Source organism: Vibrio sp. 03_296 (assembly GCF_002265885.1).
Genome location: NZ_NPKW01000194.1, coordinates 1 through 57671, shown reverse-complemented (window position 1 = coordinate 57671; position 57671 = coordinate 1). Strand labels below are relative to the sequence as shown.

The window sequence follows — 57671 nt, the reverse complement described above, 5'->3', positions numbered from 1 at the left end:
TAAGCGCCCCAGAGATGACGGTATTGATTGGTGGTTTGCGTGTACTCGGTACGAACCATGGTGATACGAAGCACGGTGTGTTTACCGATAATATTGGTGCACTAAGTAATGACTTCTTTGTGAACTTGACAGACATGCGCTACACCTGGAAGCCAACTGGTCGCAACTCTTACGATATTGTTGAGCGTAACAGTGGCAATGTGAAATGGACGGCAACTCGTGTTGACTTAGTGTTTGGTTCTAACTCTATCTTGCGTGCTTACGCTGAAGTGTACGCTCAAGATGACAATAAAGAGAAGTTCGTGAAAGACTTTGTGGCCGCTTGGACTAAAGTAATGAATGCGGATCGCTTCGATATCTAATCGAATCACTGATTAAACTTGCACTCAAAGCCCCTTAGCTTACATGCTCGCTAGGGGGCTTTTTTTATGAAAACTTACTGCGAAACGCAAAATAGACGGCGCCAACCAAACACAAACCAGCCCACAGGTAATCTAGTTTCAGTGGTTCACGTAAATAGAACACAGAGAACGGCACAAACACCATCAAAGTAATCACTTCTTGTAGAATTTTAAGCTGGCCTACATTGAGTGCCGTGTATCCAATACGGTTCGCAGGTACTTGGAGCAGGTATTCAAAAAGTGCGATCCCCCAACTCACCAATGCTGCAATAATCCATGGTTTATTGTTCAACTCTTTGAGATGGGCGTACCAAGCAAATGTCATAAAAACATTGCTACAAATTAACAAGCCAACACTAACAACAATAGGGTTCACTCCTACTCTCACTCGCAAAAATTCGTTTAGGCAAACTTTCTCTAAATACCAACGAAAAACGGGTGCTCTTTCGAGCACCCGTTTAATATTCTTCTCGTGGTTAAACCACAAGTAAAATAAGCTTAGATAACTGTAACGTTAGAAGCTTGTGGGCCTTTTTGACCTTCTTCAACGTTGAAGCTTACTTTCTGACCTTCAGCAAGAGTTTTGAAGCCTTCAGAAACGATAGCACGGAAGTGTACGAATACATCTTTGCCGCCGTTGTCTTGAGAAATAAAACCAAAACCTTTAGTCTCGTTGAACCATTTTACTGTACCAGTCATTTTACCAGACATAGTGACCTCTATTAAAAATTTACATTAAACATTTCTGGCTATTACAAGTGCATGAATGGTCTATCGAGAGAAAGTTTACGCAGGTTTAACGAGGTATATCGAGAACTAACTGAGAAGGAACTTTTACTTAATCTAACACATGCACTCTTTGTAAGAGCTGAGCAATACTATACTTGGTTCTTAGAAAAGAACAAGTGTTTTTAACAAAAAAATGAAATCGTTTTCTTTTTTCTATCTCCTAGCTAGGTAAAGAAAATTCTTGATTTGTTCTCTTACCAAGTTGTTCTCTCCCATTTTTCAACTATGACTCTCATTCATTACAAGTCGATAAAATTGTAATTTAAAAACAATCACATAAAACCATGTGCATAGATATAATTCGTAGAAATAACCTTCTATGTTGACGAGATAACCCATCAATTGTTCATTCTTTCCACATGTTGAACAATTAATCCACGAAAAACTCTGTTAAAGGGTATCGAAATCAAGACATTCGCCACATTAACTTGCTGCTAACCAGGCGATAACATAGACTCTTTTCACTGTACTAAAAGGAATTAGTTTAGAGAGAATGACACTTACACTCGACCTCAGAACACTTTGTATAGTTACATCGTGTATTTGTTTATCTTATGGCATTGGGCTTGCGCTTTTTAACCGTGCACACATCAAACACCATAACTTAATGACGTTTGTCCTCGCACTGATGCTGGTAGGCTCATCAACGGGATTAATAGCACTGAGAGGTCTCCTACCAGACTTCGTTTCTATCGTTATTGCCAATGTTATGATTAGTTCCGGGTTCTCGTGCTTCCTCCACGGTTACAGCAAGTTCCGTAACATCCACAATCGCTTTGCACAAATCTCTTTCTCTCTTCTTATTCCCCTTGCGCTGAGTTTTGTTTATTTCACCTACGTTGCCCCTTCACTCAGCACTCGCATTGTCGTTGTGGCCGCTTTTATGTCCCTCACGCTCTATATGACGGCGTATAACGTTCGTAAGGGCCTCGCAAGTGACTCTCCCGTACCTGTTAACATCATCGCCGCGTCGTTCAGTATCATCGGCACTATTGAGTTGATTCGTGCAATCTACTTTTCTATTTGGCCAGAGGATCAATACTTCAATGCGTCAGATGCTAGTCTATTCGTACTGCAAATGTCGTATTTGTTTGGCACACTCAACATTGCGATTACCACGTTTGGGCTGGTTTGGCTGATCAACGAGCGCTTGATCTCCTCACTACAAGAAATGTCTTTCAAGGATAACCTGACGGGCTTCTTTAACCGTCACGGGCTTGAACAACAACTGCCACAACTAGTACACACCTCGCAAGAATCACAGCAGCCACTCTCGGCACTGATGCTTGATATCGACCATTTTAAGTTGATCAATGACACTTACGGCCATTTAGAAGGCGACAACATTTTGAAACGTTGCGCTGAAGAGATTCAATCGCTTCTGCCAACTGAACATCTGGCTTTTCGCTACGGTGGAGAAGAATTTCTTGTCATTTTGAAGAGCTGTAGCCTTTCGCAAGCGCAGAAGTTGGCTGAGACAATTCGCCAAACCATTGAGGCTAAACAACTGGCAATGCTTTCAGGTAGAAGCCTAACGCTGAGTATCGGCCTGACAGACTTGCACCCAGAAGATCACATTGATAATTTGATTAAACGTGCCGATCAGGCGCTCTATTTGGCGAAATCTCAAGGTCGAAATCAGGTAGTGGCAAACGCGATGTAACGCTTCTGTCATAGGCTATACGCACAAATCAATATCAGAAGATAAAGAGTAGATAGAAGATAGAAACGACAAAGCCCGCTCATTTGAGCGGGCTTTGTGTTTGTTCTAAAAGAACGAATATGGTGCGTCCAAGTGGACTCGAACCACCGACCCCTACCATGTCAAGGTAGTACTCTAACCAACTGAGCTATGGACGCTTTACGCACTGTTCTCGACTAACCATTCGTTTGAATGGTGCGTCCGAGTGGACTCGAACCACCGACCCCCGCCATGTCAAGGCGATACTCTAACCAACTGAGCTACGGACGCATCTCGTGAGAACGAGGAGGATATTACCCAGTGACGGTGTTAGGCGCAAGCATATTTTTGCCCTTTTAGTGCCGTTTGCTCTATTCCTAATCTTTTTGCTCTGTTTTTAGCCTTTTTCACTTGTAGCGATTTGATCTAATTCACATTTCATGGCGTGACAAGCTTGAGCACTTTACGTTTGTTCAATTGGAGCTGAGTGATCTCTGTCGCCCAATATTGATCGATCAACCGCTGCAATAAGCCACTTTTCTCCGCTTTGAGCAGCGCTCTCTCCAGCAACGCTTTGTGCTGCTTTGCTCCTTCACTTAAGTAAAAACGAAAATCACGCTGATAAATGAGCAGTAAGTGTTGTTCGATTTCCAACTGAGGATTGAGTCTCGATTCGGCCATTACCTCGTTCACACCACGCGGGAAATAGTTAATAGAGCCTTGAGTTGAGAGTTTGTGATACAGCATTCGCCACTCACCATCTTGCTCATAAAATGGCAAATCATTTTGCAACCACACATCGACATCGTACCACGCATAACCAAGCCCAGCCGTTAACCCACTTTGACGTAACTCATCAAGGCTATTGATTGAGTCATATTGGGGCTGAGCGCCTTTGGGAATAAGCAAAACGCGCTGACCAATCAAGCCATTGGTAACGGGCGCATTCACATAAGGGTATTGTGCATCCCTCTCTTTTGTTTGCAGTAACCACATCAAAGAAAGCTGGTTATTCTCCACCATCTTGACTAAGCGTTTTTGTGGAATATGCTCAAAAGGTGTTTTGATGGTTAGCTTTACGCCAATGCTGTCGAGCGATTGGCGTAATAATTCATGGTAAAAAAGATGGGAACCATCGAGTTGAGTGGGGAGAACTAAAGTCAAGGTTTTAGGCTGAGCTGCCACGGCGGAAAAGTGAAACACAAACAACGCTATCGCAAACCATCTCATAGAACGCCCTCATTCTTATCCTTATATACAATATAGGTCGTTTTGGGCGGTATAGGGATGAAAGATCAATCATCCTCGTCCACGTCGAACACCACATTGTAGTTTTCGGTGTAGGTACAGTTTGGCTGACGGCTACAGGTAAAAAAGCGCCGCCCTTTAAATTCTCCCTGGGAAGCAATTTTGATGATCATCGGACTGCCGCATTTTTTGCAAAAGCGTACTTCTTTGTCTGGTTCAATCAAGTCGATATGCGCGGCGAGCAAGCGTCTTAGTCGTCCCACTTGATAACTGTGCTTAATCGACGTACCAATCAGTGGGATATTGGCCGTTTTGCACACTTGCATCAGTAACTTTTCCCGTTCAACTTTGACTTTGTTGAGCTCTTTCCCGTTATCCAATTCAATGATCACACGCGGTTCAAACGTGCGCGGGTCACAGATGACATAGTCAAAATACATACGTGAAATACGGTTGCTGGCGATAAACAACTGCTTTTTGCTATTGATGTCGCGTGGCGCAACCACATTACTCATATTCACTTTGGCAAACACCACGCCATGTTCGCCAACCGCGGTTTTCAGCGCATTGAAAAATGCCACTTCATGCCCTTTCAACACCGAGCCTTTCGAGCGATAGGCATATTCCTTGGTATCATCCTGTTTGACGACGTATTTCTGTATTACGAAAAAAAACAAAATCAGTAGCGCGACAATAATAAAGATATTCGTCATCGGTTAATTACACTCAAAACATAGCCTTACTTGTTGAATACACTATGTGTAAACCGGGTTGATGACAAGTGAAAACCCGCCGTTGGCACACGTCGATGCTACTACTTTGGTAGAGTTCACGTTTCAGATTGATTTAGATCAAACAATCATGGCGCAGCACTGATTAGAGTGAATTTGGTTAATGAATTGTTAACCAAATTCACTCTCAGATAAATAACAAGGATGTAGGAGATAAATCATGGAGTTGAAACAAGACCCACGCTGTTACACCGATGTGTGTATCGAAGGAAAGTGGTATCACTACGATCATTGCGGCACCACGGCGTATATGCTGAAGGGGGGTTGTTCAGAAGAGATTCAGCTATCGCGTGAACCCAGTACCGAAAGTGAGCTAATTGAGCTATTAATGATGAGATGATTGAACGACGCCTCTGTTGGGCGTCGTTAAACATTGGCCAATAAACACCAATCCCACTCTGCTAGCGATATTTACTCACAATGCTTTGATAGAAGGTTTGATTCTCATCATCGCTGGTGTGTTTTAGTGCATCAATGGCTTGCTGTAATGCTCTCACTGAGGCGCCATCAACGTCTTTGTTAAACGCATAATAGAGCTCCCCTTCTTGCAGAACATACACAGGTTCAAAATCTTCAGAGTTGAATCCACCTTTGGATATCCACCATTTTGCGACATTTTCTTCATACGCCCAAAGATCGATCCGCCCTTTGTAAAGTTGCTCCGCCAAGGTGGCTGCGTAGGAGCTCTCTTGCATTGAGTTCCGCGGGACGCCCAATTCAAGCAGGAGCTGTTCACCAACATCATCACGAATGACACCAATACGATATTGAATCAAGTCATTGGGGCGATTAATAGAAATCTGCGCGCTTTTCTTAGCCATAACAACAATACGAGTGGCACTGATCGGCCCTACCCAATTGAACAAGTTCTCTCTCAATTTGGTGCGTGTGGTCGAAAAAAGCACCGTGTCTTTATTGATCAGCACGGTACGGTATGCTCTAGCCCAAGGCTGAACGGAAATGTCTTCTTTAGCGACAGGTTGCGTTGCCCTTGCCGTTGCCGCTACTAACAAGTCCACAGCGATACCATGCAGTTCACCATTTTCGGTAAAGTTATAAGGCGGGTACTCTTCGGTCAGATAAGTGATCGATTGAAGATCCGATTTCGCTATCGTGACTGTTGCCAACAAGGATGCAAGTAGAAACAGAACTGAACGGAACATAACGCCCCCTAATTTTGATCCCTTGCAAGTAAATGTAGTCTTTAATTGATACATCTACCAACAAGGAATCACAACGCTATCGGCAAATTCAAAGTTGAGCGTCAGGCTGATTTTCGGGCTTAGCGAGATCGAATGCAGGCAGTTGATTACAAGCGGCAACGACGGCATTGATGGTTGGATATGGTGCCATGTTTACGCCAAAACGGAGCGCGTTATAAACCTGAGGGACCAAACATATATCGACGATACTTGGACTAGAACTGATGCTAAAAACACACTCGCCATAGTGTTTACGATGAGCTAATAGCTTTTCTTCCACTGCTTTAAAACCCATGTGAATCCAATGATGCACCCACAAGCGCTTTTGCTCTTCATCCACCTCCAAGATCCCTTCGAGATACTGCAAGACCCGAAGATTATTCAGAGGATGAACATCAACCGCAATGTCTTGCGCCAACGCCAGCGCTTGATACTTGAGTGGCCCAATGGACGGGATCACTTGAGTCGATGAATAGTTATCATCGAGATACTGAATGATCGCCAATGACTGATTGAGGACCAGCTCCCCATCCACCAACACGGGCACCAGCTCATTGGGATTGAGTGCATGGTACTGTGCTAGATGCTGCTCTCCGCCATTTTTCACTAAATGAATCGAATGGTTTTCATAACAGAGCTGCTTCAAGTTTAAGCAGATCCTCACGCGATAGGCGGCAGACGAACGCCAATAACCGTAGAGTTTAAGACTTGTCTCCATACCAACCTCATTTATGCTGATAACGACTCACTTGTTGTTCAATCGCACCAAAAATAGATTGCCCTTGCGCATCGAACATTTCTAAGCGGATAGAATCGCCAAAACGCATAAATGACGTGCTGGCTTGACCATCACGAATCGTTTCAATCATGCGAATTTCGGCAATACACGAGTAACCCACACCACCTTCTTCAATCGAAGTGCCGTGATTGGTACCTTGTTTATTCGACACAGTACCAGAGCCTATGATTGCCCCTGCAGACAGTGGACGCGTTTTCGCTGCATGCACAATCAGATCGGCAAAATCGAAGGTCATATCAACCCCTGCGTTCGGCTTACCAAAAGGCTTGTCGTTGTAGATGGAAATCAGTGGTAAATGAAGCTTGTTCTCATACCAAGCATCGCCCAGTTCATCCAAAGTCACCGCGACGGGAGAAAACGCAGAAGAGGGTTTGGATTGAAAGAAGCCAAAGCCTTTGGCTAATTCAGCAGGGATCAGGCCACGCAACGAAACGTCATTCACCAGCATCACCAAACGAATTGACTCTTGCGCTTGCGCAATGCTCGCCCCCATTGGCACGTCTCCCGTGATCACCGCGACTTCGCCTTCAAAATCAATACCCCACTCTTCACTGGCAAACTCGATGTTGTCTCGAGGGGCAATAAAGGAATCGGATCCCCCTTGGTACATGAGCGGATCTGTCCAAAAGCTTTCTGGCATTTCAGCACCACGAGCTTTGCGCACCAACTCCACGTGATTGACGTACGCAGAGCCATCGGCCCACTGATAAGCACGCGGTAACGGTGAGTGAACCAAGGTCTCTTCAAATGGTGAACTTCCCGCTACCTCGCCCTGATTGAGCGCTTGATAAAGCTCTTTCAACTTGGGTTCGCACACAGACCAATGATCCAATGCAAGCTGCAATGTCGGCGCGATGTCGGCCGCGGAAACATAACGGCTCAAATCGCGGCTGACGACGATCAACTCACCATCACGATGCGCATTCTTTTTCGTTGCTAATTTCATCTCTCTTCCCTTCTCAAACCTTGCTGTTCTGTCGTCCGTGTTATTTTTGGTTTTCACGCCAACTGTAGACGTATTCTTTGTTTTCTACACTGTCGAGTTCTTGTGCAAACGTTAATGCATGGCGCGTATCAATCATCACCGCGACTTCGTCGGTGAATTTTTTCTTATACTCTTGGCCTGCTTTGAATGCCTTAGGATGCGGCCCATGGGTAAAGCCTGCTGGGTGGAACGTCACCATACCCGCTTCAATGTTGTCGCGGCTGAAAAAATCCCCTGCATGGTAGAACAACACTTCATCATAATCGTCGTTGTTGTGATAAAACGGCACTTTCAACGCACCAGGGTCACTTTCGATCGGGCGCGGAACAAAGGTGCAAACAACAAAGCCGTTACCAACAAAGGTGGAGTGTGCCGATGGCGGCAAGTGATAACGATGAGACATCAAAGGGCGTATATCGCGCCAGTTCAGTTTCACTACGGAGAGATCGCCATGCCAACCAATGGCATCCAATGGATTAAACGGATAGGTAATCACGCTCACATTGTCGTGGCGTTTCACTTCCACACGCGTCTCTTGCTCTGAGTATTGCGCTTTGAACTGATCGTTGATCGACGGCGTTTCAAGTACCGCAGGGTCAAACACCGCATGATTACCAACTAATCCTTTCTCTGGCAGTGAATACGCGGCATCGGTGTTTTCAATCATCAAAATAAACATCGCCTCTGACGGCTCCAAACGCCAGTTAGTGGAACGCGGGATCATCACGTAATCCCCTTCCCCCACTGCCAAATGGCCATAGTCACAATAAAGGTCCGCTTTTCCTTGATGAATAAAGAGCAGTTCGTCGCCATCCGCATTTCGCGCCAGAAACTCCATCTTGGTTTGGGTTTTCCAGACCCGGACTTTGCATTCGTGATTGTGAAGCAAATGCGGCACGCTCCAAGGAGAGGCTTGATTAGCGCTGGTCACGCGAGTGAAATCAAACGCTCTCGGCCTTAAATCGCCTTGCCAATCGACCCAACCTGTTGGCGCATGTTGATGATGGAAATGCGCAGCAGGGCCAAAGAACCCACTGCGCCCCGCTTCACGTTCGTAAATCGCCTCTTCGGGAAAATCGGCGTGTGCCTGCTTTGAGCAGACACCTTCCCGATGAGGAAAGGTGATCCATTTATGCATCGTTCAATACTCCGCGACGAATCTGATCTTCTTCAATCGATTCAAAAAGGGCTTTGAAGTTACCTTCACCAAACCCCTCATTGCCTTTACGCTGAATGATTTCAAAGAAGACTGGGCCAATCACTGTTTGGGTAAAGATCTGCAATAAGATGCCATCTTTCAAAGGAGCACCATCGATCAGAATGCGCAGATCTCGTAGTCGGTTGACATCTTCTTTGTGCCCTTCCACACGCGTATCCACTTTATCGTAGTAGGTATCCGGCGTTGGCATAAAGTCCATACCGCGCTCGCGCAGCGTTTGAACCGTTTGGTAGATATCATCAGTGGTGAGCGCGATGTGCTGAATACCTTCACCGTTGTATTCACGAATGAACTCTTCGATTTGTGACTTATCGTCTGATGATTCATTGATTGGGATACGAATTTTGCCACACGGTGCGGTCATCGCTCGGCTCACCAGACCAGTGAGTTTCCCTTCAATATCGAAATAACGAATTTCACGGAAGTTACCAATACGCTCATAAAATCCCGCCCAAGTATCCATGTTGCCGCGTTTTACGTTGTGGGTAAGGTGGTCAATTTCATACAAGCCGACATCCGAGTTCGCCAGGCGCTGAGCGGCGTCGTCATAAAAACGAAAGTCGACATCGTAGATACTCTGCTTACCGTAGCGATCAACAAAATAGAGCAAACTGCCACCAATGCCATGCACAGCAGGGATACTCAGTTCCATCGGTCCTATTTCTGTTTTGTATTCTTCTGCGCCATTGGTTAATGCATGCTTAAGTGCTGACGCTGCATCTTGCACTCGAAATGCCATCCCACATACTGAAGGTCCATGAACTTTTGCAAACTCCTCAGCCTGACTGTGCGGCTGAGCATTAACGACAAAGTTGATATCGCCTTGGCGATATAACCAAGCTTCTTTCGAGCGATGCTTGGCGACTTCCGCAAAGCCCAGCGAGGAAAACAAATGCTTAAGCTGCTCGATACCTGTGTTATCGGCGGCGGTGTATTCGACAAACTCAAATCCGTCTGTGCCCAGTGGGTTGATTGCATCCACCATGACTTTCTCCTTTTAGACTGTGTTTTATTTTGGTTAACACTTTGTTAACTTGAACCAGAGTCAGAAGAATTGGAATAGCGCCTGTCTACTCGAAAAAAATTCAATCCATACGCCAAAATGTAAAACATTTGTTACACCGCTAGCGAATAACCATAATTTGACACAAAAGCGTGCCATTCCCTCTTCGATTACCCCTTTGCGTTGTACGAGCCAATTTACAGACCAATCGTAAATGTAAATTTTATGTTAACTGCTGAGTAATAATTATTTTCCCGTTGTTTAAAACGTCATTATTGTGTCAGTCCGTCCGTTTATTTGATTCAACGCAGTTTTATTGTCTGCCAACTATGCACAATGGAGCATTCTGTTCCTACACGGGCGCTGCCCACAGCAAAAGAGAGATCAGCCGAATGATTCCAGTAAACCAAGAACGTCTTATCGAGCATTTTTGTCAGTTAGTGCGCATCGACAGTGAGTCGATGAATGAAAAAGCAATTGCCGAAGCGCTGGCTGAACAGCTCGGCGACATGGGCTTTAGCGTGCACAAACTGCCTGTGCCAGAACACATCTCGAATGGCTTTAACGTCTATGCACGCTTAGAGGGTGAGCTTGAAGGTTCCATCTTATTAAGTTGTCACATGGATACCGTGGCGCCGGGCAATGGCATTGAACCTGTGATTGAAGATGGCATTATCCGTTCAAAAGGAAACACCATTCTTGGTGGTGATGACAAATCGGGCATCGCTGCCATTATGGAAGCGGTCCGTCTGCTGAAAGAGCAAAATCAACAGCACAAAACCATAGAGCTTGCCTTTACTGTGCATGAAGAAGGCGGCCTGTTTGGTTCCGAATATTTTGATATGAGCTACGTCACAGCTCAGCAAGCGATTGTACTGGATACTGGTGGCCCAATTGGCTCTATTGTCACGGCGGCACCTGGCCAACAGAAAATCGTCGCTACGATTAAAGGTCGCCCTGCTCACGCAGGTTTGGCGCCAGAAGAAGGCATCAGTGCCATTATGGTTGCCGCCGATGCCATCAACCAAATGAAACTGCTGCGTATTGACTCGGAAACGACTGCCAATATTGGTTCGGTTCACGGCGGTCAGGCGACAAACATTGTCATGCCAGAGTTGAAAATTGTCGCGGAAGCTCGCTCGCTCAATGCAGAAAAGCTCGATGCACAAGTCGAGCACATGATCACGACTTTTGAGCGTGTCGCCGAAGAACATGGTGCGAAAGTGGAGATTGAATCGAGCCGCGCGTACAACGCGTTTGTGCTTAGCGATGACCATCCTCACGTCGTGGAAATTAAGCAAGCTTTTGCGGACATTGGTGTAGACGCCATAACCAAAGGCACTGGAGGCGGTAGTGATGCTAATAACTTCAATGCCAAGGGTTTAACGACGGTCAATCTGTCGACCGGCATGTCAAAAGTACACACAACAGAAGAGTTCATTGCCATTGCGGACATGGTCAAAATCACCGAGTTTTTGACTCACTACTTAGCCAAGTAATCCCTTTGACGCACTGGCCCTGCCAGTGCGTTTTCTCTGTGATTTGTTTCCTCTCATATTAGTTCCCTCTTAAAGCCAAAGTCTGATCACCCATTCCGTTGAAAGTTCTTTAGATCTCGCAAAGTAATGAAACGAGAGTTTATCTTTCATGGATTTATCGATAATCATCACATTTAGTTGCTATTCAAATGATTACTATGCATTTGGTTTTAATTAATAACGTGATAATCAAATGAAAAAGACCCTTTTAACCAGTGCAATTGCGCTCTCCCTGACTTTTCCAGCCCTCGCCGCGAATGGCGATATCCATAACGTCACTATTCTCGGCACATCTGACCTTCACGGCCATTTTATGCCTTGGGACTACGCCGCGGACAAACTCAATATGAGCGGCAGCCTGAGCCAAATCGCCACCAAAGTAAAAGCGATTCGCCAAGAACAAAATAACGTCATTTTGGTCGACGCAGGTGACACCATTCAAGGCAACTTTGTCGAAACGTTTAAAGAAGAGCCGATCGATCCAATGATGCTCGGCTTTAATGAGATGAACTATGACGTTTGGGTATTAGGCAATCATGAGTTTGATTTTGGCTTGAACGTGCTTAATCGCTCTCTCACCCAATTCAAAGGCACCTCTCTGGCAGGTAACATTCAACGCCCTGATGGCAACCCTTTTTTGCCGGGTTACACCATAATCGAGCGTGGCGGGATCAAAATTGGCGTGATCGGAATGGACACGCCAATGACGCAAGTCTTCGCTGAAGGAACCAATCGTCTTGAAGGGATGACCTTCACCAACCCAACGCTGGAAGTGAAAAAAATCGTTAAGCAGATTGAGGGCAAAGTTGATGCGATTGTGCTTGTTGCTCACATGGGCCTAGACAATGAAAACGACATCGCAGACACCGGTGTCACCGACATTGCCAACGGTAACCCTGAGCTCGATGCCATTGTGGCCGGCCACATGCACACGCGCATTGATAAAGCCGTGGTCAATGGCGTCATCATCACCGAGCCCGACAAATATGGCCGCGCGCTGTCACGCATTGACTTGCAGTTTGAAGAACAAAATGGCCAATTCACCTTGATCAACAAAGACAGCTACACCTACAAGATCAAAGGCATCGATTCGGATGACAAAATGGAATCGCTCTACGAACCGTATCACAAGCGTCTGCGTGAAATGGCCAACCGCGAAGTAGCGCAGCTAACTGGCGTCAACTTAGTACCAGAAAACGACATTCGCGGTATCCCGCAAGTGCATATTCAAGACACAGGGATCAGCGCTCTTTTCCAAGAAGCAAGTTTTTTCTATGCACCTCAAGCCAACGTCATTGCACTGCAAATTGACAATGACAACGCCAAGCTGGACGTAGGCCCAATCAAAGCTAAAGACATCGCGTACAACTACCAATATGCAGGCGGTGAGATCACGGTTTACCAAATGACAGGCAAAGAGTTGAAACAGTACATGGAGTGGTCTGCTGGTTACTTCAATTCGGTGCAACCGGGGGATGTGACATACAGCTTCAATCCTGAAAGACGCGCCTCGAAGTACTCAACCAACGACTTCTTCGCGGGCGTCACCTACACCATCGACTTAACTCAGCCAGCAGGCCAGCGCATTACTGATCTCAAGTTTGCCGATGGCAAACCCGTGTTAGACGACAGCGAGATTCGCCTCGGCATGAACAGCTACCGTATGGGCCATTTGACCCAAAAAGGCGGAGTGTTAGAGGGCCAAACTTTCCCTGTTCTGTTTGATACCGAAGCAAAATATGGAGAGGAACAAGGCACCATCCGAAATCTCACCATCCGCTACCTCACCGAGCAGAAACAAGGACAATACGTTGGCCAACCGATGCAACGCTGGAAACTCTCTGCTTTGCAGGGGTTTGAGAAAGAAGGGGCGATCGTCAAACAGTTAATCAACGAAGGCAAAATCGATGTACCTGCCAGTGAAGATGGCCGCTACACCAACATTGCTTCAATAAATGTCAAAGCACTGGTGTTCACTAATCCACAGGCTAAAAACGAAGCCATTACTTCTCGCCTTGCTAAAATTGAGGAAGCAAATCCTGCTGAGAAACAACATCTTAAACGCGAGTTGATCCTCATCGAAGCCCTGAACCCATAAACCACGTCTGTGCACCTCTTAGTAGGTGCACATTTTTCTCTCGCAAAATTGTCACAATAAAATTTCCTTTCGCCCCCTTTTGCCTGTCGACATCACAAAAAAAATAGGATAGGTTTAGATGTATAGACGTCCAAAAGAGATTAGCTTAGGGAGAAAGCTGTGCCTATTCGTATTCCAGATCAATTACCAGCGGCAGATGTTTTGCGAACTGAAAACATCTTCGTCATGAGTGAAACTCGTGCCGCCAAGCAAGAAATTCGTCCGCTGAGGGTACTGATTCTCAATTTGATGCCGAAAAAAATTGAGACAGAAACTCAGTTTTTACGCCTGCTCTCTAACAGCCCTCTCCAGGTCAATGTCGAGCTGCTGCGTATTGACGATCGCCCGAGCAAAAACACCCCGACTGAACATCTCGACAATTTTTATCGTCAATTCGAGATGGTGAAAAACCGTAACTTTGATGGATTGATCATCACAGGTGCGCCGCTAGGCTTGGTGCAGTTTGAAGATGTGATTTATTGGGATCACCTCAAAACCATCATGGAATGGGCGAAATCACACGTTACCTCAACTCTGTATGTCTGTTGGGCTGCGCAAGCAGGCCTGAAATTGCTTTATAATTTGCCAAAGCAGACACGTAAAGAGAAGTTATCTGGGGTCTATCATCATCGTATTCACAAGCCTTATCACCCTATTTTACGTGGCTTTGATGATTCCTTTTTGGCCCCCCATTCTCGCTACGCCGATTTTTCGCCAGAGTATCTCGCAGAACACACCGATTTGGATATTCTCGCGACGTCTGACGATGCAGGCGTTTACCTAGCCACCACCAAAGATAAGCGCAACGTCTTTGTTACTGGCCATCCAGAATATGACCCGCACACGCTGCACAATGAATACATTCGCGATTTGGGTGAAGGCATGGAACCGGCGATTCCGGTTAACTACTACCCCAATGACAACCCAGATAATCCGCCAATTGCAAGCTGGCGTAGCCACGGACACCTGCTTTTCTCGAACTGGTTGAACTACTGCGTTTACCAACAAACGCCTTACGACCTCGATCATTTCAGCGAAGACGCGTTCACCAAAGACGAATAGCGCCACACGATATCAAACCTTTTTTACAACAGGTCGCCTTTGAGGCGGCCTGTTGTCGTTTATGCCCATTAATCGTTTATGCAAAGTGACTCGCATTGTCGATGTCGATTGATAGGCAATAGACCCCAAGGATTTATCATCTCTTCAGGCCACATTAAAAAGAACGAAAACGATGAAAAAACAAACTCTTCTTTTGCCGCAATTGGTAGCACTTACCCTTTTGACCGGGTGTGTCACAGTCACTGAAGGCCAAGCACAAAAAGATCCGGACCCAATTGGCATGGCAGAATCTCGCATTGCCTTGGGGCTTGGCTATCTCGAAAATGGCGCGATGATCAAAGCCCATGACAACTTACAACAAGCTCTGACACACGCTCCTGATTATTACCGAGCGCAGCTTTCCATGGCCCACTACTACGAGCGCGTCGGTGAAAACGGCAAAGCGGAAGATATTTATCAAAAATCGGCTCGTCAGAACCCCAAAAACGGCAACGTATTGAACAACTACGGCACGTTTTTATGCAAAAAGGGCGAGTATGACAAAGCAGATCGTTTGTTTAATCGTGCTATTGAGCAGCCATACTACTACTTGATTCCTGCCAGCTATGAAAACGCCGCTTTTTGTGCTCTTAAGGCGGGAGAAAATGTAAAAGCGCAAACCTATTTCACTCGTGCAATTGACTACGACCCACACCGCCCTAAATCCATTTTGAACCTAGCGAAGCTGGAAGTGGATGCAGGTAACTACACCCAAGCACGCCTACGCTTGATGCGCTTCCACCAAAGCTATGGGCTGCAAATCCCCTCGCTTAAACTGATGATCGATTTAGAAGACAAAGCAGGTAATGTGGCGTTGGTGAAAAAGTATCAGAGTGAATTGGACAAATTGACGGCCCGCCAAGGCTAACGAGTGCTGGCGTGTTAAATCAAAAGGCGCGACCAACAAAAACCTCTGCCCAAAAAGCAGAGGTTTTTTATGGTTTTACCGCCCGCATTACTTAACGTCTTGACGTTGAGTTGCGGATTTTGTAGCGATCTTTTCGGTGCGTATTGCGTAACTTACGCACCTTCGTTTTTCTCTTAATCGTCAGATATTCACGGTAAATAATCCGAATAAACGCAACTAAGCCAATGATGAGCAGAATGGTAAAAACGCTCAGGAAGCTTTCACACAACCAATCTGGCTGACAGGGTAGATAAATTTCAAAATCCATCGCATGCCCTCCTATTACGCAACCTATTCGTTTTTAACTCGGGATAATGGTCTCCATCACCCTCGCAGTTTGATCCACTCTCCTCTTTGTTGTTTGTCCATAAATGACCAAGCAACAAAGCGACTGACCTTTTGTCCTTGGCTCATTTCGACGACACGAATACTGCGTACACCTAATTTTTCCAACTGTTTACGTAGAGGTCTTACGTTGTCTTTCTTCGAAACGAGCGTACTGAACCACAAAACCTGATGGGCAAAACGCTCACTTTCGTTCGCCATGCGCTTCAAGAAGGAGGATTCTCCACCTTGGCACCACAACTCAGAATTTTGACCTCCGAAGTTAAGTATAGATTTGTTTTTCGAGATTTTTTGTGAACCAGCTTTTGCTGTTACACCTTTTTTCAAACGGTTGGCGGCGAGGTTGTCTAATTTTCGTTGTGTGCCAAACGCCGCTTCCTGCGCCGAAGCGTGAAATGGCGGGTTGCATGTCGTCACATGAAAGTAGTCTGTGGGGCCAATAATGCCTTGGAAAATATGCTGAGACTGGTCTTGCAATTTGAGATCAAGCTGCCCCTGCAGTACAGGATTAGAGTCGGCAATACGCTGCGCGGACTCAATCGATTTAGGGTCAACATCACTACCGGTGTAAGACCAACGATAGTCACAAATCGCAATAATGGGATAGATGGCGTTTGCACCAACACCGATGTCCAACGCCTGAACTTTCTCATGAGGAAATTTACCTTTCACCTCTCCTTCCAAGAGCTCCGCTAGACGATGGATGTAATCCGCACGTCCTGGGATTGGTGGGCACAAGTAGCCTGCTGGGATGTCCCAATCTGCCACTTGATAGTAAGCACTGAGCAGCGCTTTATTGAGCATTTTTACCGCAGTTGAATCTGAAAAAGAGATACTCGCCTCCCCTTTAGGATTTTTGATCACAAAAGGAGCAAGCGATGGCAGCGCCTGCGTTAACTTAGCAAAATCGTAACGCCCTTGATGTTTGTTGCGCGAATGCAGCCCAGCACGCGTGACTTTGACAAAATCACAACTCGATTCAGACATATTGAGATCACGACTTTTTTTCGTGCGCGGTTTTGGGGCTCGTTTCGCAGGCTCTAATGGTTTGGCTGATTTTCGTTTGTTCGTCATTATTTTTTTGCTTCCTGAGCTTTTAAATCGAGGTAAATCATAAACAGACGAGCATCCAGCTCCAGTTGGTGATAGTCCGGCTCCATGTAGCAGCAAAGAGAGTAAAAAGCTTTATCATGCTCTTTCTCTTTAATGTGCGCCAGTTCGTGCACAACCAACATGCGCAGCAAAGGCTCCGGCGCCTCTTTAAATACGTTGGCAATGCGAATCTCATTTTTCGATTTTAGTTTTCCGCCGTGGTTGCGAGACACGACACTGTGCAAGCCGAGCGCATTGTTAATCAGATGAATTTTTCCGTCGTACACCACTTTACTGATGGGGCCCGTTTTCTTCATAAACTGGTTTTTGATCTGCATCGCGTAGTCAAACAACGCTTTTTCACTGCGAATGTCGTGACGTGCTGGGTAGCGTTTATCAAACCAAGGAATTAAACGTTGCGACTCAATCAATTGGGCCACTTGCTGCACGATATGCTGCGGGTAACCCTGAATGTAGCGAAGTGACGGATGCATCATGGAATCGGACCTGATCATTTTTCAAAGCGCGCTAGTTTACCTGACTCCGCCCCTTGATTCATCGCTTTTTCTTTTCGTCCGCAGCGAAATTGGCTACACTTGCGCCCCTTTTCATTACATGGCAAGACAAGATGAAACGTGTCGTTCTCTACATCAAAGACAAATGTCCACACTGCAAAGATGCGCAGCGCTATCTGGATAGCAAAGGCATTCAATACCGCTTGTGTAATGCCAAGATGCATCGCGGCCGTAAAGAGCTCGACGCGATTGGTGCGCGCTCTGTGCCAGTACTTAAAATCGGTGACCGCTTGATGATTGGTTGGAACCCGAAGAACTTTGAACGCATGTATGGCGATAAGTGATCACAGCTAAACATACTGCTTTATAAATTCGATAAAGGTGCGATCCGCCACCGACAGATAGCCGCCACGTCGCCAAGCCAGCGCTAGGTTGAGGGTGACGGGCGGAGAAAATGGCACGCCGACCACGCCACTCTCATTCTCGGTCACCAGTTGAAGCAATGCCGTAATGGCAAACTCTCGCTTTACGATCTTCAAAATCAATGGCAATAGATTGGTTTCAAAAGAATACTGCATTTCAATGCCATGCTGGTGGCTAAAATGATCGAGAAAATCGCGGTGGAAATAACCCGATTTGAACATTACCAGTTCATGTTGAAAGAATTCTTCAAAGGTGAGTGATGCTCGTTGCGATAACGGATGCTCGCTGCCGACAACCGCCATCATCTGGCTAGAGAATAGGTGGTCGATTTCTAAATCGTCCGGTACGTCGTTTTCCGTGATCACACCAATGTCCAAATCCCCATCAAGCAGCATCTTACGAATCGACTGCGTCCCCGCTTCAATCAGTGTCAGTTTGAGGTTGGGATAATGGCTTTTAAAGGCCATTAAAATTTCTGGAAAGAAATAGCTGCCCATCATGCTTGGCGCACCGAGGCGCACCTCACCTTTCTCAAGCCCCTTCAGTTCATTCATCGCCAACTCCGCATCATGCAGTTGCTGTACGACTCGTTTGGCATGCTCATACAAGGTTTGCCCTTCCGTTGTCAGTGCGATCTGTTTGTCATCACGTTTAAATAGAGTCACACCGAGGCTTTGTTCGAGCTTTTTGATTGAGACACTCAAGGCAGGCTGCGCGATATGCAGAGACTGAGCTGCACGAGTGAAATTTTTCTCTTCGGCCACCGCCAAAAATTGTTTGAGTTGTTTCGATTCCATCTAGATCAAAAATATATCGTCATCATATTTTTAATATATTTTGTTTATCACGATGTGACTGATACTGTGCTCACAAATCAGTAGGAGAATTAAGATGTACGAACTCGGCAGCTCTCAGTATCGCCATGTCACCATTGCCTTGGCACTCGGTTCGTTTTTAGTTTTCTGTAATCTTTACCTCTTTCAACCCATGCTGCCCAAATTGGCCTTGGAATACGCGGTATCGGAAACACAGGTAAACTGGGTCTTTGCCGCCACCACGCTGGGCTTATCCCTCAGCCTTGTTCCTATGGCGGTGTTGTCTGAAAAAATTGGCCGACGCACGGTCATGCTGGCGGGTTTGTTCGCCATTCCACTGTGCAGTGCCGCGCTGCTGCTTAACGACTCTTTCTTGTTTATCGTCATTTGCCGCGCCCTGCTTGGAGTGGCGTTGGCGGCCTTTGCCGCCGTTGCAGTGGCGTACATGGCGGAAGAGCTTCATCCAAAGGCGTTTAGCCATGCCATTGGCGGCTATATTGCGGCCAATTCACTTGGCGGTATTAGCGGACGAATCAGTGGCGGTTTGATGTCCGACTGGTTTGGTACCACGGTCGCGATTGAGGTGATGCTGGTCTTCACGCTACTGGGCGTGATTGCGGTGAGCTTTTTGCTGCCCAAGCAGAAACATTTCTCCCCCAGTACTCACAGCTTATGGCAACACAATCAGACCATCGTCCAGCACCTGCGTCACACTCGAGTTTGGTTGGCGATGGTGATCGGCGGACTCAATTTTGCCCTTTTCGTTAACCTCTACTCCGTGATGGGATTTCGCCTGGTGGCAGAGCCGCATGGCCTACCCGTTGGCCTCGCATCATTGATTTTTTTGTGTTACCTCGGCGGTACCATCAGCTCCAAATACACTGGCAAATGGAATCAATATTTTCATCCGGTCAGCGGCATGTTACTTGGCGCGGCGATCAGTTTGTTTGGCATGCTAATCACTTCGATTGAACATTTAGCCGCCATGTTTATCGGTTTAGTGCTGATTTCCTTCGGCGCTTTTTTCACGCACACTTTGGCGTATGGATGGGTTGGACAAAAAGCCACTCACGCGAAAGCAACGGCAACCGCGATGTATCTGGTGCACTACTATGTGGGCGGTAGCGTTGGCGGGTTTTTCTTGCTCTATTGCTGGCAACATTGGCAATGGAATGGCGTGATCATCGCGGCGTTGAGTATGTATGTGTTGCTGTTTGCGGTGATACTGCAACTGAAAAAGCCCAAGTACGCGTGCATAGAAGAGAGCTTGGTCAAGCATCCTTGAGTCGTCAAAGGGGATAGGATTGAACCCCACGAGTGGTTATACTGCCCCCTCAACACGCAATAGAATACGACCATGACTCAAAGCTCAACACAACAAACCATTCATCAAGAAGTGAACCAATGGCTCAACGATGTGGTGATTGGTTTAAATCTCTGCCCATTCGCCGCCAAACCGCAGCGCAATCAGCAAATCAAAATCCACGTCAGTGAGGCCGACAACGAAGAGTTGTTGCTGCAAGATATTCTTAGCTTGCTGATGGAGCTCGATCAAACGGAGCCCAGTGAGTTAGAAACCACGCTGGTTGTTATCCCTAACATGCTCAGCGATTTTTGGGATTACAATCTTTTCATCGATTGGGTGGAAGCCTTGATCAAACAACAAGATTGGGAAGGCGTTTTCCAAGTGGCCACCTTCCATCCGGACTACTGTTTTGGTGGTGCCGAGCCAGAAGACGACGAAAACCTCACCAATCGCTCACCTTATCCGATTTTTCATCTCATTCGAGAAGAAAGCATGGAAAAGGTGCTGCGCCACTATCCAGATCCTGAATCGATCCCAGATACCAACATCGCTCGTGTTTCAGCGCTCAATGAAGAAGAGCGTAAAAAGCTGTTCCCTTATCTTTTTCGCTAAACAGCATAGGGCAAAGAGCATCAACCAAACCTGAGGCGGCGACCATGCGCACTGTGCCACAAGTGCCGCTGCTTCAATTGGCAAGGGGATAGAGCTTACCTCTAGGCTCTGGTATCATTCGCCCTTACGTAAAACTATTGGAAAAACACATGCAATTGTCTCAACTTACCCAAGACATTTTTGATCACCTGTACCGTGACATCACTGAGTTCCGTAGCACGTTTGATTTACCGGTGGCTGCACCTGAAAGCCTAGATGAAAAAGCGGACACGCTACACACTTCTTTGATCATCGAAGAGATGACGGAGTTGGCGGAAGCGGATAGCAAAACAGAACAAGCAGATGCGATTGTTGATTCGGTCTACGTGCTTATGGGTCGCCTAGTCCACCTTGGAGCGGCAAACGTTGAAGACAATCTTGCTATCAGCTACTTGATTGATCTGCTGCTGAACGTCGCAAAAAACCGTGGCATCGACTTTATTCCATGCTGGGATGAAGTGCACTCAAGTAACATGAGCAAAGTGTGTCGCAATGAACAAGAATATGCCGACACTGAGAAGTTCTATGCAGAGCAAGGTGTTAAGCTGATGGCGGTGCAAAAAGGTGATTACCTGATTGCCAAATGTGCCGAAGATTTTGAAGGCGAAGGCAAAACGATTCGTGCTGGTAAGGTATTGAAATCGGTTTACTACCGCCCTGCAGACTTAGTTCCGCTGACTCAGTAAGCCATCTGTTCTCAGTTGGCCATCCGTTTTTAGCAAACCAACCGTTTGATGAAGCTAGCCCGCCTAAGTGCGGGCTTCTTTTTAGTGGTGCGTTTTGTTGCAATGCTAAGTGAAAATCAAATACGGCTGCCCATCAACGGCCACTTTTTTCACTGGCGTTTCAAATACCTGCTGTAGATTTTCCACACTCATCACTTCTTCTGCAGAGCCATACGCAGCGAGCACACCTTGGTTGAGCAGCAACACTTTGTCGGCGTGCTGATAGACTCGGTTGAGATCATGATTGGCCACCAAGACCACCAAGCCTTGCGCAGCCATCTCATCGATAAGCTGATACAACCACTTCGCTTGGGCCACATCCAGTGGCGCGGCAGGCTCATCCAAGATCAGCAGTTGCGAGTAAGGATTTAACGAGCGCCACACTTGCAAGCACACCGCTGCCAGACGCACGCGTTGCCATTCACCACCCGAGAGTGCCTGCACGCTACGATGCAACTTGTCTTGCAACTGCACCAACTCCACCACTCTACGCACAGCTGCTTGAACCTCTAGCTCAGCCACATGCCTTCCTGTCGGTAACGAGAGCGCCAACATTTGAAACACATCGACATTAAACGCCGGTCTCGATTGCTGGCAAAGGTAAGCCCGATAAATCGCTTGTTCCGCTAAAGGCAACGTGAGTAAAGAGGTCTCGTTGATCAACACTTCCCCCTTGGCGCCTTCACGCGAGCTCAGCGTACCTGCAATCGCTGACAATAGAGTACTTTTTCCAGAACCATTTGGGCCCGCCACATACACTTTTTCACCTGCAGCACATTGAAAAGACAGGGGTAAAAGCCGATTGCCGACACTAATATGATTAATGTGCATCGTGGCTCCTTATCAGCATCCAGATAAAGATGGGTGCGCCAATGGTGGTGGTCATCACCCCCAGCGGCAGCTCTGCCGAATCCAATAAGGTTCTTGCCCAAATGTCAGAAAAAACCAATAACGTCGCCCCGGCAAACGCCGACATCGGCAACAAGAATCGGTTTTCTGAGCCAAACGCCATGCGCAGCAAATGAGGCACGACTAAACCAACAAAGCTGATAATACCGCCAAGAGCCACCGCGCAGCCGATCAAGATGGAGACCGCCAAAATCAGCCGCCAACGTACCTTGTGCACATCAACGCCCAGTTGCGCGGCGTGCGTTTCACCCAGCATCAGTTTGTCCAACGTTTGCCCTTGCAGACAAAGCCAAACCAAGACCGGAAGCAATACAAGTGTCACCAGATGATGGTGCCAACTTGCCCCACCAATGCTCCCCATTAACCAATACATCAGTTGACGCAAGCTGAGATCATCACTGAAATAAAAGGCCCAAGTGACAAACGCACCCGATAAAATACCGAGTGCCACCCCCACAAGGAGCATTCTCGAGGTCGACAAGTGCATTGCTCTTGCCATCCCCACCAAAATCAACGTAAAGACCAAGGCACCAATGATCGCTGCCAGCATAAACACCATTGGCGTCGGCATCACGGGTAATAAAAAGAGCGCAATCACCATCGCCAAACTGGCCCCGCCGGAGATGCCTAACACACCAGGTTCAGCAAGCACATTGCCAAGTAAGACTTGTAATGTCGCCCCCGAGACCGCTAATGCCGCGCCGATCACCATTGCCGCCACCAGTCGCGGCAGACGCAGATCAACCAACAGCTTATGTTCAAAACTGCTCAAGGAAGAAAACGGAGAAAGAAAGACTTCCCCCACCATCAAATAGAGTGCAGAGAGAATCAAAAGTACAGCCACCATCACTAATAAGGTGGCTCGCCATCGCTTCTCTTTGTGGGCTATCAGTTGGTGCAGTTCCATGGGCAATGATTCAATTCGCTCGCTAAACAAAAGGCTTAACTCTAACGTTAAGCCTTTCAAAAATAAACCGTTAAACGCTTGCCACAACTGAACTTTCGCAAGAGGACAGCGGAAAATGATTAATCGTAAACCAGTTGGTCATCTTCAAAACGAGTTTTGACTTTGCAGACCATCAAGGCCGCACGCTGGCCAATAGTGACTTTACGATTGGGAAAAACAATCGCTTCATTGTCGTTCTTCGCCATCAACGGCTTATCGCCATCATGACCAAACACTTCACCGTGCATAAATGAGGTAAAGTTCTCCACGCTATCATCAAAGCGGAAATCAAAATCCTCATGTAAGCGCACGATAGTGCGGCTCACTCGGTAGGTAATCGCTGGCTTTGGCAAATGCTCTGGGGTCACTTCTGCGATTAAATCACGCATGGTCAAATCCAACGCCGTAAAGCGCTCTAACTCATTCTCACCAATGCGTGCAACTCGGCCTAATTCCATCGTCAGCGCTTGAGCAGAATAGTATTCTGCACTAAACCAACTAAACGTGCTGGATGGTGAGTTAGAGAGCAGCAACGCTTCGACATGGCTGTGGTTGACAAAATCCACCAACGCTTTAGAGCGAGTCGGATGACGCGTTTTCGGACTGATCGCGAACGAGTAGTGCTTCGACGCTCGTATCGCACAATGCAAATCTAAGTGCCAACGGCTCTCTACCGGCGTGTTATCGAAAAATGCTTTCACCAATAACTTCAGTTGATCGGCAATCACCAACTCTTTGCTTGGCTGATGCTCTTTTTCATCAAACAGACGATTGAGGTTTTCTTCAATAAAACGCGTATGCGCATTGGTCGCTTCTGGATGAGCAATGATAAATAGACAACGCGCTTGCACATCTTGAAAGCCCGTTTCGATATCGTGAACAATCTTGTCAATCAGTTCCATCGGTGCAGTTTCATCACCGTGGATCCCTGACGATAAAATGATATTTTTCGTTTCCGCGCTGTTGTTTGCCGGAATGACTTCTAACACACCACGCTGATGCAGCTGCAATCTTACCCCATTGCTTAACGTCGTCGCTTTCGCCGCGACAGATTGCTGCATATTTAGGGTGTCTGACAAAAACGATTGGCGAAAGAGAGAATTCGTCATGCGTTACTCCTTAATTGCACGGCGGTATGTTAATAAAATGTTCACAACATTTATGTTGCTAGGATCTCACTTATCAAGAGAAATCGAAGTTTTCACCGCAAAAAGCCAAGAATTGCGTTCATTCCGGACGATTTGCAGATTGAGACCGTCATCACCGAACACTTTTTAAACAATAACAGTATGTTAGGGAGTGAACTCTACCACATCCCTAACCCTTTCCGTTATAACAAGATCACGGAATTTTATTTTCCGATCTGCACTAATAGTTGTTCAAATTCATCCACTTTTTCACGGATACGCTCGATGCTCTGTTGCCAGAAATCCGCTTGCGTCAGATCCATTTGCAGATGCTGCGCGACCACATCTTCCGCCATCATTGCCCCTGTATCTCGCAGCAAAGCGACGTAATCACGATAGAATGACTCTCCCTTTGCCGCGCGCTGAGCGTAGATGCCTTTCGAGAAAAGGTAACCAAACAAATAGGGGTAGTTGTAGAAACTGATTTCTGAAATCGAGAAATGAAGTTTGCTGGCCCAGAAATAGGGGTCGGATTCTGACATTGAATCGCCGTACCAGGCTTGCCAGGTTTCACTCATCAACTGGCAAATATCATCCGCCGACAGTTCACCGCTGGCACGACGCTCATAGAACGCTTTTTCAAATTCGTAACGCACAGGAATGTTGATGGTGAGCGCGTAAGCAGAAGAGAGCTCTTCCCACAACATTTCCAATTTCTCTTCAGCGGTGGCAGCTTGTGCAATCAAATAATCCTGAACAATGTTTTCCGCAAAAATAGACGCGGTTTCTGCCAGTGTCATTGGGTAACGCGTTTGGCAAAGGGGCATGTCTTTCATCACCCAGTTGTGGAACGCGTGCCCGAGTTCATGGGCCAAAGTCAGCAGATCCGAACGGCTGCCCGACCAAGTCATAAACACCAGCGGTGTACGGGTGGCTGCTAGTTTAGTGCAATACGCACCGAGGCGTTTGTTTTCCGAAGGCGCGGCATCAATCCAGCCATTTTCCACCATGAGGTCAACAAAGCTTGCCATTTCTGGGTTGACTTGTGCAAACGCATTGCGGATTACCTCAATCGCTTCATCAAAGCCATACACTTTGGCTTCGCCGTCAAACGCCGGCATTGCAGCCAAGTGATTCCAAGGCTTCATCGCCTCTAAGCCGTGCACTCGCGCCATTAGCTTCCCAGCTTTCTGGCCAACCGAGCGACTGTCCTTTGCCACGGAGATCATGGTTTCTAAGGTTTGTGCCTCAATACGACTCTCGTAGAGGCTCGGCTCTAAGAAGTGGATCTTGCGTTGGTGCGAGCGCTTTTGATATTCGGTTAAACGCCAGCCAGAAAGTGCATTCAAAATTGCCGCAAAGGTTTCACGGTGTGTCGACATCGCGTTTTGAATCCCCCGCCACGCAGGTTCTTGACGAGAGAATTCTGCCCCATAAAGCAAGCTGGCGGCTTGAGAAAATCCAAGCGTTTCTTGTTTACCGTCTTCGGTATCTAGGGAGATTTTTAAGGTGCCAGTTAGGTTGTCGTAGAGACGGCCCCAACCATCGCGCCCGTCCACTTGCATCGCAGAAAGCAGTTGTTCCTCAGACACACTCAAGCTTTGATCCGCCAGCTTACGCAGCTGAGCAATGGAAAATACCTGACCAGCTACATCGGGATTATTGCTCTCTAAAACGTCGGCGATGAAATCGTCATCTGCGTGCATTAGCGCCAGTTGGTATGGGCTAAATGCCTGTTCCATTTCAGAACTTAGCTTGGCCATGCGTCCAACCAAAGCTTTGGCTTGAGGATGAGTCACATCCACCGAGGTATAACAGTTGGCAAAGGTGTAAACCGTCGAAAGTAAACGCCCTGCGGCTTCTCGGGTGACGATGGCATTTTGCATCACGCTCACCACTTCACGCTGTGACGCTTGTGTATTGAGCAGTTTGATGCACTGCTCGATCAGTTCGATATCTTGTTCGATACGAACATCGTTTAAATCTGCATAGGCAATAGAAAGATCCCAGCTTGGCGCGGTCATTCTGTGTTCCTTATGAATCTGTGACTAATCGACTGGATGATTCGTCTGTTCTTCCCTGATAGAGAGAGGCATCCCGATCATTTTGACTGTCGGAAACTGCGTTTGGTCACTATCGGTAAAAATCGTTATGTGTGTCAGACTTGCGTTCTCAATGGCCAAGGTTTGATACCAGTGAGGGCGTTGCCAGTCTACACCCAAAAGGTGAGCTAAGATAAGTCGAATTACACCACCATGAGTGATGATTAACACTTTGCGATGTTCTGTGCTGATGATTTGCGACCAGCACTGCACTACCCTTTGCTGAAATTCCGCCAATGTCTCGCCCTTTGGCAAAGAGGCATTGGCAGGGTCTTGCCAAAAGGCGTTGAGGAGCGGCCACGGATAGTCTTGAGTAGCAAAAGGCACTCCGTCTAACAGACCAAAGTCCATCTCTTGTAAGTCTGCTTGCAATCGAATTGGCCAATCGTGCTGTTGACCAAGCAGCTCAGCCAACTCATGGCATCTCGAGAGAGGCGAGCTCACGATGAGTTCAACATCATCATGCTGAGCGAACAACGCTTCGGCAATCGCTTGCTGACGAGCCGCCGGTACCTTGGCATCGGTTCGACCAAATAAACCCGCGTCCGCTGCTGTTTTGCCATGACGCAGTAAGATCACTTCCATCGTTTTTCCCTATTGATGACCACTCGATTTCAATACAAGGGGTAACCCCGCCGCGATAAGAGTGACGTTGTCACACTCCTGGGCAAGTGACTGATTCATACGACCTGCATTGTCAACAAATAGACGGCTAATTTGCCCTAAAGGCACCACGCCTAACCCCACTTCATTAGAGACCAAAATGATCTGTGCCGGGCTTTCTTTCACAACGGATGCCAACTGGGCAACCTTTTGCTCCAGTTTTTCATTGCTCGCATGCTCACCAAACTCAAACAGCCAGTTATTGAGCCACACCGTTAAACAATCCACCAGCACCACATCGTCAGCACCAAACTGCGAGAGCCGCTCTGCTAAGTACAGCGGCGCCTCATGTTCACACCAACCTTGTCCACGTTGCTGTTGGTGATGGTGAATTCGCTCTGCCATTTCTTGGTCAAAAGGCACCGCCGTGGCGACGTAGTGGCATTTGGCATCATGTTGTTGAGAGCGTTGCCGCGCAAGCTGTTCAGCAAAACGAGATTTACCCGAGCGCGCCCCACCCAACACCAGCACTTTATTGGTTGAACAACTCATCATCACTGCACCACCGCAATCAGAACCAAATAGATGCCTAGTTCCATCAATTGTTGAGCCCCACCTAAGCAATCTCCGGTAAAGCCGCCCAAACGCGCTAGCAGCCAACGTTTAAATGCCCAGCGAAAGAGGATCGCAAATAAAATCAATAGTAAACCGACACCCAGCCCTAAGCTGATCGCCGCTAATACCCCCGTTAGGATCAGTATCACCAGCTCCGTGGAGGATTGCGCATTCGCCAATGGCTTGCTTTTGCTGGTATCGCTGTCAGAGACATAGGGCATGTCGTAAATCAGTGTGGCGGCAACAGCTCGGCTCAAGGTGTAGGCGACAACAATCATCAAGCCAAAGTCGGGTTGACGTGCCAACGTGGTGAGAAAAACGAACTTACCAATCAGCGCCATGGTCAATGTGGCGCTGCCATAGGTTCCGATGCGGCTGTCCTTCATGATGGTGAGGCGTTTGTCGAGCGTCATCCCCCCACCAATGCCATCCGCCATGTCAGTGAGTCCATCTTCATGGAAGGCGCCTGTCAGCAGTAAGCTAAACGCCATCATCAGGACAATCGCCACCTGATAAGGGAAAAACAGCGATGCAAACGCATAAATCAGTACGCACAGTAAGCCAAGCAATGTACCGACTAAAGCAAAGTAACGCCCAGCCTGATTCATTCTTTCATCACTATACGGTGTTGATTTGGGCACGGGCAGGCGGCTAAAAAAGCTCACCGCCAAACAAAACAATTGATACTGATACTGCCAGGTTTTCATATCAAACCGTTACTCCTGCGCTTTCAAAGCTTGCCATATTGTTAAAAAACTGCGCCGCCGCTTTTAATAGTGGGTACGCCAGCGCGGCTCCTGTTCCTTCACCAAGACGCAGCCCCAAATCCAGCAAAGGCTTAGCTTCAAGAAGTGACAAAACAATTTGGTGCCCCTGTTCTTCGGAGCGATGAGCGAACAACAAATAGTCTCTCACCTCAGGTTTCAGCAACGTCGCGATATAGGCCGCGACCGAAACAATAAAGCCGTCCACCAGCACTGGGGTTTTATGCTCAGCAGCAGCGATAAACGCGCCAGCCATGGTCACGATCTCAAACCCACCAACTTCAGCGAGAATCGCATTAACCGATTGACCTTCACAGCGCCCCACACCTTGCGCCACGACTTTAATTTTGTGCGACAACTGCTCTTCACTGATGCCTGTACCTCGGCCAACACAGTGATCCACTTCGTGGCCAGATAATGCACTGAGCAGTGCCGCGGCAGAGCTGGTGTTAGCAATGCCCATTTCGCCAAACATCAATAAATCCGCACCTTGAGCAATTTTCTCTGCCGCTATTTGTTGACCATTGTGCAAAGCTTGTTCGACTTGCTCCACCGTCATGGCCGACTCAATGGCAAAGTTGGCGGTGCGAGAGCCTAAACGACGTAAGATGAGATTCGGTGCATCACTGTCGACAGGCAACAAAATGCCACAATCAACCACCGTCAGGTCGATGTTATGAAGCGCGCAAAAGCAGTTTATCGCCGCACCACCTGCGAGAAAATTCAATACCATTTGTTGTGTCACCGCACTCGGTGCGATGCTCACCCCTTCATCGGCGACACCGTGGTCACCAGCAAAAAGCAGCATCTGCGGCTGCTTGATCTCAATCTGCGTCGCCGCTTGCTCTTTACCTTGGCTCTGGATAAGTGCCAATTGCAAAGCAACTTGCTCGAGTTGCCCCAGTGCGCCTAGCGGTTTGGTTTTGTTGTCGATGATGTGCTGGATCTCAGCGGCAAATTGTTGCTCTAGCATAACGGTCCCTGTTGGTGTCGAAGTGGCGTAAAAACAAGAAGTTCTTTAGTGTACAGGTGAAGGGAGCGGGGAGAAAGAGTCAAGATACGCTTCATCGAGGGAAATGGTGGTCGAGAACCATTTTCTGCTGAGCGCCCATTTTGCTGACCACGACTTAACCGTGGCCATCTGTGCGCATCGATTTTCTCAAATTGCGAATCAAAACCGCATTTTTTGCACAAAGCGGGCGGTTTCAGCATTCAACATCCCCTAAATGGCGTTCAGATGATGGCATAAGATATGCAGTGCTATTCTCGTCTCCAACACTGAGGTACACACTATGTTTGCCAATCAAAGTCGTAAACCGAAGAAATCGGGTGGCAATGCGAAGCGCCCTCAGAGCAATCGACAAGTTCCATTGTCGATGACCTAACTCCAACACAAGGCCCTTTCGGGCCTTTTCTTTTGTTACCACCATCAAACCCTTGAACGCTTTCCATTGCTAAACTCAAGAGAGTTCAACAAGATAACCCTCTTGATGGTTTTAGGAGCAACACGATGACGATTCGTGGTGAAAACACAGCAGTCATAGTCGCTGGCGGAACTGGCCTTGTGGGGTCGCAATTGATTGAACAGATCTTACCGCATGAGGCAATCAGTACACTTTACGCCTTAACTCGCCGCCAAATTACCGTCAACATTCCCCAAGCGATCAAACTCGTTAATCTGATCGAGCCCGATCTGCTCATCTCCGATTGGCCAGATGAAAGAGCGAGGCCCACGGTAGGCTTCATCTGTTTAGGAACAACCAAAAAGCAAGCCGGAAGCCAAGAGCAATTGCGTCAGATTGATGTTGAACTGGTGTGCCAAGTCGCTCAAACCATGAAACTGCTTGGTGTCACGCGAGTCGCGGTGGTATCAAGCCTTGGCGCAGACGCACAATCGCGCTTTCATTACCTCAAATGTAAAGGACAGATGGAACGTGCTCTGATGAATATGGGCTTTGAACAGCTTGTTATCGTTCGCCCCGGCCCACTCAAGGGCCAACGCCACGCCTCGCGCAGTGATGAAAAATGGTTGCAACGCCTGATGCGCCCGTTTATTCCCTTCATGCGCGGCAAGCTCCGCAATTACACGCCTATCGATGCCAAAGAGGTCGCGCTAGCCATGCTCTATCGTGTTTTTGCACCTCATCCACAGAAAGTGGAAATTTTGCATAAAAACGAAATGGTTAAATTGCTCGAACAATACCGCTAAACACGGGAACTCATTGCCAGCAAGGGCTCACAATGGTCTAATACACGCTTCGTTTGAACGCTAGGTAAGCCGAATGCAGCAAGACAATCAGCCCACTTTCTTCTTTTTTGACTATGAGACTTGGGGAACCAGCCCAGCAAAAGATCGCCCATCGCAATTTGCTGGCGTTCGTACCGATGACAACTTCAATATCATCGGCGAACCATTGGTGATTTATTGTCGCCCACCTGCCGATTATTTACCGGCCCCCGAAGCCGCGCTCATTACCGGAATTACGCCGCAAAAAGCGCAGAAAGAAGGCTTACCAGAGCCAGAATTCATCGCTAAAATCCACGCAGAGTTGTCGCACCCGAATACCACGAGCCTCGGCTACAACAGTATTCGCTTCGATGACGAAGTCACGCGTTACACCTGCTATCGCAATTTCCTCGATCCCTATTCATGGAGCTGGCAAAACGGCAATTCACGCTGGGATCTGCTTGATGTGATGCGAGCTTGTCACGCATTAAGACCGGAAGGGGTGGAATGGCCGGAAAATGAAGAAGGCTTTACCAGCTTTAAACTGGAGCACCTTTCGGTGGCGAATGGCATTGAACACAGTAACGCGCATGATGCGATGGCCGATGTGATCGCCACCATCGAAATGGCGAAAAAAGTCAAAGCCGCGCAACCCAAATTGTTTGATTACTTCTTTAGCATGCGCCATAAGCGTAAGCTCAATGAGTTGATCGATATTGTTAACATGACCCCCTTGATGCATGTCTCTGGCATGTTAGGCCGTGAATGCCAATACACCAGTTGGATTGTGCCGTTAGCTTGGCACCCGACCAACAACAATGCGGTGATTGTGGTCGACTTAGCCAAAGATCCTCAACCCCTTTTCGATTTGGATGCCAATGCGCTGCATGAGCGTCTTTACACACGTCATGATGAGCTGGGTGACTTACTGCCTGTGCCAGTTAAACTGGTGCATTTGAATAAGTGCCCGATTTTAGCACCCGCCAAAACCCTCACAGCGGAGAACGCCACTAATATCGGCATCGACCGAGAACAATGTTTGGCAAACTTAGCCCTTATTCGCCAGCACCCAGAAGTGCGAGAAAAGTTGGTGCAGCTGTTCTCAATTGAACGCGAGTTTGAGAAAAGTCATGATGTCGATACCCTGTTGTACGACGGTTTCTTCTCGCCTGCCGACAAAGCCTCGATGGACATTATCCGCCAAACCGATCCAACTCACCTTGCCGCTTTGGACATCACGTTCAACGATAAACGCATCGAACCGCTGCTGTTTCGCTACCGTGCGCGCAATTACCCATGGACGTTGGATGAGAACGAACAGCGCCGTTGGGCGAATCATTGCCGCGAATACTTCGAAAGTCGAATTGAAGAGTACATGCTTAATTTGGAAAACTTAGTTCACGAACATGAAAGTGACGAAAAGAAAATGGCGATATTAAAATCCGTGTACCGCTATACTGAGAGCTTGATCTCATAATTGCCGGGAGCGAAACGCTCCCACATTAAGAATGACTCCCAAACTATGAAATTCTCCCTTAAAGATTTATTTGGCCTCGTTGTTTCATTTGGCCTTATTTTCCTAGCCTTGACGATTGGCTCAGGCATACAGCACTGGACAGGAACCTCAGTGCCAGGAAGTGTAATAGGGATGTTGGTACTGTTTTTATCGATGGCGATCGGCATCGTCAAAGTCGAATGGGTCAAATCCGGTGCCAGCTTAATGATTCGCTATATGATCTTGCTGTTCGTTCCGATCAGTGTTGGTTTAATGGAGCACTTCGATATGCTCATCGCAAACGCATTGCCAATTATCGCAGCGGCCATTGGCGGCTCTTTGATTGTGTTGGTGAGTTTAGGCTGGTTACTTCAACGAATTCTTGGTGAGGAAGCATAATCATGTGGTTACTCGTCACTATCGTCGTTTTCTTATTTGCTCGTTGGCTTGCCATCAAAATCAACAATCCTTTGGCTAACCCGCTACTGATCAGTATCGCTATTTTGATTCCGATGTTAACGGTATTGAAGGTCCCTTTTGAGACCTATTACTCCGATAATGAGTGGATCAGCTACATGCTACAACCTGCGGTGGTCGCGCTTGCTTATCCACTTTATGAACAGCTTCCACAAATCAAAGCCAATTGGCGTATCATTGCCTTCGCTTGTACCCTAGGCAGCATCATGTCAATGCTCACCGCCATGCTCATTGCCGTCGCCTTCAAGGCGGACATTAGCTTGATCGCCAGCCTGCTTGGTAAGTCAGTCACCACGCCGATTGCAATGGAAATCTCAAGCCACTTAGGAGGCGAAGCCGCTGTTGCTGCGATTCTGGTGTTGCTCGTTGGGCTGTTTGGGGCAATCCTTGCCTACCCAATTTATAATTTGCTTGGCATTAAACACCCTATCGCACGCGGACTCACCATGGGGACAGTTTCGCATGCGCTCGGTACCGCGACCTGCGTGGAGAAAGCGCCGGGTGACGCCGCCTTTTCTTCTTTAGCGTTAGTACTGTGTGGCATCATCACCTCTATTCTCGCACCCAGCTTTTTCGCACTCGCTGTTTGGCTATACGCTTAACACCGAATTCTGACTAAGATGCCCTCTTGCTTATGCTGAGGGCGTTTTTTTTATTCACACGTTTATACAGTGCTATACAGTAGTTTTACTGTTCCTCTTACCAACCGACTCACCTACCAGTGATATTCATCACAAATTCTCATACTTATCACTACGTACCAAATGAAAGGCAAACCATTAAAAATCAATTAGATAAGAATATTTCTTTTTCACTGAACGATCGGTTTAGGTGAAAAATCCAACAAAAAGAGTTGATCAATCGCCTTAAAAAAACTACTGTATACACATACAGCATGTATAAAGGAACAGTAAGATGCAGATTCAAACTCAAACTCGACTCTATTCTCGTTTTAACGTGTTAGCTCAGCCAACCGTACCTATGAATGTTTCTGATCAGTTGTTGCAAAAACTGGCTAATCTTTCCGCTCAAAATCAGTGGATTTTGTTTACAGCTGAGTGCCCAAGACCTGACTTTGCACAACTTACTGCTTCCAATATCCGCTGCCAGAATGTCATCCAAATGAAAGCTTCTCAGACGATGACTGAAATGGAGATCGTGATGAAAGCTATTCGCTCAGGCAATGCTGCTGCGGTTGTCGCTTCCGATCAAATCGATTTGATTAACCAATCTTTGCTTAGCGATCTCGCTCGCGAGTATGGCTGTGAAGTGTTTTTCGTTGAAGGCAGAGCACACAAGTATCACTAACAAGTTCAACGTTATCCATCCTGCATCTCGCCTCCCAAATGGGAGGCATTTTTTGTTTGGCAAAAACAAGGCAAACGTTTGCTTTTTCTCTGGCGACTTCAAATAGTTCTGGTATCATGCCCCGGTAATCGATGAATCCGTTAGATTTTGTTGTCCGATTCATTTCCCGCATGACGTTTGAAATTATGATAGGAATGTCAAAATGAGCCTTGCTGACCAAGTACTTGCCGTCAACGATGACCTACCCATCCGCACCGATAAACCTGTACACAGTGGAAAAGTTCGTTCTGTTTACTGGTTGACCGAAGAAGACAGTGCCCGACTGATTAAAGAGAAAGGATACAATGTTGCCCCTGACGCCCCATTGGCGATCATGGTGATCAGCGACCGTATTTCCGCTTTTGATTGCATTTGGCATGGAGAGTACGGGTTGAACGGCGTGCCGGGCAAAGGCGCAGCGCTCAATGCCATTTCAAACCATTGGTTTGGCTTGTTCAAAGAAAATGGTCTGGCTGACAGCCACATTTTGGATATTCCACATCCTTTTGTCTGGATCGTACAAAAAGCCAAACCGGTGAAAATCGAAGCAATTTGCCGCAAGTACATTACTGGTTCAATGTGGCGTGCTTACGAAAAAGGGGAGCGTGAATTCTGTGGTATTCAGCTACCTGAAGGCTTGGAAAAAGACAAAGCATTGCCGGATCTGCTCATGACGCCATCAACAAAAGGCATTTTGAAGGGCATCCCAGGTGTTCCAGAAGCAGACGACGTTAATATTACTCGCCAAAATATCGCCGATAACTTTGCCGCGTTTAATTTCTCGAGTGCTGACGATATCGCGCTTTACGAAAAACTGCTAAAAGACGGCTTTGGAGTGATCAGTGAAGCATTGGCGAACGTGGGTCAAATCTTTGTCGATACCAAATTTGAATTTGGTTATGTCACGGACGCGGCTGGAAATGAAAAACTGATTTACATGGATGAAGTAGGTACGCCAGATTCGTCACGAATTTGGGATGCCCAAGCGTATCAAGCAGGCAAAATTGTCGAGAATTCAAAAGAAGGCTTTAGACAATTCTTACTCAACTACTTCCCTGACCCAGATATTTTACTGAATAAAGACCGTATGCCTGAGCGTGAAGCGCTCGCACGAGACAACGAACTGCCTGAAGAAGCACTAATGGCCGTTTCTCGTACTTACATCAACATCGCAGAGAAAATTACCGGCAAAGAGATCGTCTTAAGCGACAATCCAAAGCAAGAAATCATCGATATTCTTGGCCGCGAATACGGTTTGATTGACTAAGCCTAAACCAGCGATTAAAAACAAAAAAACGCCTGCATCACTTCACACTGCAGGCGTTTTTTATCGTTACTTCACATTACTTCATCAAACTTGGGTTAACTGAGATCTTTCAAGCGGATCACGAACACATCTTGCTCTCGGCAGTCAATTTTGCTTTCGCTGCGATTTTGAATGAAGTCGATCTGGGTGGGCTCTAGCGCATACGGCATCACCACCGTCAGCTCGTCTATCCCCTCCAGTTTTGCCAGTTTGAGTAGCGTTACCAAGTTGGACTCATCGCTACGGCGTGAAGACATGCTCTTTAAGGCGGCGTCCCACAGTCGATCTTCTGGTTCTGAAAGCTCTGCGATACTGTTCTTCCACATCACACCAAAGACTGGAGCAAAGGTGGTTAAGGCTTCTAAAAACGTCCATTTTTTACTGCATGAAGCCCCTAGAAAACTGGTGTAGTCAAATTCGACGTGTCTCTTTCCCTGTTTTTCCATTTTGTCCCCCGACAGATTGGCAACACAACATACTCAATATCAGTCAAGTGTTTTGATATAGCAATAGGATATAAAACAATGGTCTTTTATGCCCTAGTTTCGAGAGGAAAAGAAATATTAAAACCAGAGTTGTAACAATCGTCACTCACACCCTTTAACGATATGCGTCGGATTGATTAATATTTTGCGTTTAAAACAAATTTAGACTTCAGCGAACATCAATCACTCGACTCGCTTTACGATATTGCACTCGCCAACCGGAAAAACGAGGCAGTTCCCAACGCTTGGGATCGCCTTTGCGGTTGCCACCAGCGAAGACCACTTGCACTAATTTGCCAACAGGAAAATACTCCACCGTCAGCTGTAAATCAGGCAAAGAGAGCGATAACGGAAATTGCTCAGAAAAATCCTTGTATTGCCAATCTGGGATCCCTCGATACGGGAAATCACAGCTGTCAAACAGTGCCATCTCATCCACTTCGTTCACTCCCATGGCATGAAGCTGCTCGCGCAACCACTGGTCAAAATCCAGTAATCCGATGGGGCGTTGTTCTTCATTCAAACCTAACGCGCAATACAAGTGCCAATGCGTCATTTGTGTCGTGACAAACGCATAGAGATCCGGCAGCAACTGGCCTGTTTTTACCAGAGCGACGATGGTTTCAATGGCATCCTTTCCTTGAGGTTGTTCAAGCCTGCTCTCCACCACTCGACCTGCGTAAACCAGTTGCATCTCCACTTCGACCGCATCGTTTGATGGGCGCGTTTCCCCTTGTCGCCACTCCCCTAGCTCGAGCTCGTTAATCAAGGTCAACGGAGCGGGCATGATCACACTGGCTAAATTGAGCGTCTGTTTCACGCCTTTCCCCGGCAAGCTATGGCTATCTAACACAAGCGCTAGCTCGTGTTTGTCAGAAAATCGGCTTTGGCGACCGACCATCATTTCCATCTTTCCATTCCCCAACGCCTCACGTCGTTTGGCTCGGCGGATAAAGACCAACTCTGGATGCAAACGAGCGATGGCCGTGACCAGTTCAACCCGCGTGTATCTCGAACTCACCTCAAGATCAGGCAGTTCAAACAGGTCGCGCATTTGTTGAGACAAGCCTCGTGCTTCGTCTAACGCCCCGTCATCTACGATCACACCACTAAAGCGCTGACCCCGAATGAGCTGAATCATTAACGTGGCGTCGCACTGTTGCGGCTCTTGTTCACGTAGCTTCTCAGCATCTTCTCCCCCCTTGATTTGATAGAGCGCCGCTGGGACAGAGAGACCAGCGGCGAGATCAATCATGGCCTCTTTGAGTGCCTTGGTTGGCATGCGAGTGACAAGGTCAGCGTATAGCGTGTCAACAGGTAGAGGATAGAGCTTTTGTCCGTGCTCGGTCACTTTGCCTTCGGCTGTGATGGCTTGCATGCCATTGAGTATCTTGTGAGCCTGCACAAGGGATTTCTCTGGCAAACCATCTAAAAACTCAAGCTCGGCCAAGCGATAGCCACAACAGGCTGCTGCCAACATCGGCTCGCTGAGCTCTTCTCGCTGCAGTTCGGGGGGCGTGGCAAGTTCAAGTGGGGCGTGTTCACCGTACAGACGCAAACATTGGCCAGCCATAACACGACCAGCACGCCCTGCTCTTTGTGCCGCACTGGCCTTGGAAATATGGGAAAGGATCAAGGTAGTTCGACCATTTCGTTGTATGGTGCGTCGCTCTAAGCCACTGTCAATCACGGTGGTGATGTTTGGTATCGTCAGCGAGGTTTCCGCCACATTGGTCGCTAAAACCACTTTACGCTGGGTTTGCACGCTTAAAGCTATGCGTTTCTCTTCATCTGAAACGGAGGCATGCAGCTTTGCCACAACCAAAGAGGGTTGTGCTTGCAACTGACTGGCAATGTTTGAAATCTCTTTCCTGCCGGGTAAGAAAACTAAGATATCTTGCCCTTCGGTTTGTAACACTTCATTGATCGCGGCCATCACGTCATGCTCACACTGTTTCTTGCTGGGCAAAAGGTGACTCTCTTTGGCTCGGTATTCGATGCTAACCGGGTAACAGCGACCTTGAGATTGCAAACGTTCGGCATTGAGATATTTCGCCAGTTTTTCACCCGCCAACGTCGCTGAGGTTAAAACCAACCGATGCTTATTTTGTGCTTTGAGCATCGCGGTGAGGAGATCCATGTCCCATCGACGCTCATGAAATTCATCAATAATAACGATATCAAACGCACTCAGGCCATCTTCCGCTAACCAACGTAATGCCACACCCGGAGTCACAAACACGATATTGGTCTGCGCGTCATAAGCGGCCTGAAGTTTGATCGCATACCCGACGTTACTCCCCAAAGGCTGACCAGATTGCTCAGCCAAAAACTCGGCTAATGACGTACAAGCAATTCGCCTTGGTTCAATCACCAGCACTCGACCGTGCTCTGCCGCCCACAATGGCAAGCGAGTGGATTTTCCTGAGCCAGTTTCAGCTTCCACCACAAGATGAGTTTGGCCAAGGTGATGATCAAATTGCGCTTTAATGGCGTCGATAGGAAGTGCGGACATAAAATTTCACTGCGTTTAAATTTGTTTCGGAGTATACCCTTAAACTTTCATCACAGGGGCGTACACTGGTCATTTCTCTCTGATTCAGTATTAAAACGCTTGGACGTGGATGTTTGAATGCTGATATTTCGCGCATAAAGCAACTTTTTTTGTGCGTTTGATTTGATGTATATCAAGCGCTATTTACAACCAATTAGTGAAGCCGTTATCATTTTTAGCGTTTCCTCAAAAACCCTACTAAGGCACCCAATGAATAACGATAAACGCCCACTCTACATCCCGTTCGCGGGTCCGGCGCTACTGAGTACCCCATTACTAAACAAAGGCAGCGCTTTTTCAGCGGAAGAACGCATCTCTTTTAACCTTGAAGGTCTGCTTCCTGAAACAACGGAAACGATTCAAGAGCAGGTTGAACGCGCATACATGCAGTACAAAGCGTTCGAGAGTGACATGGATAAGCACATCTACCTGCGCAATATCCAAGATACCAACGAAACCTTGTTCTATCGCTTGGTACAAAATCACATCACTGAGATGATGCCGATCATTTACACCCCGACCGTGGGTGCGGCGTGTGAAAACTTCTCCAATATTTACCGCCGTGGCCGTGGGTTATTCGTTTCTTACGCAAACCGTGATCGTATTGACGATATTCTGAACAACGCCTCTAACCACAACGTGAAAGTGATTGTAGTGACCGATGGTGAGCGTATTCTTGGCCTGGGTGACCAAGGCATCGGCGGCATGGGCATTCCTATCGGTAAGCTTTCTCTTTACACCGCTTGTGGCGGGATCAGCCCGGCTTACACTTTGCCTATCGTATTGGATGTCGGTACCAACAACCCACAACGTCTTGCTGACCCAATGTACATGGGCTGGCGTCACCCGCGTATTACGGGTGCAGATTACGACGCATTTGTTGAAGAGTTCATCCAAGCGGTTCAACGCCGCTGGCCAGATGCACTTATTCAGTTTGAAGACTTCGCACAGAAAAACGCGATGCCGCTACTTGAGCGTTACAAAAACCGCATTTGTTGCTTCAATGATGATATCCAAGGCACCGCGGCAGTAACGGTTGGCTCCTTGATGGCAGCGTGTCAAGCGGCTGGCAGCAAGCTCTCTGAGCAACGCATTACTTTCCTCGGCGCAGGTTCTGCCGGCTGTGGTATTGCCGAAGCGATCATTGCACAAATGGTCTCGGAAGGTATTTCAGATAAGCAAGCGCGCTCTCAAGTTTTCATGGTTGACCGTTGGGGTTTATTGCAAGAAGGCATGCCGAACCTGCTTGATTTCCAACAACGTCTGGTACAAAAACACACCGTGACGGCGAAATGGGAAACGGAAGCCAATGGCTTCTCGCTACTTGATGTGGTGAAAAACGCAAAACCAACCGTATTGATCGGGGTTTCTGGCGCTCCAGGCTTGTTTACTCAAGAAGTCATTCAAGAGATGCACAAGCACTGCCCTCGTCCAATCGTCTTCCCACTGTCTAACCCAACTAGCCGAGTGGAAGCGGTACCTGCGGATATCATTCGCTGGACAAACGGCGACGCATTGGTAGCCACTGGCAGCCCGTTCGATCCTGTGATTCATGAAGGCAAAACCTACCCAATCGTACAATGCAATAACAGTTATATCTTCCCGGGTATCGGTTTGGGTGTCTTGGCCGTCAACGCCAAACGTGTTACAGACGAAATGTTGATGGAATCAAGCCGCGCATTGGCGACGTGTTCTCCGTTGGCAATCAATGGCAAAGGCGCGCTCCTGCCACCACTGGAAGAGATCCACACCGTATCAAAACGCATTGCTTACGCAGTGGCGAAAAAAGCCATCGAACAAGGGGTGGCGTTGGAAATTGCTGACGATGCGCTGCAAGTCGCCATTGAACAACATTTCTGGCAACCGGTATACCGCCGTTACAAGCGCACAGCGTTTTAATCCTAGCCAAAACAGCCCTCTTCGCGAGGGCTTTTTTGACAGCAAAAATGCGAGATTTCACCAGAAATTGACTTCAACTCTTCTGTGACTTTCCGTTAAGATGTGGACTTAGAAAGAGATGGAGTGATATGTCGTGTTTGATCGCCTAGCCGGTTTGAAAAGTTGGATAAGTTTAAAACGGCTGATTGGGGGATCACTCGTTGCAATACTCTGCGCGATATTATTTGTCATTATGGTGGACCGCTGGGTAAGCTTGCAGGCCTCCGACAAAATCATCACCAGCTATGATCAAGTGGAAGGTTTTGATGTCGCCGTGGTGCTAGGAACCAGTAAATACATTGGCCGCACACTCAATACTTACTACACACATCGCATTGATGCCGCCATTGAGCTTTACCGACAAAACAAAGTGCAACACTTGCTGCTGAGTGGCGACAACGCCCATCGCTCGTACAATGAACCGTGGACCATGAAACGTGATCTACTCAAAGCAGGCGTACCCGAAACGAACATCCACCTCGACTACGCAGGCTTTCGCACCTTAGACTCCATTGTTCGCGCAAAGAAAATTTTTGCCTCCGATCATTTCCTCATCGTCACACAACGTTTTCACTGTGAACGAGCCTTGTTTATTGCCAATGCTTATCAGATCAATGCACGCTGTTTAGCCGTTTCCGGCCCAAGTAGCAGCAAGCAAATTTGGTCGATGCGCAGTCGAGAAGTACTGGCTCGCGTCAAAGCGTTTATCGATCTTTACGTCATTAACACGCAACCTCGCTTCCTTGGTCCACAAGAACCCATTGCGCTCGAACCATTAGGAACGCCTCTTTCTCCGCCACCAGCAGAAGGGTCCGATTCCCTTTCTCAATAAATGGGTAGAAATCTACACCTTTTACTTTTTAAACCTCACAGTTTGTTATTACAACGTTAATTATCACCAACACAACACCCACAAAACTCATAACATTCACGTAACGCAAGTCAGTATTTACGCCTCACATCTCTTTTTAAGTGGCATAGCCACTCAGGAAAGACAAAACAATAACCCTACAGAGGCGAAGCAAAAGGAGCATATGCTATGACCGCACTCGCTGTTACGTTAAAGAACTGGTTACTCACCAGAAACAGCATGATATTCATCGCGAATATTTTTTTGTTTATTACCCTAATGACCACTCTACCTTTTGATCCTAAAGTGGTCGTTGGACTCAGTATCCTTACCTTTGTCGCGGTACTTTGGCTTACAGAAGCCATTCACGTTAGCATCACCGCGCTGCTCGTCCCGATGCTCGCCGTCTTCATGGGCGTTTTTGATACACAAGCAGCGCTGAATAACTTCTCCAACTCAATCATTTTCTTGTTTTTGGGTGGTTTTGCTCTTGCCGCCGCACTACATAAACAGAAATTGGATCAAGCCATCGCAGATAAAGTGCTGATCCTAGCGAAAGGCAAGATGTCGACTGCGGTGTTTATGCTTTTTGGTGTTAGCGCCGGGCTTTCGATGTGGATTTCGAACACCGCGACTACCGCTATGATGTTACCCCTTGTATTAGGGGTCATGAGCAAACTTGATAGAGAGAAAAGTCACAGCACTTACCTATTCGTTTTACTTGGTATTGCTTACTGCGCCTCAATTGGCGGTATCGCCACACTAGTAGGTAGCCCGCCAAACGCCATTGCCGCAGCTGAAGTTGGCCTTGATTTCACTGGCTGGATGAAACTCGGTCTCCCTATCACCATCTTGTTACTGCCTATTGCATTGATTGTGCTGTATTCAATGACCAAGCCAAACCTTAAGCACTCTTTTGAGCTGGACCACACGCCAGTGGAATGGACCAACGGTAAGAAAATCACTCTTGCGATTTTCCTTGTAACGGTATCACTGTGGATTTTCTCCAAGCCAGTCAATGCGATGTTAGGTGGCTTCAAGAGCTTTGATACCCTTGTGGCTATCGGTGCCATTGTCGCGCTGGGTGTTTCGCGTGCGGTGGAATGGAAAGACATCGAGAAAACAACCGATTGGGGCGTACTCATTCTGTTTGGTGGCGGCCTTTGTTTGAGCAACGTGTTAAAAGCAACAGGCACCAGTGTATTCCTTGCAGAAGGCCTAGGTGCATTCCTTGAGCAAGCTGGCATCTTGTTAACCATTCTTGCTGTTGTCACCTTTGTGGTTTTCCTGACAGAGTTTGCAAGTAACACCGCCAGCGCTGCGCTTCTGGTGCCTGTATTTGCCACGATTGCAGAAGCACTAGGACTATCACCTGTTGTACTGTCTGCCTTGATCGCCATCTCTGCGTCTTGTGCCTTTATGTTGCCAGTGGCGACACCGCCAAACGCCATTGTTTTTGCGACAGGACATATCAAGCAAAAAGAGATGATGCGTATTGGTATGGTACTAAACATCGTATGTATCGCCGCTCTGACTCTATTCGCAACGATGTTTTGGTAAACATCAATGAGCACTACAACTGCAGGTTAGAGAACACTCTGCACCCTCTCTTCCCCCGGGTGGATCTGTAGTTTCACGTTGGTGGCCTTTCGGCCACCTTTTTTATCGCTCGAATGTTAGTTCTCTAGAGGGTGTCTCACTTGTTGCTGAGCACGGTAAGCGCTATCTATACGCCTCTCAGAACCCTCAATCTAAATACGAGCTTGAGAAAAACATCTCAGTGACACGTTTGCTACGTAAAAAATAAGCAATACAAAAACAAGCGACAAAAAAGCCACCCGAATCTGGATGGCTTCGTCTGTTCAAGGCAATTGCCGAGCTCTAACCACATTCGCTGGTTGTCTTCTGCATACCGTAGTTCACTTCGACTCGGTTACGTCCGCGATGTTTGGCTTGATAGAGTGCGTCATCGGCACGAGCGAGAAACTCCGTTACTCGTTCTTCCTGCATCTGCGCCACGCCGATGCTACAAGTGAGCATGCCACCATGCACCCAAAGATGATTGGAAACATTTTTACGAATCATTTCTGCTTTTTCTACTGCTTGTTGCAGCGTGGTTTCTGGAAGAAAGACGATAAACTCCTCACCGCCCCATCGAACCAGGCGTTCACCTTCTTCTAAAGAACTGGCGACCACCAACACGAACTCACGTAGGATGTCGTCCCCCATTTGATGGCCATAGCGGTCATTAACGCGCTTGAACTTATCCAGATCCAGATAGAGAACTGACAGCTGTTCTTGCCCCCAACGTACCGTACGCGCTTTTTTCTCCAACCAAGTTCGAACCGCATGACGGTTCATCGCACCAGTCAGCGCATCGCGGTGAGCAAGTTCAGCAAACTCGTAATTCTGCGCGCGAAGATCCGCATTCATCTTTCTTAAATGCTCTTGGCGAAAACGAGACTCAGCTAGGTTGTGCTTACTTTTACGTAGTTCATTCAAAGAAAAAGCCAGTCCCAATAATACCCAAGAAAGCAACAAAGCAAACAACAGGGTTTCCTGTGCCAAATACGCACCTTCAAACTCAATGCGTTCGATACGGATATGATGCTCTCCATTTGCCGCCCCTGAGCCTGTCGCCAACTCAATTCGTGTCACGTTGGAATATTCTGGTGCAGAATGTTCAATCGGAATCTTATTGTCGGCTAGCCACCAAGTCATGACTTGCAAGTTCGCTAGGGGGATCTCAATGGTTTCCACGCTGGCACTCGGTGTGAACTCCATGCCATTGTATTTGTAAGTGTACTCATTATCTGCGGTGGAGTAAGCCGGATTAAAGTTACGCAAATAAAAGCGCAATCGACCATCGGATTCGCCCGTTTTGTCGTAGCTGAGCTTGAGACGGATCGTGTGGTAGTTGGAAAGGTCGATACCTTTCGTCGCTTCAAGTGTGTCAGTAAAAATCGAAATACCACAGTAAGGCCACGGGTAGCTCGCCGTTTGCATGTTACAGCTTAAATCGATCGTTTGGCCATCAATCGCCATTTCCGTCGTCGTAATACCGCCTGCTGCCCGATCATCGGTGGCAAAATAAGCAAAACGTTCTGGTGTGATGACAAGTTTTCTCGTGTCACCTAACACACTATAAAGCGCTATTAAACTGATGGTACATATTGCGAGAGCAAAAATAAGTTTATGTATCCATTTCATCATTAGCCTCCAAAAAACAACTCAACCCACCAATCAACACTCAATGTCAATACTTTTATTATTATTTTTTACCTGTTCTCAATAGAGATACACTATACCATGCAGAATAAATGTGATGTTAATTCCAACATAAATTAGCGTTCAATTATGTAAGCAAATGCGACCTAGTTCACGACGTTAAATAAGTTTTATAACAATAACGAAACCACTGGATAACCACTATCACCTCAATGGGGGATGGTAATCGCGATAACGCGAACCTACTCGCAACCTGCATTTTGTTCCCGTTTGGGTATATACTTCCGCAAAAACAAATAATGAGTAATGTCATGACTACAAATGCGAAAGGCACGCTGGATAAAATGCGTGCAACTTTAGAGGGTGTGGTGCAATACCGATTGCCTGTTGGAGACACTGAAATCGAGTTGACGCCTTTTATCGGCCAGAGCATCACCCTTACCCACACAGGCAACATCTTTTGTTGTTCATGCGGTAAAAAAACCAAGAAGAGCTATGCGCAAGGTCACTGCTACGTCTGTATGAGTAAACTGGCGAGCTGCGACATGTGCATCATGAAGCCAGAAACCTGTCATTATGAGCAAGGAACCTGTCGTGAGCCTGAATGGGCAGACACGCACTGCATGGTTGATCACTATGTTTATCTTTCTAATACATCAAGCTTAAAAGTCGGCATTACACGTCATACGCAGATCCCAACCCGCTGGATCGATCAAGGTGCGACGCAAGGCTTACCTGTTCTGAAAGTGAAGACTCGCCAAATCTCCGGTCTGATTGAAGTCGAGCTGGCAAAACATATTGCTGATAAAACCAATTGGCAAGCGTTACTCAAAGGGGATGGCACACCTCTTCCGCTTGAAGAGCGAGCGCAACAATTGCTGCCATTGATTGAAGAAAAAATCAGTGAAATTCGTGCCAAGTACGGCGATGACAGTATCGAGATTCTTCAGGACGCAACCACCAGCATCCAATACCCAGTGGAGCAACATCCAAGCAAAATCAAGTCGCACAACTTTGATAAAAATCCGGTGGTGAGTGGTGTACTTCAAGGCATTAAGGGGCAGTATCTGATTTTGGATACGGGCGTGATTAATGTTCGCAAATTCACTTCTTATGAAGTGGAATTTGAAGCCTAATGAGACAAAAGAGCCAGCATTCGCTGGCTCTTTTCGTACTATGCGTTTCGTTGATCGATAATGCTCTCCAAAACATTAAACAACAAGTCGACCTCTTCGACCGTGTTGTAATGCATACAACCAATCCGAATCACTCCGCCGCTGAACTCCAACCCTAATTGCCGAATCAGGCCAAGGGCATAAAAGTGGCCATTCCAGACACAGATGTTGTGCTCACCCAATGTTTTTGCAATAAACTCTGGAGAATAGCCCTCCACTGTCATCGCAAATGTCGGGGTTCGCTTATCACTTGAGGCGTCGTTAATACCGTATAACGTGACCCCATCAAGTGCCGACAAACGCTGCAAAAAATGCTGGCTTAATGTTTGCTCATGTTGAGCATAAAGCGCGTAACTTTGCTCTAGCCGCTGGCGCAAACTAGCACCTTCTTCTCCGAACTGAGCGAGGTACTCAATGGCTGCAGACACCCCCGCTAAGCCTTCAAAGCTTTGCGTACCTGTTTCAAAACGGCCCGGCCCAATGTTCGTGGCAGGCTCCACTTTATAAGGGCGCAGCGTCTCTAACCAAGGGGAAGCGACATAAGCAATACCCACATGAGGACCAAAAAACTTGTATGCCGAGCAGACGAGAAAGTCACAACCCAAGGCTTGCACATCCACTAAGTGGTGCGGCAAATAGTGCACCGCATCGACATACACCAAAGCGCCCACACTTCGAGCTAGCTTCACCACTGACGCAATATCAACAATGGTTCCCGTGGTATTCGAGGCAAAGGTGACGGCCACTAATTTTGTGCGAGCATTGAGCAACTGTTTGAAGTGTTCCATATCCAAGGTGCAATCTTCAGGGTTAACCCGCACTTGGTGAACGATGACGCCTTTGTCTTCTGCAGCTTGCTCCCAGCTCGAGACATTGGAATAGTGATCCAACGCGGTGACAATGACTTCATCCCCCGCCTGCCAATCTCGGCTAATGGCTCGACTTAACTGAAACGTCAAAGAGGTCATATTCGCACCGAAGACAATATTGTCTTGCGATGGTGCATTGAGTAATGCTTGCGCAGATTGGCGCGCTTGCTTCATTACCTCAACCGTCTTATGACTGGAAAAATAGTTCCCGCCTAAGTTCGAGTTAAAATGCCCAAGGTAGCCGACCATGGCATCCAACACAGATTGCGGTACTTGCGATCCGCCCGGCCCGTCAAAAAACGTTACTGGCCTTTGGTTATGGTACTGTGCCAACGCAGAAAACTGCGCTCGAACTTGATTAGGCGACCAATTCATGTGCCATTCCTTTTGCAGTCAACACAAACACATCCATATGACCTTCACGCTCTTGCTCAATGGCGCGAATGGGTTTGGCGTTGTGCCACAACTTGCTGTCTGCCAGCATCGCGATTTCACCATTATTCAACACTTTTCTAAAAAACGGCTCAGAGTGAAAATCACTGTACAGCATGATATCCCCCCCTTCGATGTTATTGCGGCCGACACCAACAATCGCAATATGATCAAATCCGTCTTGGTGCACGCCTTCAGGGGCGACCTGAGTCTCATCATATATGGCGGTAATGCGGATTTGATGCACTTCGATTTCCTGTCCATCTCTCAGGTCATTCTTCACAGCAAACAACTGACACATCTCACGAAAACCTTCGCTATTGAGTGTGCTCTCTTCAATCGGAGAAAACTGTCGAACCACATCACCTTGGAAACGGTTGATATCTGAAGTCTGTACAAAGTCATGCTTGTCCAGTTCAATCACACGACCTTGATGCAAGGAGACGACGGAATAGCGTCTTAAACGGAATTTGCCATCCGCATGCTCCGTGTGAGGTAACTTAGAAAAAGATGGCGACAACTGTTCGATGGCGCGACGGCTGAGTTGAGTTAAATGTAGGGTACTCTCGTGCGAATGTAGCATCATTCACTCCTTTGATTGATACATTTGTTATTTTATTGTTAACACAAACAAAATGTAGAATACGCCAAAACACTGCAAGATCAACTTTTGACCACAAAAAACTCCACAAAACAGCCCAACAAAGAATATAAAACCAACAAAAGCCAAAAATGCAACCAATAAGACCAAAACAAAAACTTAACATTTAAAAAAAGCAGTTCAGTCTGCTAGTCATGAATGCCACATCATAAAAATCAAATAGATAGAAGTCACTTTATCTCTATGATCACTTTACACAAGATCAAAAAAACCAATAATTTGACATCATATACGGTAGGAGGAAGAGCAACCTCTAACGAAAAATAACCATGAAATGAGAATGATCACCCGGACTTAACCAACCGTTCGATAACTTCGAGTCGGAGGGTATAACCTATAACCAGAAATTCGTTATAAGCTCTTGGTTTATTCTTTTATTAGCGCCAAATTTTCCATACAATCTCAACAAACTTAACTGCCCGCTAGGGAGTGCGAATGAGCAACATTAAACACAGTAAATTACTAATTCTAGGTTCTGGCCCTGCGGGTTATACCGCAGCAGTTTACGCGGCGAGAGCAAACCTCAACCCTGTGCTAATTACAGGCATGCAACAAGGTGGTCAGTTAACCACCACAACCGAAGTTGAAAACTGGCCAGGCGACCCTGAAGGATTAACCGGCCCAGGTTTGATGGATCGCATGAAAGAGCATGCGGAGCGTTTTGAAACCGAGATCATATTCGACCACATTAATGAAGTGGATTTCTCTACACGCCCATTTGTCCTTAAAGGTGATGCGGCCAGTTACAGCTGCGATGCACTGATCATTTCTACGGGTGCGTCTGCAAAATACCTTGGCTTGGAGTCTGAAGAAGCATTCAAAGGACGTGGCGTGTCAGCGTGTGCAACCTGCGACGGCTTTTTCTACCGTAATCAAAAAGTGGCGGTTGTAGGCGGCGGTAATACCGCGGTTGAAGAAGCACTTTATTTATCCAATATCGCTTCAGAAGTGCACCTAATTCACCGTCGTGACGGTTTCCGTGCAGAAAAAATCCTTATCAATCGTATGATGGATAAAGTGGCGAGCGGCAATATCATTCTTCATACCGACCGTGTACTGGAAGAGGTATTGGGTGATGAGATGGGTGTCACCGGCGTACGCTTGAAAGATGTAAAATCAGGTGAACTCGAAGACCTCAACGTCATGGGCGCATTTATCGCGATTGGCCACCAGCCAAATACGCAAATCTTCCAAGGCCAACTTGAAATGAAAGATGGTTACATCTTGGTCAAGTCAGGCCTTGAAGGAAACGCAACGCAAACCAGCATCGAAGGTATTTTTGCTGCGGGTGATGTGATGGACCACAACTATCGCCAAGCAATCACATCTGCTGGTACTGGTTGTATGGCAGCATTAGATGCAGAACGTTACTTGGATTCGCTAAACGACAAATAACTTTTCACATTTGTGTCATATCCTTACAGCCCGGCGGTATTCCCGCCGGGCTTTCTTTTGTATACTAGGCCCCCTCTTAGTAAAACAATTATCATTAAGCCTTCAAGATGGATAAAAAGAAACAACGCAGCTTGAATCTGTGGCTCAAACAGCAAAGCAAACTAGCAAAGCGCTGGTTGATGATTGCGGTTGGCCTTGGCGTACTATCAAGTGTGTTTTTGTTGGCACAAGCCGCCTTGCTCGCCACCATTCTTCATCAATTAATCATTGAGAAAGTCGACAAACATCAGCTCATTATTCACTTCATCGCTCTTGTAGCACTGATTGGCCTGCGTGCTCTTTGCTCATGGGGCCGAGAAATTGCTGGCTACCGTTGTGGCGAGCAAATTCGCGTCTACATCCGTCAGTTGATCTTCGATAAGCTGCGAGAGCTCGGCCCGGCCTACATCAAAGGTAAGCCTGCTGGCGCATGGGCAACCTTGGTTCTTGAACAGATTGAGAATATGCAGGATTTCTTTGCTCGCTATCTGCCGCAAATGTCCTTAGCCGTGCTGGTGCCGTTTGTGATTCTTATTGTTGTTTTTCCTGTCAACTGGGCTGCGGGGCTCATTTTCTTGATTACCGCGCCATTGGTCCCTCTATTTATGGCGATGGTGGGCATTAAAGCTGCCGACGCAAATAGAAAAAATTTCAAAGCGCTGCAACGTCTGTCTGGTCATTTTTATGATCGCTTACAAGCGATGACGACGATTCGTCTTTTTGATCGCACTCACGCAGAAGTCGAAGTGATGCGTGGTGCATCCGAAGTGTTCCGTACTCGTACGATGGACGTATTGAAAATCGCTTTCTTGTCTTCGGCGGTGCTCGAGTTCTTTACTTCTATCTCTATTGCTCTCACTGCCGTTTACTTTGGCTTTGCTTTTATCGGCGAACTTAACTTCGGCGACTATGGTGCAGGCGTCACTCTATTTTCGGGTTTGTTTATTTTGATCCTCGCTCCAGAGTTTTATCAACCCCTTCGTGACTTGGGCACTTTCTACCACGCCAAGCAACAAGCGGTGGGTGCAGCAGAGAGCATCGTTGAGTTTTTGGAAACGGATGTCAGCACAGTACGCAGCGGCGACCAACAAATTGAACAAGGTCAACCCATCACCATCAAAGCAGAACAATTAGAAGTGTTTTCACCAGAAGGGAAAAAGCTACTTGGCCCCGTGAGTTTTGACATTGCCGCTCAACAAACTACGGCGCTTGTTGGTCCCAGTGGTGCGGGGAAAACCAGCTTGATTAACGCTTTATTGGGATTTTTGCCTTATCAAGGCTCATTAACCATCAATGGCATCGAAAGAACTGAACTTGACCTTGCTCAATGGCGCAGCCAGATCAGTTGGGTGGGCCAAAATCCGTTGCTCCTCCACGGCACTATTCGCGACAACGTCAGTTTGGGCAAGTCGGATATCAGCGATACCGATATCCAAGTGGCACTTGACAATGCATTTGCTGCCGAGTTTGTAAGCCAGCACGGATTAGATTACGCCATTTCTGATCGTTCCGGGGGCTTATCTGTCGGCCAAGCACAGCGTCTTGCTCTTGCCCGAGCTATGGTACAAAACGGCCAGTTTTGGCTACTCGATGAACCCACAGCCAGCCTCGATGCTCGCAGCGAACGTTTGGTGATGCAAGGCCTCGAAGGGCAAATCGCGGGCAAAACAGCATTGATGGTTACTCACCAATTAACGCCACTTAAACAAGTCGATTCCATCCTTGTGATGCGTGCTGGTGAGATCGTTCAAGCAGGCAGTTATGACGAACTTGCTCATCAAGAAGGCTTGTTCCAAGAAATGTTATTGGCTAACCAAGCCCTCAAGCAACTTGATAAGGGGAATCTTGATGCGTGATTTAATTCCCTTCCTAAAACTGTATAAGAAACATTGGTTTGGTCTCTCTCTTGGGATGCTACTGGCGTTTTTAACTCTGTTCGCTTCTATTGGCCTGCTGACTTTGTCAGGCTGGTTTCTTTCAGCCGCGGCCATTGCCGGATTGACCATTGCTCGTGAAACGTTCAACTACATGCTGCCTGGGGCGTTTGTGCGTGGTTTTGCGATGGGACGAACCGCGGGACGTTGGGGTGAAAGAGTGGTCAGTCATAACGCGACCTTCAAGCTCTTGACTGATCTGCGTATTTTCTTTTTCTCTAAGTTAGCGCCGCTGATCCCAGGACGAGTCTCCAATCTTCGTGACGCTGATTTGCTTAACCGCTTGGTAGCAGACATTGACGCAATGGATCATGTTTATTTGCGTTTAATCAGCCCTATGGTCGTCGGCACGCTTGGCATACTGGGCTTAACGGCCGTATTGTGTTGGTTTGATATAACATTGGGCCTGACACTGGGTGCCATTCTTACTCTGTTACTGCTGCTCTGGCCTGTCCTTTTCTACAAGCTAGGAAAAAGCAATGGACAAGCACTAACCCACAATAAAGCAGAGCTGCGTGTTGCAACTTTAGACTGGTTGCAAGGTTACAGTGAGCTGACTCTCTTTGGTGCCGAGTCACGCTACCACAACGCTATTTTGCACGCACAAGAGAAATTACTGAAAAACCAATACTTCAACGCCCATTTTTCTGGTTTAGCACAAGCATTATTGATGCTCGCAAACGGTTGGACCTTGGTATTGATGCTTTGGCTTGCTGCAGATGGCGTTGGTGGTAATGCACCAGATCCTATGATTGCGCTAGTGGCGTTCGCCACCATGGCAAGCGTAGAACTGCTCATGCCAATTGCGGGCGCATTCCAGCACCTTGGTCAAACCTTAACTTCCGCCCGTCGCCTTAATGAGGTCATTCTGGCTGAACCTGAAGTCCATTTTGCCAAGGAGGATGTGGCTCACTCTGGTGAATACTCTATTGACTATCAGGCCGTATCATTCAAATACCCGGATAGCCAAAGTATGGCATTGAGCAATGTTAGCGTGACGATTCCAGCCCAGCACAAAGTGGCCATTGTCGGCCAAACGGGCTCAGGAAAATCAACTTTGCTACAACTGCTCAATCGTTATTGGGATGTCAATCAAGGCTCTATCCTGCTCGCAGGAAAACCGATCACCGAGTGGAGTGAAAGCCAGCTGCGTCGTTCCATCAGTGTTGTCAGTCAACGTGTAGATATCTTAAACGGATCATTACGAGACAATTTATTGATGGCGTCCCCGAGTACAACTGACGAGCAATTGTCTGACGTGCTCACCAAAGTCGGGCTAGAAAAACTGCTCGACGATAATGGGCTATCAGCATGGCTTGGTGAAGGTGGTCGCCAGTTATCTGGTGGTGAAAAACGCCGTATCGGCATTGCACGAGCCTTGCTACACAATGCACCAATCTTACTGCTTGATGAACCAACAGAGGGCTTAGATAAGCAGACGGAACAACAGATCATGCAGTTACTTGAAGCGCACTTTGACGGGAAAACCGTGCTCTTCATTACACACCGCTTGGTAAACCTCGACAAAATGGACAGCATTTGCCTAATCGAACAAGGCGAGATTGTCGAATATGGTCACCATCAAGCACTTTTAGCCGCTCGTGGTCGCTATTTCGAACTCAACCAAACGCTGTAAATTGCACCGCTATCGCCTCTTAAATGGCTGGGTAGTATTACTCAGCCATCTATAGAAAAATGGCAAACAAGAAAAAGGGAAGTGCTTACGCACTTCCCTTTGTTATTCTCATCTATCGCGCTGAAATTACGCGTTTTCTTGCTCAAATTGACGCATGAAATCGACTAACGCCTTCACGCCTTCAATTGGCATTGCGTTGTAAATAGAAGCGCGCATACCACCGACCACACGGTGACCTTTTAGTGATTTCAAACCCAACGCTTCTGCTTCTTTCAAGAATTTCGCGTCTAGCTCTGGTTTCACCATTTGGAATGGAACATTCATCAAAGAGCGGTTATCTGAATGAACGTTATTGATGTAGAAGTTTGATTGATCGATGTAGTTGTAAAGCATGGCTGCTTTTTCACGATTGACCTGCTCGATCACTTTCACCCCACCCTGTGCTTTCAGCCATTTAAAGACCAAACCAGATAGGTACCACGCAAAGGTAGGTGGCGTGTTAAACATGGAATCTTGTTCAGCCAACGTTTTATAATTAAGCACCGTCGGTAGCACTTCCTTGGCAAGGCCAAGCAGATCATCACGCACGATAGCAATCGCAATACCTGAAGGACCGATGTTTTTCTGTGCGCCCGCGTAAATCACTCCGTATTTTGATACATCGATTTCACGCGACAGAATGGTTGAAGACATATCGGCAACAATCGGTTTATCCGTGATTGGCAGATCGTTGATTTCAATACCATCAATGGTTTCATTTGGACAAAAATGCACATAAGCAGCGTCAGGATGAATTTGCCATTCTGAGGCAGGTAGTACCGCTTGCTTGCCTTCTTTTTCTGCTTTCGCATTGAATACATCTGGCGTGCAATATTTTTTCGCTTCTTGAACAGCACTTTCCGCCCAGTAACCCGCATCAATGTAGGTCGCCGTCGTCGCGTCACCTAGCAGATTCAGCGGCACTGCCGCAAATTGAGCGCGCGCACCACCTTGGCAGAAAAGAACTTTGTAATTATCAGGGATATTCAGTAAATCGCGGAGATCTTGCTCAGATTGCTCTGCGACTGCAATAAACTCTTTGCTGCGGTGGCTGATTTCCATAACGGAAGTGCCTAGCCCTTGCCAGTTCAACAATTCTTGTTGCGCCTGCTGCATAACAGGCTTCGGTAGTGCTGCTGGTCCGGCACTAAAGTTAAATACGTTATCCGTATTTTGTTCCATGACGCTCTTTGCTCCTGCTAGATGTAATAAAAACTCTGCAAGTAATATCACGTTTTTCGCTGTTGAAAAACAAGAAAAGAGGTCTTAAGACCTCTTTTTTATTCTAAGCGGATGAATTCGCAATTATTGCATTAGCGCAGGCATCAATAGCGCCAGTAGCGGGAACTGCTGTCCGTTATCAAACATCAATTTGCCTTCAGCGATTTTGGCTTTCAAGGTATAGCCACCTTCGACTTGTTGCAGAATTTCCATCACCATCAACTCATCCACCCCTTCTTGGATAAATGGGTATTCCGCCACCAACTCATCACTGAAATAGGTACTGAGATCACCCGTCATTGATGTCATGATTTTCATTGGATCTTGCGTCACTTGCTCAGTGCCTTGAGGCATCGACAGATTCCAAGTGTTCTCAAATATCCCTTCACCCAATTTTAGAGATAAGTTTTTCACTGCCACATCAAAGCCCTTCTCAAACAAGGCATCGATATGTGGCATCAGTGATTGCACCTCTTCTGACGTTAGAGAGGTAGCGTTTTGGTACACATCCATCAACTTATCGAAAGATTGCATATCCAGATTCGTCAGAGAGAAGTCCAGATTAAGATCTTTGACTTCACTGCCGTCAGACATCAACAGCTTTTTCGACTTAAAACTGAACACGCTCGCCAAACGCTCCCCTTTGGCGTCCGGCTTGGTATCACCAAGGTATTGAGCGTCATACAAGCCAAACAAAGGTTGAGCGGAGGCATCTGCGACTTGAAACTCGCCCAATCGAATATCTTGTTGCCCTAACCAGTAACCGTTCTTGTGTTTGCCTTTGCCATTGCCTGTCAAATTGCCAATATGCAGCGATTCACCACTGGCAAAATCAAACTGAATAGAAGGGACATCGAGCATAAAGTCAATGTCACCGAGCACAGTCGCATTACCTGAAAGCTTCATCGGTGCGGTAGAAACCGCTACCCCTTCGCTGTCACTGACAAAGCTCCAACTATCAATCGTAGCAACAAAATCCGTGTTTCCATTCAATTGTGTGGTGGCTTCAATATGCAGAGGTAGCGCCTGCTCCCCCACTAAATCAGAAACCGAATCAAGCGAAGTCAGCCCGTGCTTTAATGTCGATTGCATTTCATAAACTAAAGGAAGTCCATCCGTTTCAAATTGCTCCACTAACACTGGGTCAACAATGGTGTAACGCGTGGTGACTTCCGATGTGCGATAACCTCGGTCGTACTTGACAATTTCCGCTTGCAGTTGCGCACTATTTAACTTGGCAACGGCATCTTCAATTACATTTTGACCAATCTGCCCCACCGCCAATGGCCAACACAATGCCAATGAGATAGCACCACCAACTGCACCGATTTTCTTTAAGTTGTTCATAATGTCACTTATTTGTGAATGTTTTGAGTGAGTCTACCCTATCTATACACAGGTGAAAACATTGAGATAAATCAGACTATTGCTAAGAACACTATAATGACTCACGAAATTGAAACTTAGCTCTCAACCAGATCTCGCACTTCCTGTTACCTTATCTTAGTCATTGTTTATGCTAAAAGATGAGGCTTTGTGAACCGTTACGCTATTTTGTGTTTGGACAACAATCCGATAAGTATCGAGCAGTTTCGCCAAGAGTTGGCGACGTTTTCTCATAAATTTGATGTATTTACTGCAGACTCAGTTGAGGAAGCACATCACGCGATTGACTACTTAGAGCAGGCAAACCAAACCATGGCGCTGGTCATTGCAAGCCATCACAGTGAATTGAATGGCGTTGACTTCTTGATTGGCTTAGACAACAACCCCAGAACAGAAGACGCCCGACGCATTCTAATTAGCTGCTCGACGGACATTGCCGCGATCATCACTGCGGTCAATGAAGGTCGATTGGATCACTGTTTAACCAAGCCCCTACCCGATCACGTCCTTTTTCAAACCGTTCAAAAAGAGCTGACTCAGTTTATTCTTAAGTTTGAAAAAGAAGATTTGCTTGGTTTTAGCAGCGTACTTGATCAAAATCGTTTGCTACGTGCACATATTGAAAATCAGATGCGTCACTACCAAGCAGGCTTTATCCACGATTATCACACCTTGTCTGACGCAGAGCTAACGGAACGTTTCACCAATGCACTGCAAACTTTTTTCCAAGAAAAAGATGAAACACGAGCCTGCCGAACGTATTCACCAGAACATCTGTTGACGGTCGAAGGAGAGGCGAACAAGTTTCTCTGGTTCATCACCTCAGGAGAAGTCGCGCTCTATAAACGCGATGATATGGGCATGCAACGTGAAGTGGTCCGACACAAAAAGGGCAATCTCGTTGGTGGTATGTCATTTGTCACCGGAGAGAAATCGTTCTCAACCGCCCTCACTCTCACCAAGACGGAAGTGATCAAATTAGATCGCAACGTTTTTGCCCAAGTAATGCAATCCGATTCCAACCTTTTGCCTCTGTTTACCAACCTGTTGCTACGACACTTTAATCGGCGTTTGCAACGCAGTATCAATACAAAACTGCAGTTACAGAAAACCCTTGAATCGCTTGAATCTGCCCACCAGCAATTGATCGAAAAAGAAAAAATGGCCATGCTCGGTCAACTGGTCGCTGGGGTTGCCCATGAACTCAATAATCCCATCGCAGCGATTCTAAGAGGCATTGAAAACCTCAACCAAAATTTGGGAATGGTACTTTCAACCAGCAGCGCGCCGAATCAAACCACGAAAGGAATAGCTGTGTTAGAAAGTGCCAAAGCAAGTAAACCTATGTCAACCGCAGAGCTTAGAGAACGCTCAAACCAACTCTTATCATGCGTTGACAACCGAAACATCGCGAGAAAATTAGTCGCCCTCGGCCTGGAACAGGACGACGAACTGCTTACGCAACTCAAGCAGCATCCAACGGAAGGTGCCCGTCAACTTGAACACCTTGAACACTACTTTTTGATTGGCAACTCGCTGCGATCGATTGATGTGTGTGCCAGTCGGATTGCTGATATGGTCAAAAGCTTAAAAGGCTATGCTCGTGCAGATGATGAAAAAACACATATTGCCGATATCCACGAAGGCATTGAAGATACGTTAGTGATTTTCGAAAATCGCCTCAAACTGCATAAACTGACCACACATTACTGTTCTTTGCCCCCTATTTATTGCCAACCTATCGCGCTGCAACAAGTGTGGACCAATATGATTTCAAATGCGCTCGACGCCATGCCAGAACATGGTACTCTCGAAATCACCACTAAAATTGAATCACGCAATGACAAACCTTATGTTACGGTTTCATTTAGAGACAATGGCTGTGGCATACCTGCAGAGCAACAAGCCACGATTTTTGAACTGAACTACACCACCAAAAAAGAGGGAAATTTTGGTCTTGGCATTGGTTTGTCTATTTGCCATCAAATCATCCATAGTCACGGAGGATGGATCGAAGTGGATTCGATTCCAGCGCAGTACACCTGTATGACTATCTGGTTACCACTGGTTTCTGAAGGAGCATCCCATGAATAAATACTTGATTTTATGTGTTGATGACGAACGAGAAGTGCTCGATAGCGTACTTCAAGATTTATCGCCATTTGAAGATCATTTGTGCTCGAGGGCGCAGAGTCAGTAGCAGAAGCCAAAATGTCATCGAAGAGTATGACGATGAAG

At 47.0% G+C, this 57671-nt stretch carries 53 protein-coding genes, 2 tRNA genes and 1 pseudogene (1 of these 56 running past the window's edge); 26 read left to right on the top strand and 30 right to left on the bottom strand.

Translation table 11 applies throughout. The features are described from left to right. Positions 1 to 362, top strand: partial view of a catalase/peroxidase HPI gene (katG, locus tag CIK04_RS23115; RefSeq protein ID WP_097353014.1) — the 3' portion only. It extends 1810 nt beyond the left edge of the window; 362 of the gene's 2172 nt are visible here — the last part of the coding sequence; its start codon lies off the left edge, out of view; its stop codon occupies positions 360 to 362. A 64-nt stretch (positions 363 to 426) separates the two neighbouring features. Here the strand turns inward: katG and CIK04_RS23110 are convergent, their stop codons facing one another. Both CIK04_RS23110 and CIK04_RS23105 read right to left on the bottom strand, forming a co-directional pair. Then, a complete protein-coding gene (locus CIK04_RS23110) occupies positions 427 to 777 on the bottom strand; it encodes a DMT family protein (protein ID WP_011150137.1) in 351 nt (116 codons plus the stop codon). A 122-nt stretch (positions 778 to 899) separates the two neighbouring features. After that, positions 900 to 1112 carry a cold-shock protein gene (locus CIK04_RS23105; RefSeq protein WP_011080595.1) on the bottom strand — a complete coding sequence of 71 codons (213 nt, stop codon included), beginning with the start codon at positions 1110 to 1112 and terminating at the stop codon, positions 900 to 902. Between the two features lie 787 nt (positions 1113 to 1899). On the opposite strand from CIK04_RS23105, the gene CIK04_RS23100 reads away from it, so the two are divergent. Beyond that, positions 1900 to 2853, top strand: coding sequence for a GGDEF domain-containing protein (locus CIK04_RS23100; RefSeq protein WP_232708676.1), 954 nt, complete (start codon positions 1900 to 1902; stop codon positions 2851 to 2853). A gap of 120 nt (positions 2854 to 2973) precedes the next feature. On the opposite strand, the gene CIK04_RS23095 is transcribed toward CIK04_RS23100, so the two are convergent. The 4 genes from CIK04_RS23095 to CIK04_RS23080 all read right to left on the bottom strand — a co-directional run bounded on the left by CIK04_RS23095 (position 2974) and on the right by CIK04_RS23080 (position 4832). After that, positions 2974 to 3050, bottom strand: a tRNA-Val gene (locus CIK04_RS23095). Positions 3051 to 3085: 35 nt separating this feature from the next. After that, positions 3086 to 3162, bottom strand: a tRNA-Val gene (locus CIK04_RS23090). A 147-nt stretch (positions 3163 to 3309) separates the two neighbouring features. Continuing rightward, positions 3310 to 4101, bottom strand: a complete 792-nt coding sequence (locus CIK04_RS23085) for a hypothetical protein (protein ID WP_017422173.1) — start codon at positions 4099 to 4101, stop codon at positions 3310 to 3312. 65 nt (positions 4102 to 4166) lie between these two features. Beyond that, the gene (locus tag CIK04_RS23080; RefSeq protein WP_011080598.1) at positions 4167 to 4832 is read right to left on the bottom strand and encodes a DUF2726 domain-containing protein; all 666 of its coding nucleotides are present in this window, start codon (positions 4830 to 4832) and stop codon (positions 4167 to 4169) included. 238 nt (positions 4833 to 5070) lie between these two features. On the opposite strand from CIK04_RS23080, the gene CIK04_RS23075 reads away from it, so the two are divergent. Then, positions 5071 to 5250, top strand: coding sequence for a hypothetical protein (locus tag CIK04_RS23075; protein ID WP_011080599.1), 180 nt, complete (start codon positions 5071 to 5073; stop codon positions 5248 to 5250). A gap of 61 nt (positions 5251 to 5311) precedes the next feature. Here CIK04_RS23075 and CIK04_RS23070 read toward each other — a convergent pair whose 3' ends face one another. From CIK04_RS23070 to hppD, 5 genes are read right to left on the bottom strand one after another with little or no spacing between them, the layout of a single operon-like run. Continuing rightward, entirely contained in the window at positions 5312 to 6127 is an 816-nt protein-coding gene (locus CIK04_RS23070; protein ID WP_097353012.1) for an ABC transporter substrate-binding protein, read from the bottom strand. A gap of 34 nt (positions 6128 to 6161) precedes the next feature. After that, the gene (maiA, locus tag CIK04_RS23065) at positions 6162 to 6830 is read right to left on the bottom strand and encodes a maleylacetoacetate isomerase (protein ID WP_097353011.1); all 669 of its coding nucleotides are present in this window, start codon (positions 6828 to 6830) and stop codon (positions 6162 to 6164) included. A gap of 7 nt (positions 6831 to 6837) precedes the next feature. Continuing rightward, positions 6838 to 7857: a fumarylacetoacetate hydrolase family protein gene (locus CIK04_RS23060; RefSeq protein ID WP_097353010.1), complete on the bottom strand. Its 1020-nt coding sequence runs from the start codon at positions 7855 to 7857 to the stop codon at positions 6838 to 6840. A 40-nt stretch (positions 7858 to 7897) separates the two neighbouring features. Beyond that, on the bottom strand, positions 7898 to 9034 hold the full coding sequence (locus CIK04_RS23055) for a homogentisate 1,2-dioxygenase (protein WP_097353009.1): 1137 nt from the start codon (positions 9032 to 9034) through the stop codon (positions 7898 to 7900). Then, a complete protein-coding gene (hppD, locus tag CIK04_RS23050; RefSeq protein WP_038939027.1) occupies positions 9027 to 10100 on the bottom strand; it encodes a 4-hydroxyphenylpyruvate dioxygenase in 1074 nt (357 codons plus the stop codon). Before hppD ends, CIK04_RS23055 begins: the two co-directional genes overlap by 8 nt. Before the next feature lie 410 nt (positions 10101 to 10510). Between hppD and CIK04_RS23045 the strand changes: the two genes are divergently transcribed. The 4 genes from CIK04_RS23045 (at position 10511) to pilW (ending at position 15762) form a co-directional block, all read left to right on the top strand. Then, on the top strand, positions 10511 to 11617 hold the full coding sequence (locus CIK04_RS23045) for a M20/M25/M40 family metallo-hydrolase (RefSeq protein WP_026050707.1): 1107 nt from the start codon (positions 10511 to 10513) through the stop codon (positions 11615 to 11617). A 232-nt stretch (positions 11618 to 11849) separates the two neighbouring features. After that, on the top strand, positions 11850 to 13754 hold the full coding sequence (locus CIK04_RS23040) for a bifunctional UDP-sugar hydrolase/5'-nucleotidase (protein ID WP_097353008.1): 1905 nt from the start codon (positions 11850 to 11852) through the stop codon (positions 13752 to 13754). Positions 13755 to 13913: 159 nt separating this feature from the next. Beyond that, positions 13914 to 14855 carry a homoserine O-succinyltransferase gene (metA, locus tag CIK04_RS23035; RefSeq protein WP_038963104.1) on the top strand — a complete coding sequence of 314 codons (942 nt, stop codon included), beginning with the start codon at positions 13914 to 13916 and terminating at the stop codon, positions 14853 to 14855. 172 nt (positions 14856 to 15027) lie between these two features. Beyond that, positions 15028 to 15762: a type IV pilus biogenesis/stability protein PilW gene (gene pilW / locus CIK04_RS23030; protein ID WP_097353007.1), complete on the top strand. Its 735-nt coding sequence runs from the start codon at positions 15028 to 15030 to the stop codon at positions 15760 to 15762. 91 nt (positions 15763 to 15853) lie between these two features. Here the strand turns inward: pilW and CIK04_RS23025 are convergent, their stop codons facing one another. The 3 genes from CIK04_RS23025 to CIK04_RS23015 are packed head-to-tail and all read right to left on the bottom strand — an operon-like array spanning position 15854 to position 17732. Further along, positions 15854 to 16069 carry a hypothetical protein gene (locus CIK04_RS23025; protein ID WP_017422183.1) on the bottom strand — a complete coding sequence of 72 codons (216 nt, stop codon included), beginning with the start codon at positions 16067 to 16069 and terminating at the stop codon, positions 15854 to 15856. 56 nt (positions 16070 to 16125) lie between these two features. Next, the gene (gene rlmF / locus CIK04_RS23020) at positions 16126 to 17220 is read right to left on the bottom strand and encodes a 23S rRNA (adenine(1618)-N(6))-methyltransferase RlmF (RefSeq protein ID WP_097353006.1); all 1095 of its coding nucleotides are present in this window, start codon (positions 17218 to 17220) and stop codon (positions 16126 to 16128) included. Beyond that, on the bottom strand, positions 17220 to 17732 hold the full coding sequence (locus CIK04_RS23015; RefSeq protein ID WP_026050708.1) for a YgjP-like metallopeptidase domain-containing protein: 513 nt from the start codon (positions 17730 to 17732) through the stop codon (positions 17220 to 17222). The genes rlmF and CIK04_RS23015 overlap by 1 nt, the downstream gene beginning before the upstream one ends. A 134-nt stretch (positions 17733 to 17866) precedes the next feature. Here CIK04_RS23015 and CIK04_RS23010 point away from each other — a divergent pair, with 134 nt between their 5' ends. Beyond that, positions 17867 to 18097: a glutaredoxin family protein gene (locus CIK04_RS23010; protein WP_011080612.1), complete on the top strand. Its 231-nt coding sequence runs from the start codon at positions 17867 to 17869 to the stop codon at positions 18095 to 18097. A 6-nt stretch (positions 18098 to 18103) separates the two neighbouring features. Here the strand turns inward: CIK04_RS23010 and CIK04_RS23005 are convergent, their stop codons facing one another. After that, positions 18104 to 18973: a LysR family transcriptional regulator gene (locus CIK04_RS23005; RefSeq protein WP_097353005.1), complete on the bottom strand. Its 870-nt coding sequence runs from the start codon at positions 18971 to 18973 to the stop codon at positions 18104 to 18106. A 94-nt stretch (positions 18974 to 19067) separates the two neighbouring features. On the opposite strand from CIK04_RS23005, the gene CIK04_RS23000 reads away from it, so the two are divergent. The 3 genes from CIK04_RS23000 to CIK04_RS22990 all read left to right on the top strand — a co-directional run bounded on the left by CIK04_RS23000 (position 19068) and on the right by CIK04_RS22990 (position 21634). After that, positions 19068 to 20276, top strand: a complete 1209-nt coding sequence (locus tag CIK04_RS23000; RefSeq protein ID WP_097353004.1) for an MFS transporter — start codon at positions 19068 to 19070, stop codon at positions 20274 to 20276. 72 nt (positions 20277 to 20348) lie between these two features. Beyond that, positions 20349 to 20909, top strand: coding sequence for a DUF1415 domain-containing protein (locus CIK04_RS22995; protein ID WP_017422188.1), 561 nt, complete (start codon positions 20349 to 20351; stop codon positions 20907 to 20909). Positions 20910 to 21058: 149 nt separating this feature from the next. Next, on the top strand, positions 21059 to 21634 hold the full coding sequence (locus tag CIK04_RS22990; protein ID WP_013571938.1) for a nucleoside triphosphate pyrophosphohydrolase family protein: 576 nt from the start codon (positions 21059 to 21061) through the stop codon (positions 21632 to 21634). Between the two features lie 105 nt (positions 21635 to 21739). On the opposite strand, the gene btuD is transcribed toward CIK04_RS22990, so the two are convergent. From btuD to cobT, 8 genes are all read right to left on the bottom strand, one after another. Further along, on the bottom strand, positions 21740 to 22504 hold the full coding sequence (gene btuD, locus CIK04_RS22985; protein WP_097353003.1) for a vitamin B12 ABC transporter ATP-binding protein BtuD: 765 nt from the start codon (positions 22502 to 22504) through the stop codon (positions 21740 to 21742). Beyond that, positions 22494 to 23489 (bottom strand): vitamin B12 ABC transporter permease BtuC, encoded by a 996-nt coding sequence (gene btuC, locus CIK04_RS22980; protein ID WP_097353038.1) that lies wholly within the window; start codon positions 23487 to 23489, stop codon positions 22494 to 22496. Before btuC ends, btuD begins: the two co-directional genes overlap by 11 nt. 119 nt (positions 23490 to 23608) lie before the next feature. Continuing rightward, positions 23609 to 24637 carry a succinylglutamate desuccinylase gene (locus CIK04_RS22975; protein ID WP_017419954.1) on the bottom strand — a complete coding sequence of 343 codons (1029 nt, stop codon included), beginning with the start codon at positions 24635 to 24637 and terminating at the stop codon, positions 23609 to 23611. Positions 24638 to 24879: 242 nt separating this feature from the next. Next, complete coding sequence (locus CIK04_RS22970) at positions 24880 to 26679, bottom strand: M3 family oligoendopeptidase (protein ID WP_097353002.1); 1800 nt, start codon at positions 26677 to 26679, stop codon at positions 24880 to 24882. Between the two features lie 24 nt (positions 26680 to 26703). Then, positions 26704 to 27342, bottom strand: coding sequence for an alpha-ribazole phosphatase (gene cobC, locus CIK04_RS22965; protein ID WP_097353001.1), 639 nt, complete (start codon positions 27340 to 27342; stop codon positions 26704 to 26706). Positions 27343 to 27351: 9 nt separating this feature from the next. Continuing rightward, positions 27352 to 27912, bottom strand: coding sequence for a bifunctional adenosylcobinamide kinase/adenosylcobinamide-phosphate guanylyltransferase (cobU, locus tag CIK04_RS22960; RefSeq protein ID WP_176463408.1), 561 nt, complete (start codon positions 27910 to 27912; stop codon positions 27352 to 27354). Positions 27913 to 27914: 2 nt separating this feature from the next. Further along, positions 27915 to 28682: an adenosylcobinamide-GDP ribazoletransferase gene (locus CIK04_RS22955; protein WP_039469505.1), complete on the bottom strand. Its 768-nt coding sequence runs from the start codon at positions 28680 to 28682 to the stop codon at positions 27915 to 27917. Position 28683: 1 nt separating this feature from the next. Beyond that, on the bottom strand, positions 28684 to 29712 hold the full coding sequence (cobT, locus tag CIK04_RS22950) for a nicotinate-nucleotide--dimethylbenzimidazole phosphoribosyltransferase (protein WP_097352999.1): 1029 nt from the start codon (positions 29710 to 29712) through the stop codon (positions 28684 to 28686). Between the two features lie 537 nt (positions 29713 to 30249). Between cobT and CIK04_RS22945 the strand changes: the two genes are divergently transcribed. From CIK04_RS22945 to CIK04_RS22920, 6 genes are all read left to right on the top strand, one after another. Then, the gene (locus tag CIK04_RS22945; RefSeq protein ID WP_017790519.1) at positions 30250 to 30948 is read left to right on the top strand and encodes an oxidoreductase; all 699 of its coding nucleotides are present in this window, start codon (positions 30250 to 30252) and stop codon (positions 30946 to 30948) included. Between the two features lie 73 nt (positions 30949 to 31021). Then, positions 31022 to 32443 carry an exodeoxyribonuclease I gene (gene sbcB, locus CIK04_RS22940; protein WP_097352998.1) on the top strand — a complete coding sequence of 474 codons (1422 nt, stop codon included), beginning with the start codon at positions 31022 to 31024 and terminating at the stop codon, positions 32441 to 32443. A gap of 45 nt (positions 32444 to 32488) precedes the next feature. Continuing rightward, positions 32489 to 32860 carry a CidA/LrgA family protein gene (locus CIK04_RS22935; RefSeq protein ID WP_128824659.1) on the top strand — a complete coding sequence of 124 codons (372 nt, stop codon included), beginning with the start codon at positions 32489 to 32491 and terminating at the stop codon, positions 32858 to 32860. Between the two features lie 2 nt (positions 32861 to 32862). Continuing rightward, the gene (locus CIK04_RS22930; RefSeq protein ID WP_039449453.1) at positions 32863 to 33540 is read left to right on the top strand and encodes an LrgB family protein; all 678 of its coding nucleotides are present in this window, start codon (positions 32863 to 32865) and stop codon (positions 33538 to 33540) included. A gap of 313 nt (positions 33541 to 33853) precedes the next feature. Beyond that, positions 33854 to 34246: a SulA-like leucine-rich domain-containing protein gene (locus CIK04_RS22925; RefSeq protein ID WP_017419943.1), complete on the top strand. Its 393-nt coding sequence runs from the start codon at positions 33854 to 33856 to the stop codon at positions 34244 to 34246. A gap of 202 nt (positions 34247 to 34448) precedes the next feature. Further along, positions 34449 to 35552 carry a phosphoribosylaminoimidazolesuccinocarboxamide synthase gene (locus CIK04_RS22920; RefSeq protein WP_038969569.1) on the top strand — a complete coding sequence of 368 codons (1104 nt, stop codon included), beginning with the start codon at positions 34449 to 34451 and terminating at the stop codon, positions 35550 to 35552. Positions 35553 to 35647: 95 nt separating this feature from the next. Here CIK04_RS22920 and CIK04_RS22915 read toward each other — a convergent pair whose 3' ends face one another. Beyond that, positions 35648 to 36037, bottom strand: a complete 390-nt coding sequence (locus CIK04_RS22915) for a hypothetical protein (RefSeq protein ID WP_017419941.1) — start codon at positions 36035 to 36037, stop codon at positions 35648 to 35650. Between the two features lie 208 nt (positions 36038 to 36245). Continuing rightward, positions 36246 to 38591, bottom strand: a complete 2346-nt coding sequence (locus CIK04_RS22910; RefSeq protein WP_097352996.1) for a helicase-related protein — start codon at positions 38589 to 38591, stop codon at positions 36246 to 36248. A gap of 249 nt (positions 38592 to 38840) precedes the next feature. Here CIK04_RS22910 and CIK04_RS22905 point away from each other — a divergent pair, with 249 nt between their 5' ends. From CIK04_RS22905 to CIK04_RS22895, 3 genes are all read left to right on the top strand, one after another. Continuing rightward, positions 38841 to 40529, top strand: coding sequence for an NAD-dependent malic enzyme (locus CIK04_RS22905; RefSeq protein ID WP_038963120.1), 1689 nt, complete (start codon positions 38841 to 38843; stop codon positions 40527 to 40529). A 133-nt stretch (positions 40530 to 40662) separates the two neighbouring features. Further along, entirely contained in the window at positions 40663 to 41400 is a 738-nt protein-coding gene (locus CIK04_RS22900; RefSeq protein WP_097352995.1) for a vancomycin high temperature exclusion protein, read from the top strand. A gap of 207 nt (positions 41401 to 41607) precedes the next feature. Then, positions 41608 to 42978: a DASS family sodium-coupled anion symporter gene (locus CIK04_RS22895; protein ID WP_097352994.1), complete on the top strand. Its 1371-nt coding sequence runs from the start codon at positions 41608 to 41610 to the stop codon at positions 42976 to 42978. 321 nt (positions 42979 to 43299) lie between these two features. On the opposite strand, the gene CIK04_RS22890 is transcribed toward CIK04_RS22895, so the two are convergent. Continuing rightward, entirely contained in the window at positions 43300 to 44628 is a 1329-nt protein-coding gene (locus CIK04_RS22890; protein WP_039469493.1) for a GGDEF domain-containing protein, read from the bottom strand. A gap of 329 nt (positions 44629 to 44957) precedes the next feature. On the opposite strand from CIK04_RS22890, the gene CIK04_RS22885 reads away from it, so the two are divergent. Continuing rightward, complete coding sequence (locus CIK04_RS22885) at positions 44958 to 45782, top strand: DUF2797 domain-containing protein (RefSeq protein ID WP_176463407.1); 825 nt, start codon at positions 44958 to 44960, stop codon at positions 45780 to 45782. A 38-nt stretch (positions 45783 to 45820) separates the two neighbouring features. On the opposite strand, the gene CIK04_RS22880 is transcribed toward CIK04_RS22885, so the two are convergent. After that, a complete protein-coding gene (locus CIK04_RS22880; protein WP_097352992.1) occupies positions 45821 to 47065 on the bottom strand; it encodes a cysteine desulfurase-like protein in 1245 nt (414 codons plus the stop codon). Further along, positions 47049 to 47708 (bottom strand): 2OG-Fe dioxygenase family protein, encoded by a 660-nt coding sequence (locus tag CIK04_RS22875; RefSeq protein WP_038939008.1) that lies wholly within the window; start codon positions 47706 to 47708, stop codon positions 47049 to 47051. The genes CIK04_RS22880 and CIK04_RS22875 overlap by 17 nt, the downstream gene beginning before the upstream one ends. 510 nt (positions 47709 to 48218) lie before the next feature. Between CIK04_RS22875 and trxB the strand changes: the two genes are divergently transcribed. The 3 genes from trxB (at position 48219) to cydC (ending at position 52787) form a co-directional block, all read left to right on the top strand. Beyond that, on the top strand, positions 48219 to 49178 hold the full coding sequence (trxB, locus tag CIK04_RS22870; RefSeq protein ID WP_026050254.1) for a thioredoxin-disulfide reductase: 960 nt from the start codon (positions 48219 to 48221) through the stop codon (positions 49176 to 49178). A gap of 107 nt (positions 49179 to 49285) precedes the next feature. After that, entirely contained in the window at positions 49286 to 51073 is a 1788-nt protein-coding gene (gene cydD, locus CIK04_RS22865) for a cysteine/glutathione ABC transporter permease/ATP-binding protein CydD (RefSeq protein WP_097352991.1), read from the top strand. Next, complete coding sequence (gene cydC, locus CIK04_RS22860; RefSeq protein ID WP_097352990.1) at positions 51066 to 52787, top strand: cysteine/glutathione ABC transporter ATP-binding protein/permease CydC; 1722 nt, start codon at positions 51066 to 51068, stop codon at positions 52785 to 52787. The genes cydD and cydC overlap by 8 nt, the downstream gene beginning before the upstream one ends. A gap of 126 nt (positions 52788 to 52913) precedes the next feature. On the opposite strand, the gene serC is transcribed toward cydC, so the two are convergent. Beyond that, a complete protein-coding gene (serC, locus tag CIK04_RS22855; RefSeq protein ID WP_052171220.1) occupies positions 52914 to 54008 on the bottom strand; it encodes a 3-phosphoserine/phosphohydroxythreonine transaminase in 1095 nt (364 codons plus the stop codon). A gap of 123 nt (positions 54009 to 54131) precedes the next feature. Further along, positions 54132 to 55394 carry a DUF945 family protein gene (locus tag CIK04_RS22850; protein WP_097352989.1) on the bottom strand — a complete coding sequence of 421 codons (1263 nt, stop codon included), beginning with the start codon at positions 55392 to 55394 and terminating at the stop codon, positions 54132 to 54134. Between the two features lie 189 nt (positions 55395 to 55583). Here CIK04_RS22850 and CIK04_RS22845 point away from each other — a divergent pair, with 189 nt between their 5' ends. Together CIK04_RS22845 and CIK04_RS22840 are read left to right on the top strand one after the other, a co-directional pair. Continuing rightward, a complete protein-coding gene (locus tag CIK04_RS22845) occupies positions 55584 to 57527 on the top strand; it encodes an ATP-binding protein (protein WP_046028896.1) in 1944 nt (647 codons plus the stop codon). Beyond that, a pseudogene (locus CIK04_RS22840) lies at positions 57520 to 57671 on the top strand (response regulator); the annotation flags it as partial. The gene CIK04_RS22845 and the pseudogene CIK04_RS22840, both read left to right, overlap by 8 nt.

Bases quoted from the DNA above. Each gene is read 5' to 3' on its own strand.
- CIK04_RS23080 (WP_011080598.1), bottom strand. From the start codon at position 4,832: ATGACGAATATCTTTATTATTGTCGCGCTACTGATTTTGTTTTTTTTC.
- CIK04_RS23025 (WP_017422183.1), bottom strand. From the start codon at position 16,069: ATGGATTTTGAAATTTATCTACCCTGTCAGCCAGATTGGTTGTGTGAA.
- CIK04_RS22915 (WP_017419941.1), bottom strand. From the start codon at position 36,037: ATGGAAAAACAGGGAAAGAGACACGTCGAATTTGACTACACCAGTTTT.
- CIK04_RS23055 (WP_097353009.1), bottom strand. From the start codon at position 9,034: ATGCATAAATGGATCACCTTTCCTCATCGGGAAGGTGTCTGCTCAAAG.
- CIK04_RS23100 (WP_232708676.1), top strand. From the start codon at position 1,900: ATGATTAGTTCCGGGTTCTCGTGCTTCCTCCACGGTTACAGCAAGTTC.
- CIK04_RS22890 (WP_039469493.1), bottom strand. From the start codon at position 44,628: ATGAAATGGATACATAAACTTATTTTTGCTCTCGCAATATGTACCATC.
- CIK04_RS23085 (WP_017422173.1), bottom strand. From the start codon at position 4,101: ATGAGATGGTTTGCGATAGCGTTGTTTGTGTTTCACTTTTCCGCCGTG.
- CIK04_RS23070 (WP_097353012.1), bottom strand. From the start codon at position 6,127: ATGTATCAATTAAAGACTACATTTACTTGCAAGGGATCAAAATTAGGG.
- cydC (WP_097352990.1), top strand. From the start codon at position 51,066: ATGCGTGATTTAATTCCCTTCCTAAAACTGTATAAGAAACATTGGTTT.
- CIK04_RS22910 (WP_097352996.1), bottom strand. From the start codon at position 38,591: ATGTCCGCACTTCCTATCGACGCCATTAAAGCGCAATTTGATCATCAC.
- CIK04_RS23015 (WP_026050708.1), bottom strand. From the start codon at position 17,732: ATGCATCCGTCACTTCGCTACATTCAGGGTTACCCGCAGCATATCGTG.
- CIK04_RS23000 (WP_097353004.1), top strand. From the start codon at position 19,068: ATGTACGAACTCGGCAGCTCTCAGTATCGCCATGTCACCATTGCCTTG.
- CIK04_RS22920 (WP_038969569.1), top strand. From the start codon at position 34,449: ATGAGCCTTGCTGACCAAGTACTTGCCGTCAACGATGACCTACCCATC.
- trxB (WP_026050254.1), top strand. From the start codon at position 48,219: ATGAGCAACATTAAACACAGTAAATTACTAATTCTAGGTTCTGGCCCT.
- hppD (WP_038939027.1), bottom strand. From the start codon at position 10,100: ATGGTGGATGCAATCAACCCACTGGGCACAGACGGATTTGAGTTTGTC.
- CIK04_RS22990 (WP_013571938.1), top strand. From the start codon at position 21,059: ATGCAATTGTCTCAACTTACCCAAGACATTTTTGATCACCTGTACCGT.
- CIK04_RS23060 (WP_097353010.1), bottom strand. From the start codon at position 7,857: ATGAAATTAGCAACGAAAAAGAATGCGCATCGTGATGGTGAGTTGATC.
- CIK04_RS22945 (WP_017790519.1), top strand. From the start codon at position 30,250: ATGACGATTCGTGGTGAAAACACAGCAGTCATAGTCGCTGGCGGAACT.
- CIK04_RS22850 (WP_097352989.1), bottom strand. From the start codon at position 55,394: ATGAACAACTTAAAGAAAATCGGTGCAGTTGGTGGTGCTATCTCATTG.
- CIK04_RS22995 (WP_017422188.1), top strand. From the start codon at position 20,349: ATGACTCAAAGCTCAACACAACAAACCATTCATCAAGAAGTGAACCAA.
- CIK04_RS23005 (WP_097353005.1), bottom strand. From the start codon at position 18,973: ATGGAATCGAAACAACTCAAACAATTTTTGGCGGTGGCCGAAGAGAAA.
- CIK04_RS22955 (WP_039469505.1), bottom strand. From the start codon at position 28,682: ATGAAAACCTGGCAGTATCAGTATCAATTGTTTTGTTTGGCGGTGAGC.
- cobU (WP_176463408.1), bottom strand. From the start codon at position 27,912: ATGAGTTGTTCAACCAATAAAGTGCTGGTGTTGGGTGGGGCGCGCTCG.
- CIK04_RS22935 (WP_128824659.1), top strand. From the start codon at position 32,489: ATGAAATTCTCCCTTAAAGATTTATTTGGCCTCGTTGTTTCATTTGGC.
- cobT (WP_097352999.1), bottom strand. From the start codon at position 29,712: ATGCTAGAGCAACAATTTGCCGCTGAGATCCAGCACATCATCGACAAC.
- CIK04_RS22975 (WP_017419954.1), bottom strand. From the start codon at position 24,637: ATGACGAATTCTCTCTTTCGCCAATCGTTTTTGTCAGACACCCTAAAT.
- CIK04_RS22905 (WP_038963120.1), top strand. From the start codon at position 38,841: ATGAATAACGATAAACGCCCACTCTACATCCCGTTCGCGGGTCCGGCG.
- CIK04_RS23040 (WP_097353008.1), top strand. From the start codon at position 11,850: ATGAAAAAGACCCTTTTAACCAGTGCAATTGCGCTCTCCCTGACTTTT.
- btuD (WP_097353003.1), bottom strand. From the start codon at position 22,504: ATGCACATTAATCATATTAGTGTCGGCAATCGGCTTTTACCCCTGTCT.
- CIK04_RS22885 (WP_176463407.1), top strand. From the start codon at position 44,958: ATGACTACAAATGCGAAAGGCACGCTGGATAAAATGCGTGCAACTTTA.
- CIK04_RS23010 (WP_011080612.1), top strand. From the start codon at position 17,867: ATGAAACGTGTCGTTCTCTACATCAAAGACAAATGTCCACACTGCAAA.
- cydD (WP_097352991.1), top strand. From the start codon at position 49,286: ATGGATAAAAAGAAACAACGCAGCTTGAATCTGTGGCTCAAACAGCAA.
- CIK04_RS22925 (WP_017419943.1), top strand. From the start codon at position 33,854: ATGCAGATTCAAACTCAAACTCGACTCTATTCTCGTTTTAACGTGTTA.
- CIK04_RS23105 (WP_011080595.1), bottom strand. From the start codon at position 1,112: ATGTCTGGTAAAATGACTGGTACAGTAAAATGGTTCAACGAGACTAAA.
- pilW (WP_097353007.1), top strand. From the start codon at position 15,028: ATGAAAAAACAAACTCTTCTTTTGCCGCAATTGGTAGCACTTACCCTT.
- CIK04_RS22930 (WP_039449453.1), top strand. From the start codon at position 32,863: ATGTGGTTACTCGTCACTATCGTCGTTTTCTTATTTGCTCGTTGGCTT.
- cobC (WP_097353001.1), bottom strand. From the start codon at position 27,342: ATGGAAGTGATCTTACTGCGTCATGGCAAAACAGCAGCGGACGCGGGT.
- CIK04_RS22875 (WP_038939008.1), bottom strand. From the start codon at position 47,708: ATGATGCTACATTCGCACGAGAGTACCCTACATTTAACTCAACTCAGC.
- rlmF (WP_097353006.1), bottom strand. From the start codon at position 17,220: ATGACGAACAAACGAAAATCAGCCAAACCATTAGAGCCTGCGAAACGA.
- CIK04_RS22970 (WP_097353002.1), bottom strand. From the start codon at position 26,679: ATGACCGCGCCAAGCTGGGATCTTTCTATTGCCTATGCAGATTTAAAC.
- CIK04_RS22895 (WP_097352994.1), top strand. From the start codon at position 41,608: ATGACCGCACTCGCTGTTACGTTAAAGAACTGGTTACTCACCAGAAAC.
- CIK04_RS23075 (WP_011080599.1), top strand. From the start codon at position 5,071: ATGGAGTTGAAACAAGACCCACGCTGTTACACCGATGTGTGTATCGAA.
- CIK04_RS23045 (WP_026050707.1), top strand. From the start codon at position 10,511: ATGATTCCAGTAAACCAAGAACGTCTTATCGAGCATTTTTGTCAGTTA.
- serC (WP_052171220.1), bottom strand. From the start codon at position 54,008: ATGGAACAAAATACGGATAACGTATTTAACTTTAGTGCCGGACCAGCA.
- maiA (WP_097353011.1), bottom strand. From the start codon at position 6,830: ATGGAGACAAGTCTTAAACTCTACGGTTATTGGCGTTCGTCTGCCGCC.
- btuC (WP_097353038.1), bottom strand. From the start codon at position 23,489: ATGGAACTGCACCAACTGATAGCCCACAAAGAGAAGCGATGGCGAGCC.
- CIK04_RS22880 (WP_097352992.1), bottom strand. From the start codon at position 47,065: ATGAATTGGTCGCCTAATCAAGTTCGAGCGCAGTTTTCTGCGTTGGCA.
- sbcB (WP_097352998.1), top strand. From the start codon at position 31,022: ATGCAGCAAGACAATCAGCCCACTTTCTTCTTTTTTGACTATGAGACT.